This window comes from Streptomyces sp. NPDC001056, assembly GCF_053598955.1.
The window spans coordinates 223370-278818 of record NZ_JBSFLI010000006.1; the positions used below are offsets into that span (position 1 = coordinate 223370).

Here is a 55449-nt window from a genome sequence, read left to right on the forward strand (position 1 = left end):
AGACCTTGCCGCCGGAAGCCTCGGTGAACTCGCCGTCGATGAACAGGCCGTAGGACGGCGCGATGTCCACGACGGAGCGGGACTCGGGTGCCGGTGCGTACTCGAATGCGGATGACAGCATTTCCATGTCCATGGGGTCTCAGTCCACCGTCACGTAGTCGGGGCCGGAGTAACGGCCGCTGGCCAGCTTCTGGCGCTGCATCAGCAGGTCGTTCAGCAGCGAGGAGGCGCCGAAGCGGAACCAGTGGTTGTCCAGCCAGTCCGCGCCCGCGGTCTCGTTGACCAGGACGAGGAACTTGACGGCGTCCTTGCTGGTGCGGATGCCACCGGCCGGCTTCACGCCGACCTGGACGCCGGTCTGGGCGCGGAAGTCGCGCACCGCCTCCAGCATCAGCAGGGTGTTGGCGGGGGTCGCGTTGACGGCGACCTTGCCCGTCGAGGTCTTGATGAAGTCGGCGCCCGCGAGCATGCCGAGCCAGGAGGCGCGGCGGATGTTGTCGTACGTCGACAGCTCGCCGGTCTCGAAGATGACCTTCAGCCGTGCGCTCGTGCCGCAGGTCTCCTTGACGGCGACGATCTCGTCGTACACCTTCAGGTACTTGCCCGCGAGGAACGCGCCGCGGTCGATGACCATGTCGATCTCGTCGGCGCCCGCGGCGACGGCGTCCCGCACGTCGGCCAGCTTCACGTCGAGCGCGGCACGGCCGGCCGGGAAGGCGGTGGCGACCGAGGCGACCTTGACGGCCGGAGCTCCGCCGGCGGCAGTGATCGCCTCCTTCGCGACGGCCACCATGTCCGGGTAGACGCAGACCGCGGCCGTGGTCGGGCTCGTACGGTCCGTCGGGTCGGGGTGGACGGCCTTGGCGCCGAGCGCCCGGACCTTGCCCGGGGTGTCCGCGCCTTCCAGCGTCGTCAGGTCGACCATCGAGATGGCGAGGTCGATGGCGTAGGCCTTCGCGGTGGTCTTGATGGAACGGGTACCGAGCGACGCGGCGCGCGCCTCCAGGCCGACCGCGTCGACGCCGGGCAGCCCGTGCAGGAAGCGGCGCAGCGAACTGTCGGACGCGGTGACGTCGGCAAGCGCATGTGCGGGGGGTGCAGTGGTGGGCATGGTCACCAGACGAGCATATCTACGCGCGTAGCGGCTGTACAGCCCCGGGGCGGTTTCCGGGGTGCTCCCCGGTCCGGCCTTCGGCCCCGGTGCGGGGCCGGGGAGCGGGGAGCGGGAGATCACGGATGCGTACGGGTCCCGGGGGACATGGCGGCCGTCGCGCGGTCGTCATGCACAATCAGGGCCATGACGTCCCCGGACCACAAGCCAACCGCTTCGCAGCCCCCGGTGCCCACCGTGAAGGACCGGATCTACCGCTCGCCCATGGGGCTCGCGGGCGGCGTGCTGCTGCTCGCGGTCGTCGCCTGGCTGGGCTTCGACGCGCTGTTCAAGGGCCACGGCCGCACCCCGTGGCTCGCGCTGGCCACGATGATCCTGGTCATTCCGCTGGTGATCGCCTTCACGCTGCGCCCGGCGGTGTTCGCCAACGAGGACCGGCTGCGGATCCGCAACCCGTACCGGGTGATCACCGTGCCGTGGGGCGAGGTCGAGGCGCTGCGCTCCGGTTTCACCAACGAGGTGTGCACCAAGTCCGGCGCGAAGTACCAGTTGTGGGCTGTTCCCGTGTCGCTGCGCGCCCGTAAGAAGGCCGAGCGGCGGGCGGCGAGCGCGGCGCGGCGGTCGGCGTCGGACGGTGCCGGGCTCGGCGCCAGGGGCCTCGGCTTCGGCGGGCTCACGGCACGCAGCGCCGACTCCGTCGGGCCGACCCGGGCGGAGGGCGACAAGGTCATGGACGATCTGCGCGACCTGCTGGACCGGCGCGGCTCGGCGGAGTCCGCCCAGGGCGGGACGACGATCCGCTGGGCCTACGAGGTGGCGGCGCCGACGGTGGCGGGGGCCGTGCTGCTGGTGATCCTGCTGGTGACGGGCGGCTGAGAAGGCGCTGTCACGGACAAGGGGCACCCCTGGATCGGGAATCCGGGGGTGCCCCTGGCCTTTGCGGTGGCTGCGGTGGTTTCAGATGCCGGCGGCCGCGGAGAGGTCGCGCTTGACGGCCGCCAGGAGGTCCTTCGCGCGGGTGTGGGCGGCCGGCAGGGCGGCGCGGTCCGGGACCGGTACGACGACCTCCAGGTAGCACTTCAGCTTGGGCTCGGTGCCGCTGGGGCGGACGATGACGCGGGCGCCGTCGAGGGTGTAGCGCAGACCGTCCGTCGGCGGCAGCGTCTCCGTGCCCTTGGTCAGATCCTCGGCCCGGGTGATGGCCAGGCCCGCGAGCCGGCTCGGGGGCTGCTCGCGCAGGCGGCGCATCGCGTCGGCGATCAGGGAGAGGTCCTGGACGCGCACGGACAGCTGGTCGGTGGCGTGCAGGCCGTGCTCGACGGCGAGGTCGTCCAGGAGGTCGAGGAGGGTGCGGCCCTCCTCCTTCAGCCGGGACGCCAGTTCGGTGATCAGGAGGGCCGCGGTGATGCCGTCCTTGTCGCGCACGCCCTCGGGGTCCACGCAGTAGCCGAGTGCCTCCTCGTAGCCGTAGCGCAGGCCGTCGACGCGGGCGATCCACTTGAAGCCGGTGAGCGTCTCCTCGTACGGCAGCCCCGCCTGCTCGGCGATCCGGCCGAGCAGGGAGGAGGAGACGATCGACTCCGCGAAGGTGCCCCGCGCACCGCGGCCCACCAGGTGGGCGGCGAGCAGCGCGCCGACCTCGTCGCCGCGCAGCATGCGCCACTCGCCGCCGTCCTTGACGGCCACCGCGCAGCGGTCGGCGTCCGGGTCGTTGGCGATGACCAGGTCGGGGTCGGTGGCGCGGGCCCGGGCGAACGCCAGGTCCATCGCGCCCGGCTCCTCCGGGTTGGGGAAGGCGACGGTCGGGAAGTCCGGGTCGGGCTCGGCCTGTTCGGCGACCAGCACGGGCTCGGGGAAGCCTGCGCGGGCGAAGGCGGCGAGCAGGACGTCCTTGCCGACGCCGTGCATGGCGGTGTAGACGGTGCGGGCGGTGCGGGGGGAGCCGTCCGCCAGTACGGCGTCGGTACGGGCGAGGTAGGCGTCCAGGACCGCGTCGTCCAGGATCTCCCAGCCCTCCTCGGGGCGCGGCACGTCGTTCAGGGAGGTGATCGCGGCGATCTCGGCGGCGATTCCCGCGTCGGCCGGGGGCACGATCTGGGAGCCGTCGCCCAGGTACACCTTGTAGCCGTTGTCCCGGGGCGGGTTGTGGCTGGCGGTGACCTCCACGCCCGCGACCGCGCCCAGGTGCCGGATCGCGAAGGCGAGCACGGGGGTGGGGAGCGGACGGGGGAGCACGGCGGCACGCAGGCCGGCGCCGGTCATCACGGCGGCGGTGTCGCGGGCGAAGTCGGCGGACTTGTGGCGGGCGTCGTAACCGATGACGACGAGGCCGGCGCCGGTGCCCCCGTGGGGGGTGCCGTTCTTCTTCAGGTACGCGGCGAGACCGGCGGCGGCGCGGATGACGACGCTGCGGTTCATGCGCATCGGGCCGGCACCGAGTTCGCCGCGCAGCCCTGCGGTGCCGAACTGGAGCGTGCCGGCGAAACGTGCCGCCAGCTCCTTCTCGTCGCCGGCGTCGATCAGTCCGGCGAGTTCGGCGCGGGTGTCCGGGTCGGGGTCCTCGGCGAGCCATGCGTCGGCCCGCGCGATCAGATCGTGCACCTTGGGATCAACCTCTCCTGTGTTTGCCGTTCTGCCGCCCGCCTCCCACCCGACTCGGTCGGCCGGGAGGCGGGCGGTGGGGCGTGGTGGTGGGGTGGTGGCGGTAGGTCGGGTGTGCCGGCGGTGGGGGAGGGGCGGCGCCCACGAGGTCGTGGACGGGGCGCCCGCGTCATGGGGGGCACGCTGTCATGGGTGGCGCGCCCGCGTCGTGGTGAGGGGCGCGCCACGCCCACGCCGCCGCGGGGAGGGCGTCCAGTTCCTGGCGGGCGCGGGGTCCGCGTTGCCGCGAGGACCGCGCCCGTGCGGATACAGCGGTTGGCCGTCGTGCCCCGTACCCGTTGGCGCGCGGCGGCCCGCCCGTGCGGCCGCGGTGGGCGGCTCGCCCGGCACCGCTCGTACCGCCGCGCTCCGACGACCGACCGGCCACTCGGCATTCCGGCCGGACCACGCGTGCCGCCCGGCGCTCGACCGGGCCGTCCGGCGGACCCGCGGGCCCTGGAGGCCGCCCTTGCGTCCTGGAGGCCACCCGCGCGACCGGCGCCGAGCCGGTCACACGACCGGTCCGACCGCCCGGGCCCCGGGGCCGCCCGAGAGCCGCATGGCACCCGGCCGAACCGACCCCGCGGTCCGGCCGGACCATGCGAACCGTCCGCCGGCCGGCCGGGTCGCTCATCTCCCCGGTGCTCGGCCGGATCGCCCGAGCCGCCTGACGGCCGGCTGGATCGCCCGAGCCGCCTGACGGCCGACCGGATTCGCCCGAGGTGCCCGACGGTCGAGCGGGTGCCCCGCGCCATTTGTCAGCCGGCCGGATCACGCGTGCCACCCGGTCCCGAGTGCGTCCACCGGACTGGCCGATGGCCGACGGGGCGGGCGGCCGGTCGGACGGCCCGCGTCCTCCGGCACCTGTCCGGATCACGCGCGCCACCCGGCCGGGTCGCACCCGCACCCCGCCGCGGTCCCCCGGAAGCCCCCCGCCTCCGGGTCCCCGGGGCGGGGCTACAGCTTGCCCAGGACCTGGGCCAGCAGGGTGCCCATCCGGGCGGCCGAGTCGCGGCCGGCCTGGAGGACCTCCTCGTGGTTGAGGGGTTCGCCGGTCATGCCGGCCGCGAGGTTGGTGACGAGGGAGATGCCGAGGACCTCCGCGCCGGCCTCGCGCGCGGCGATGGCTTCCAGGACCGTGGACATGCCGACCAGGTCCGCGCCGATGACGCGGGCCATGCGGATCTCGGCCGGAGTCTCGTAGTGCGGGCCGGGGAACTGCGCGTAGACGCCCTCCTCCAGGGAGGGGTCGACCTCCTTGCACAGGGCGCGCAGTCGGGGCGAGTACAGGTCGGTCAGGTCGACGAAGTTCGCGCCCACGATCGGCGAGGTGGCCGTGAGGTTGATGTGGTCGCTGATGAGCACCGGCTGGCCGGGGCGCATGCCCTCGCGCAGACCGCCGCAGCCGTTGGTGAGCACCACGGTCTTGCAGCCGGCGGCGACGGCCGTACGCACGCCGTGCGCGACGGCGGCGACGCCGCGGCCCTCGTAGTAGTGGGTACGGCCCAGGAAGACCAGGGCCCGCTTGTCACCGAAGGAGTACGAGCGGATCTTGCCGCCGTGCCCCTCGACGGCCGGCGGCGGGAAGCCGGGCAGCTCGGTGACCTGGAACTCCGCGTCGGGTGCGCCCAGGGCGTCGACGGCCGGAGCCCAGCCGGAGCCCATCACGAGGGCGACGTCGTGGGTCTCGGCGCCGGTCAGTTCGCGCAGGCGCGCGGCGGCGGCGTCGGCGGCGGCGTGGGGATCGCCCTGGATGTCGTCCGGAAGAAGAGATGCGTTCACGTGGACGAGGGTAGCCGCTTCTCGCCTACGCGCGTAGATGACAGACCTCACCGGATCGGGATCGTTGTCTTGTCGTTTCCGACGATGGATTACCGCGGGTAATCGGTGGTCGCCGCAGGCGTGCGCCGGTCAGCAGGGGCGCTTGCGCAGCTCCATCACGTAGTCGTGGGGCGCGCCGGCGGACTCCGCGGCGTCGGCGATCTCACCCAGGTAGCGGGCCGACGGAAGGCCGCCCTCGTAGTCGTCGAGGACGTAGGTCCAGGCCGCCTTCTCGCCGTCCAGGGTGTGCACGCGGACGCGGATCCGGCGGTACGTGCCGAGGTCCACGCCCTCCCAGCGGTCGAGTGACTCCTCGTCCATGGGCGCGATGTCGTACAGGCCGACGAACACCTGGGCCAGCGGCTCCTCGACGAGCGTCGCCAGCGCGCCCTCCCAGCCGAGCAGCTCGCCCCCGAAGGTCAGCCGCCAGTCGTTCAGCCAGCCCGTGGCGCGCAGCGGGGAGTGCGGGGCGCGGCGGGCCATCAGCCGGGCGTCGAGGTTGCCGGCGTAGGCGGCATAAAGCGACATGGGGAGAGGTTACGGCAGCGCCCCCACCCCTCTTACGCGCCCCGGAAGAGAGCCCCGGGGCGCCCCTGAGCGGCCGCGGCCCGGTGCCACCGGGTCTCCCGCCCGCGCGGGGCCTCGCCGCCGGGGGTGTCCGGGGAGGCGAAGCGGAACGGCACCCCGAGGTGGTCGGCGAGGGCCCTGCCCGCCTCGGTGGCCGGGGGTCCCGGTGGCCCCGGCCGGGTGGTGGACGGTCGCCAGATGCCCCTCCCCGGGCGGATCGTCCGTGACCGCGACCGGCAGGACGAACCGGTCGTGGACCGTGCCGCCGCCCCAGAGGTCCTCGACGGCGACCGGCCGGCCCGGGAGGGCCGCCGCGCGGGACGCGGGCGAGGGGCAGTCGACGGGGTCCGGGGAAGCACGCCGGACCCGGTCTCCGCGTCGGCCTCCGCCCGTGTCCGCTCCTCCAGGGAGGCCCACCAGCCGCTCATCGGGCCACCGGTCGGGATGCGCGATCCGGCATGCGGTGAACGTACGTCGCCGCACGTCGGGAGGCTCCCGCTCCCCCCGGGCAGTCGCATCTTGAGGCGTGCGGGACAATGGGGTACGTGACTCGGATCGTGATCATCGGTGGCGGACCCGGCGGATATGAAGCGGCGCTGGTGGCCGCGCAACTCGGTGCGGAGGTGACCGTCGTCGACTGCGACGGTCTGGGCGGCGCGTCGGTGCTGACCGACTGCGTGCCGTCGAAGACCCTTATCGCTACGGCCGAGGTCATGACGACCTTCGACTCGTCGTACGAGGAACTCGGGATCATCGTCGCCGACGACACCCCGCCCCTGGAGCGGGCCGCCCGCGTCGTCGGTGTGGACCTCGGCAAGGTCAACCGAAGGGTCAAGCGGCTCGCGCTGGCGCAGTCGCACGACATCACCGCCTCTGTGACGCGCGCCGGCGCGCGGGTCATGCGCGGGCGCGGACGCCTGGAGGGCATGCAGGCCCTCGACGGGTCGAGGAAGGTCGTCGTCACCGCCGCCGACGGCACCGAGGAGACCCTCACCGCCGACGCCGTGCTCATCGCCACCGGCGGGCACCCGCGCGAGCTGCCCGACGCCCAGCCCGACGGCGAGCGCATCCTCAACTGGACCCAGGTCTACGACCTCAACGAGCTGCCCGAAGAGCTGATCGTGGTCGGCTCCGGCGTGACCGGTGCCGAGTTCGCCGGCGCCTACCAGGCCCTCGGCTCCAAGGTCACCCTCGTCTCCTCCCGCGACCGCGTGCTGCCCGGCGAGGACCCGGACGCCGCCGCCGTCCTGGAGGACGTCTTCCGTCGCCGTGGCATGAACGTCATGGCCCGTTCCCGCGCGCAGTCCGCCAAGCGCGTCGGCGACCGGGTCGAGGTCACGCTCGCGGACGGCCGGGTCATCACCGGCACCCACTGCCTCATGGCCGTCGGCGCCATCCCGAACAGCGCGGGCCTCGGTCTGGAGGAGGCCGGCGTCAAGGTGCGCGACTCCGGGCACATCTGGACCGACAAGGTCTCCCGCACGACCGCCCCCGGCGTCTACGCGGCCGGTGACGTGACCGGCGTCTTCGCGCTCGCGTCCGTCGCCGCCATGCAGGGCCGTATCGCGATGTACCACTTCCTCGGCGACGCGGTGGCCCCGCTGAACCTGAAGACGGTCTCCTCCAACGTCTTCACCGACCCCGAGATCGCCACCGTCGGCTACACGCAGGCGGACGTGGACGCGGGCAAGATCGACGCCAGGGCCGTCAAGCTGCCCCTGCTGCGCAACCCGCGCGCCAAGATGCAGGGCATCCGGGACGGCTTCGTGAAGATCTTCTGCCGGCCGGGCACGGGCATCGTCGTCGGCGGCGTGGTCGTCGCGCCGCGCGCCTCGGAACTCATCCACCCCATCTCGATCGCCGTCGACAACAACCTGACGGTCGAACAGATCGCGAACGCGTTCACGGTGTACCCCTCCCTCTCGGGGTCGATCGCGGAGGTCGCGCGGCAGCTGCACACCCGCAAGGCGAGCGCCGAGGGTTGATGACCTGCGGCAACTTCCCGCTGGTCGCGGGGGGTTGCCGTACATGCGGATGGCATAGTCGGGGTGGACAGGTCCCGGGCAGGTCCTATACCACTTCGGGTTCCGGCATGCGAACAACTTCTGTTAATCGGCGCAAACTGCTGAAAGCAGACGGTCGCTGGGGTTACTGTCAGTTTCGTGTTCGCTGCTGAACGTCGCCAACTGATCCTCGAAATGGTGCGAGCGAACGGTGCCGTGTCGCTCCGTGAGCTCGCCCGCGTCGTCCAGACCTCCGAAGTGACCGTACGGCGGGACGTGCGGGCACTGGAGGCGGAAGGACTCCTCGACCGCCGGCACGGCGGTGCGGTACTGCCGGGTGGTTTCACCCGGGAGTCCGGCTTCCCGCAGAAGTCGCACCTCGCGACCGCCGAGAAGACGGCGATCGCCGATCTCGCCGCCGGCCTCGTCGAAGAGGGCGAGGCGATCGTGGTGGGTGCCGGTACGACCACGCAGGAGCTGGCCCGCCGGCTCGCCCGCGTGCCCGGCCTCACGGTGGTCACCAACTCCCTGCTGGTCGCCCAGGCGTTGGCCCATGCCAACCGGGTGGAGGTCGTCATGACCGGCGGCACCCTGCGCGGCTCCAACTACGCGCTCGTCGGCTCCGGCGCCGAACAGTCCCTCCAGGGGCTGCGGGTGTCCAAGGCGTTCCTGTCCGGGAGCGGCCTCACGGCCGAACGCGGCCTGTCCACCTCCAACATGCTCTCGGCCTCGGTGGACCGCACCCTCGTGCAGGCCGCCGCGGAGGTCGTGGTCCTCGCCGACCACACCAAGCTGGGTACCGACACGATGTTCCAGACCGTGCCGACGGATCTCATCACCCGCCTCGTCACCGACGAACCGCCCGCCCACGACGATCGCGCCGCCACGGAGCTGCAGGCCCTCGCCGACCAGGGGGTGCAGATCGCCGTGGCCGGGGCGAACGGAAGCCCGGGGGGTGACCAGGTCCCGTCGGCCCGCCGCGCCCAGCTGCCGGGACCACGCCGGAGCCAACTCCCCGCCGGCACCCTGCGCCCGGCCCCGGCCCTGTCCGACCAGCCGGCCACGTCGGAGCGGGCACGGGTCGCCGACCTCCGCCGCCGCTGACACCGGAGCCCGCTCGGTCGACGGGTGCGTCCGGTGGGCCGGGTGCGGGCAGGGGCTCCTCGGCGACCGGGCGGCCGGGGCCGCGCGGGCGCCCGGGAGAGTGGTCACGGCGACGAGCCGCATGGGCGGATCGGTCGACCGGGCCCGCCGGAGGGGCGTGAGGGCGCGGTGAGTGCCCTGGCGGGCGGTCCGTGGCGCCGAGGGGCGGGGGACCGCTCCGAGGCCCCTGTGGCCGTCTCACGGCAGCGAGAGCGGCCCCCTGTGGCCGACCTACGGCAGCGAGAGCGGCCCCCTGCGGCCCACCCACGGCAGCGACGAGCGCCCTCCCCGGGCCCCGACGCGAGTCGGCCCCCGGCGCGAACGCACCAGGGGCCGAACAGGTGTCCTACCGCGGACCTCAGTCCTTGATCTCGCAGATGGCCGCGCCCGACGTGATGGACGCGCCGACCTCCGCGGACAGACCCTTGATCGTGCCCGCCTTGTGGGCGTTCAGGGGCTGCTCCATCTTCATGGCCTCCAGGACGACGACCAGGTCGCCCTCCTTGACCTCCTGGCCCTCCTCGACCGCGACCTTGACGATCGTGCCCTGCATCGGGGAGGCGAGGGTGTCGCCGGAGGCGACGGGGCCGGACTTCTTGGCGGCGCGGCGCTTGGGCTTGGCGCCCGCCGCGAGGCCGGTGCGGGCCAGGGACATGCCCAGCGAGGACGGGAGGGAGACCTCCAGGCGCTTGCCGCCGACCTCGACGACCACGGTCTCGCGACCCGCGTCCTCCTCCGCCTCGACGTCGGCCGGGGCGGCGAAGGGCTTGATCTCGTTGACGAACTCGGTCTCGATCCAGCGGGTGTGGACCTTGAACGGCTCGGTGGAGCCGGTCAGCTCGGGGGCGAACGCCGTGTCCCGGACCACCACGCGGTGGAAGGGGATCGCGGTGGCCATGCCCTCGACCTGGAACTCGTCCAGAGCGCGCGCGGCCCGCTCCAGGGCCTCCTTGCGGGTGCGGCCGGTGACGATCAGCTTGGCGAGCAGCGAGTCCCACGCCGGACCGATGACCGAGCCGGACTCCACGCCGGCGTCCAGGCGGACACCCGGGCCGGACGGCGGGGCGAACGTGGTGACCGTGCCGGGGGCGGGCAGGAAGTTGCGGCCCGGGTCCTCGCCGTTGATGCGGAACTCGAAGGAGTGGCCGCGCAGCTCCGGGTCGCCGTACCCCAGCTCCTCGCCGTCGGCGATGCGGAACATCTCGCGGACCAGGTCGATGCCGGCGACCTCCTCGGTCACCGGGTGCTCGACCTGGAGACGGGTGTTGACCTCCAGGAAGGAGATCGTGCCGTCCTGGCCGACCAGGAACTCGCAGGTGCCCGCGCCCTCGTAGTGGGCCTCCTTGAGGATGGCCTTGGAGGCGCGGTACAGCTCGGCGACCTGCTCGTCGGAGAGGAACGGCGCCGGGGCCTCCTCCACGAGCTTCTGGTGGCGGCGCTGCAGCGAGCAGTCACGGGTGGACACGACGACCACATTGCCGTGCTTGTCCGCCAGGCACTGGGTCTCCACGTGCCGCGGACGGTCCAGGTAGCGCTCCACGAAGCACTCGCCGCGGCCGAAGGCGGCGACCGCCTCGCGCACCGCGGAGTCGTACAGCTCGGGCACCTCTTCGAGCGTGCGGGCGACCTTCAGACCGCGGCCGCCACCGCCGAACGCCGCCTTGATGGCGATCGGCAGACCGTGCTGCTCGGCGAAGGCGACGACCTCGTCGGCGCCCGAGACCGGGTCGGGGGTACCGGCCACCAGGGGCGCGCCGGCGCGCTGGGCGATGTGGCGGGCCGCCACCTTGTCGCCCAGGTCGCGGATGGCCTGCGGCGGCGGGCCGATCCAGATCAGGCCGGCGTCGAGCACGGCCTGCGCGAAGTCGGCGTTCTCCGAGAGGAAGCCGTAACCCGGGTGGATGGCGTCCGCGCCGGACTCCCGGGCCGCGTTCAGGACCTTGTCGATGTCCAGATAGCTGGTGGCCGGGGTGTCACCGCCCAGGGCGAACGCCTCATCCGCAGCACGGACATGCAGAGCGTCCCGGTCCGGGTCCGCGTAGACGGCAACGCTCGCGATACCGGCGTCCCGGCAAGCCCGAGCCACCCGGACAGCGATTTCGCCACGGTTGGCGATGAGCACCTTGCGCACGATTGAGGCTCCCTCCTTGAAACAAGCCGAGTTTAGGGACAGCCGACACGGCTCTTCGACCCGTCCCCAATGGTGAGCTTGCCCACACGGAGCGTGATGCGTGGCTCGCTGGGGCGCGAAATCCCACGTCGCACCTTGCTACGCAGGACTCCTCCGGAAAACCCTAGCCCCGCCATGTGGTCAAGGTCTCTGTAAGGGCGTGCTGCGGCCCACTCGGTTTCTTTGTCGAGTCCCTACGAATGGCCCAATGATTCTTTGCTGGCGCACGAACCCTTGTCCCCTGGTTTACCCGTTAGTAGCGTTCGCCCTGTCCGGACGTACTGTGGGTAACCGAGGGATGGGTGGGGCCGATGGTGCGCAGAACCGTGGCGTGGGTGGTGGCCGTCGTCCTCCTCGTGGAGGCGCTCGGCATCGGGGCGCTGAACTGGTTCCTCGGTGTGGTCGTGGAGCGCCAGAAGATGTCCATGGCCGGCCTGGACCCGCACCTGATGTCGATGTCCTCGAAGATCGGCGGCGTGGTCTTCGGCCTCTACTTCGCGCTGTGCGCCCTGGTCGCCCTGCTGGTGGCGGTCCGCGACCGCGCCCCCGCCGGCTTCGGGCGCGTCGTGCTGATCAGCGCGGCGGTCGTGCACGGCCTGCTGGGCGCCTTCGCCTGGGGCCTGGTCGGCCCGACGGCCTTCGTGGCCATGGTCGTGGTGCTGGCGCTCCTGGTGCTGCTCCTGGTGTCGTACGACCGCGACGGCGGCCCCGCCGAGGCCGCCCCCGGCGCGAGCGGCGGGACGGGCGGCGACCCGAGGGGCGCGGACGAGCCGGTGGACGCCTCCGCCGCCCCGGCGGGTGAACCGGCCGCCGGGCGTCCGGCGGAGCCGCAGGACGGCGACGACGAGCCGCGGGACGCCGTCCCCGAGCGGCTCACCCGGCCGGTGCCCACAGCTCCGTGATGCCGACGCCCAGCTCCGCCAGCAGCTTGCGCACCAGGGGCAGGCTGATGCCGATCACATTGCCGTGATCGCCGTCGATGCCCTCGATGAACGGCGCCGAACGGCCGTCCAGGGTGAACGCCCCCGCGACGTACAGGGGCTCGCCGGAGGCCACGTACGCGGCGATCTCCTCGTCGCTGGGCTCGCCGAACCGTACGACCGTGGAGGCGGTCGCCGAGACGTAGCGCTTGGCCTCCGTGTCCCAGACGCAGTGCCCCGTCTGCAGGACGCCGGCCCGGCCGCGCATCGACTTCCAGCGGGCGGTGGCCTCCTCGGCGTCCGCGGGCTTGCCGAGCGCGTGCCCGTCCAGCTCCAGCACCGAGTCGCAGCCGATCACCAGGGCGCCCTGCACCTCGGGCAGCGCCGCCACGACCGACGCCTTCGCCTCGGCCAGGGCGAGCGCCAGTTCTGCGGGGGTGGGGGCGGTGACGGCGTCCTCGTCGACCCCGCTCACCACGACCTCGGGCATGAGGCCCGCCTGCCGGAGCAGGCCGAGGCGGGCGGGGGACTGGGAGGCGAGCACGAGTCGCCTGCGGCGCGTTGCGGTCATGCGGTCAGGTTAGTCACCCGTTCGCGAGCGGGCGCGAATCACCTGCCGGTGGGCTCGGGGCGGACGCCGGTGGGCTCAGCGCAGACCCGCCAGGGCGGCCACGACCATGGCCGCGGTCACGGCCACGGCCATGAGGACGCCGAGCCGCCGCAGCATGTCCTGCGCGTCGCGCAGCTCTTTCGGCGGTTCGTCGTCCGGGTCTGACCAAAGCATGCCCCCAGCGTGGGGCCCGGCCGTCGGGGCCGCCTGAGTACGGGTACTCAAGTCGGCCCCCGGCCTCGCGCGGCCCCGAGGCCGCGACGGCCTAGCTCGGCCAGTACGTGCGGGTCCAAGCCGCCGCGCCCGCCTGGGGCACGCGGGCGGAGGCGATGCGGGCCGGGTCGGCCCACGCGTCCTTCGGGCCCTGCGCGCCGGGCGGCGCGGCCGCTGCCGCCGCGGCGCGGACGCGGACCACCGCCAGGGCGGCGGCCAGCTCCTCGGGGGTCGGGTTGCCTCGTACGACCTTGATCGTCATGTCGGCTCCTGTCGGTCGGCGGGGCCTTAGAGGGGGATGTTGCCGTGCTTCTTCGGGGGCAGGGATTCCCGCTTGGTGCGCAGCTGACGCAGGCCCCGGACGATGTGGGCACGGGTGTCGGACGGCATGATCACCGCGTCGATGTAGCCGCGCTCGGCCGCCACGTAGGGGTTGAGGAGCGTGTCCTCGTACTCCTGGATCAGCCGGGCCCGCACGGCCTCCACGTCCTCGCCGCTCGCGGCCGCCTCGGCGAGGGTGCGCCGGTGCAGGATGTTGACCGCGCCCTGGGCGCCCATGACGGCGATCTGGGCGGTGGGCCAGGCGAGGTTGAGGTCGGCGCCCAGGTGCTTGGAGCCCATCACGTCGTAGGCGCCGCCGAAGGCCTTGCGGGTGATCACGGTGATCAGCGGGACGGTGGCCTCGGCGTAGGCGTAGATCAGCTTGGCGCCGCGCCGGATGATGCCCTCGTGCTCCTGGCCGACGCCCGGGAGGAAGCCGGGCACGTCCACGAAGGTGAGCACCGGCAGGTTGAAGGCGTCGCAGGTGCGCACGAAGCGGGCGGCCTTCTCGGAGGCGTCGATGTCGAGGCAGCCCGCGAACTGCATCGGCTGGTTGGCGACGACGCCCACCGGGTGGCCCTCGACCCGGCCGAAGCCGGTGACCATGTTCGGCGCGAACAGGGCCTGGGTCTCGAAGAACTCGCTGTCGTCCAGGACGTGTTCGACGACCGTGCGGATGTCGTACGGCTGGTTGGCGCTGTCCGGGACGAGGGTGTCCAGCTCGCGGTCCTCGTCGCCGACCGTGAGATCCGCCTCCTCCGGGAAGACCGGGGGCTCGGAGAGGTTGTTGGACGGCAGGTACGACAGCAGCTGCTTGATGTACTCGATGGCGTCCTTCTCGTCCCCGGCCATGTGGTGGGCCACGCCGGAGACGGCGTTGTGGGTCCGGGCGCCGCCCAGCTCCTCGAAGCCCACGTCCTCGCCGGTGACGGTCTTGATGACGTCGGGTCCGGTGATGAACATGTGCGAGGTCTGGTCGACCATGACCGTGAAGTCGGTGATGGCCGGGGAGTACACCGCGCCGCCCGCGCAGGGGCCGACGACCAGGGAGATCTGCGGGATGACTCCGGAGGCGTGGGTGTTTCGGCGGAAGATCTCGCCATAGGCGCCGAGCGAGGCGACGCCCTCCTGGATCCGGGCGCCGCCGGAGTCGTTGATCCCGATGACCGGGCAGCCGGTCTTCAGGGCGAAGTCCATCACCTTGACGATCTTCTGGCCGTACACCTCGCCCAGGGCGCCGCCGAAGACGGTGAAGTCCTGGGAGAAGACGGCGACCGGACGGCCGTCCACGGTGCCGTAACCCGTGACGACACCGTCGCCGTAGGGCCGGTTCTTCTCCAGACCGAAGTTGGTGGAGCGGTGCTGGGCGAACTCGTCGAGCTCGACGAACGAATCCTCGTCCAGGAGGAGTTCGATCCGCTCGCGGGCGGTCAGCTTGCCCTTCGCGTGCTGCTTCTCGACGGCGCGCTCCGAGCCGGCGTGCGTCGCCTCGTGAATGCGCCGCTGAAGATCCGCGAGCTTGCCCGCGGTCGTGTGAATGTCGATCCCTTGGATCTCGTGACGCTCTTCCGGCTCGGACATCGGGATGCGGCTCCCTGCCTGCTCAAAAGGGGGGACGGTTACTCGTTCGTAGAGTAGTGCTGGGCCTACCGATCAGCACTGCGGCGTTTGCCACACCTAGGGTGGCTTGCATGACGCCCCGAGATGCAGCAGACGACAACGCCGGCCGGTGGTCCGATCTGGACCGCCCGCCACTGAACGCGGCCGCCCTGCGCCGCGCGCTGGTACGCGAGGGCGGGCTGTGGTCCGAGCTGGAGGTGGTGCAGCGCACCGGCTCCACCAACAACGACCTCGTGGCGCGCGCCGCGGCCGGTCCGGTGGCCGAGGGCACGGTGCTGGTGGCGGAGGAGCAGACGGCCGCGAAGGGCCGCCTGGACCGCCGCTGGACGGCTCCGCCGCGCTCGGGTCTCTTCGTCTCCGTCCTGCTGCGGCCCGCGGAGGTGCCGGTCGCCCGCTGGGGGTGGCTGCCGCTGCTCACCGGGGTCGCGGTGGCGACGGGGCTGGCGCGGGCGGCGGGCGTCGACACGGCGCTGAAGTGGCCGAACGACCTGCTGGTGACGGTCGGCGGGGAGGAGCGCAAGGCCGGGGGCATCCTCCTGGAGCGGGCCGGCGACGACGGCGTGGTCATCGGCTTCGGCCTCAACGTCTCGCTGCGCGCGGAGGAACTGCCGGTCCCGCAGGCGGGCTCGCTGCTGCTGGCCGGGGCGGTGACCACGGACCGCGACCCGCTGCTGCGGGCGGTCCTGCGCTCCCTGGAGGACTGGTACGGCCGCTGGCGCGCAGCCGCGGGCGACCCCGCCGAGTCCGGCCTCCAGGACGCCTACGCGGCCGGCTGCGCCACGCTCGGCCGCACGGTGCGGGCGCAGCTGCCCGGCGACCGCGACCTCGTCGGCGAGGCGGTGGCCATCGACGGCGACGGCCGCCTGGTCATCGCCACGTCCGAGGGGGTGCGGGAGCCGGTGGGTGCGGGGGACATCGTGCACTTGAGGCCGGCGTGAGCGCGGCTTCCGGGCGGCGCGCCCGGCCGTGACGGCGTCGCGGCTCGGGGCAGGCGGGCCGGGGCCGCTCGCCCGAGTGCGCGCAGTTGTACGGCCGCGGCGCGATGCCGGCCGGTCGCGCCGCGCCCCGGGACGGCGGGTCGGTCGGGTGGCCCGTCCGCGCGGGGGCGATGGCGCGCAGGTCCGTGAGGACGGTGGTCGGGTTGCGGTGAGGCGGGTCGGCGGGCCCCCGCCGCGGGTGCTCACGGCGGGGGTGAGGCCGCACCCGAGCGGGGTGGGGCCCGCGTCGGGACTCGACGCGGGCCTCCCGCGACCGGCCGGGGGCCCGCGTACCGGCCGGGGGCCCGCGTACCGGCCGGGGGCCCGCGTACCGGCCGGGGGCCCGCGTACCGGCCGGGGGCCCGCGACCGGCCGGGGGCCCGCGTACCGGTCGAGGGCCCGCGTACCGGCCGACACGCGGGCCCGCCGGAGCGCCGCGGGGTGCGGCGGCACGTCCTCTCCGTGACGGCGGCCGTGTTCGGCGGGCCTTCGAGCGGGGCGCCGCGACGGTCTCCGGCAGCGCCTCGGGCGCCCCGCGGGGGGCAGGGGCCGCATCGCCCGGCGGCTCCGCCGCGTGCGTGCGACCGGCCGGCCGCCGGACCGCAGGTGCGCCCGGCGGGCGCGCCCCCCATGCTGTTGGCGGGGGCCGGGGGACCGCGGGCCCCCGCGGAACGTCGGCCCCGACTCCGGCGCACGGACCGGTACGGGCAAGTGGACCTCGGCCGAACCCGACGGAGTGAGCTGGCGCACACCTGCCGTAGAGTTGAGGCCGGTCGTACCTGACCGCGGCAGATCGGAAGGGCAGCAGGCGTGACCGTCGACGACACGGGCCCCGGCGAGCAGGACCGGACGGACCCCAGCGCCGCCGACTCCGGCGAGGACCCGCTCGCGCTCCGTCTCGAACAGCTCATCCTGGGCGCCGAGCGCCGCTACACCCCTTTCCAGGCCGCCCGCAGCGCCGGCGTCTCCATGGAGCTGGCGTCCCGCTTCTGGCGGGCGATGGGCTTCGCGGACATAGGCCAGGCCAAGGCCCTCACCGAGGCCGACGTCCTCGCCCTGCGCCGCCTCGCCGGTCTCGTGGAGGCGGGCCTGCTCAGCGAGGCCATGGCCGTGCAGGTGGCCCGGTCCACCGGGCAGACCACCGCCCGGTTGGCCGAGTGGCAGATCGATTCCTTCCTGGAGGGCCTGACCGAGCCCCCCGAGCCCGGCATGACCCGCACCGAGGTGACGTACCCCCTGGTCGAGCTGCTGCTGCCGGAGCTGGAGGAGTTCCTGGTCTACGTCTGGCGCCGGCAGCTCGCCGCCGCCACCGGCCGCGTCGTCCAGGCCGCGGACGACGAGGAGATGGTCGACCGCCGCCTCGCCGTCGGCTTCGCCGACCTCGTCGGGTTCACCCGCCTGACCCGGCGCATGGAGGAGGAGGAACTCGGCGAACTCGTCGAGGCCTTCGAGACCACCGCCGCCGACCTGGTGGCCGCGCGCGGCGGCCGGCTCATCAAGACCCTCGGCGACGAGGTCCTGTTCGCCGCGGACGACGCGGGCACGGCCGCCGACATCGCGCTGCGCCTCGTGGAGACGCTGGCGCACGACGAGACGATGCCGGAACTGCGCGTCGGCATGGCGTTCGGCACCGTGACCACCCGGATGGGCGATGTGTTCGGCACGACGGTGAACCTCGCCTCCCGGCTGACCTCCATAGCACCGCGCGACGCCGTGCTGATGGACAGCGCGTTCGCCCAGGAGCTGATCCGCGCCGGCGAGGCGCCGGTCTCGGAGGCGGAGGCGGCCGAGGCCGCGGCGGCCGCCGAGAAGGAGGGCGAGGAGCCGCCGGCGTACCGCTTCGCGCTCCAGCCGATGTGGCAGCGCCCGGTGCGCGGCCTCGGCGTGGTCGAACCGTGGCTGCTGACCCGCAGGGACGGTCAGCAGCAGTAGTCCGTCACCCCCCGTGGCCGTCGAGCAGGTCCACACAGAGGCCGATGATCGGCAGGCAGAGCCCGCCGGGCCCTGCCGCGGGGGTGCTCGGGGTCGGTGTGGGTGCCGGCGGCGGGGCGGGGTGCGAGGTGGGCGTGGGAGGCGCCGACGCGGTGGCCGTGGGCCGAGGCGGGGCGCTCGGCGCCGTGCTCTCCCCGGGCGCCGGTGGCACCGCGCGTCCGGAGCCGCTGGGCGTCGGTGCGGACCCGGCCGTCGGCGCGGACCCGGTGGGCGTCGGTGCGGGACTCCGTCCGCCCAGGGCGGTGGCCGCCGAGGGCGGCACGCCGGGACCCGTCGTGCCGACGGCCGTGGCGGTCGTACCCGCGGGACCGCCGCCCGCGTGTCCGCCGTCCCTGGTCCCGCCGCTCGCGAGCCCGCCGCCCGGGTCGAGCCGGGGTTCGGCCGCGGCGGTCCCCGGGGCGCCGACGCCGGACTCCGGGGACAGGCGGACCAGGGCGAGCACCCCGGCCCCGAGGACGAGCCCGCAGGCGGCGAGCCACGCCCCGCGGGGGCGGGGTTTGCGGTGCCGTCCGCGGCGAAGGCCAAAGAACCAGCCGCCGCTCGGCTCCGCCGGTGCCGTCGCGTCCCTCGCGGTACGCGTTGCTGTCATGTCGTCTCTCCCCCCACGCTCCCCCGACCGCGCAGCGCACGCTATGCGCTCGTGTGGGTGATGTGGGGCGAGTCGGCCGTGATGTCACTCGAACGGGCGTAGCGGTTCGGGGTTTCCTGTGGTCGGGTGCGGCTGCGATGATCGGGCCGACAGGGGTTAACCCGCGTTAACACGTGTACCGGAGGATGCGATGAGCGAGGCGCGGTTCGGGGAGTTCGTGCTGGTACGGCGGCACGGGTACGTCGCGGAGCTGGTCCTGGACCGGCCCAAGGCGATGAACGCCGTCTCCACGGAGATGGCCCGCTCGATCGCGGCCGCGTGTACGGCGCTGGGGGCGGACCGGGACGCGCGGGTGGTCGTCCTGACGTCGTCGCACGAACGGGCTTTCTGCGTCGGCGCGGACCTGAAGGAGCGCAACTCCTTCAGCGACGCGGACCTGATGCGGCAGCGGCCGGTGGCGCGGGGTGCGTACACCGGGGTGCTGGAGCTGCCGATGCCGACGATCGCGGCGGTGCACGGGTTCGCGCTGGGCGGCGGGTTCGAGCTGGCGCTGTCCTGCGACCTGATCGTGGCCGACCGTACGGCCGTGGTGGGGCTGCCGGAGGTCTCCGTGGGCGTGATCCCGGGCGGCGGCGGTACGCAGCTGCTGCCGCGGCGGGTCGGCGCGGCGAAGGCGGCCGAGCTGGTCTTCTCGGCGCGGCGGCTGGAGGCGGCGGAGGCCGGTGAGATGGGGCTCGTGGACCACGTGGTCGAGGAGGGCCGGGACCGGGAGGAGGCCCTGGAGCTGGCGGCGCGGATCGCGGGCAATTCCCCGGTGGGCCTGCGGGCGGCGAAGCGGGCGCTGCGGCTGGGCCAGGGGCTCGACCTCCGCGCCGGGCTTGAGGTCGAGGACGCGGCGTGGCGCTCGGTGGCCTTCTCCGGCGACCGCGCGGAGGGCGTCGCGGCCTTCAACGAGAAGCGCAAGCCGGAGTGGCCGGGGGAGTAGGTCCCTCGGACCGGGAGGCGCCACTCGGAACAAAACCCCTGTTCGCCCCGCTGATACCCCGAACTGGGAAAATCCTCCCTAATCTGGAGTAATGGGCGACGACGAGCGGCTGGCCGCAGTGGTGGCGCTGGCGCAGGGGATGGCCGCGGCGCACACCCCCCAGGACTCGTGGCAGGCCGCCGCGCTGGGCGCCTGCCACGCGCTGGACGGCAGCTTCGCCGCGCTGTCGGTGTGGGAGCGGGAACGGGGGCGGCTGCGCGTCCTGGTGAACGTCGGCGACCGGTGCGCGGACGAGGAGGAGTTCCCGGAGGCCGAGTCGTACCCGGTGCACCAGTTCCCGGAGATCACCGAGTTCCTGCACGAACGCTGGGCCGGCGGCGGCGGTCCCAACGCCTGGGTGGAGACCGCCGAGGGCACCGCCGCCGGCACCCCCGGGTACTTCCACCAGCGCGTCGCCGCCCTGCGGCGCCGTGGCCGCGGCTGCTGCGTCGTCGCCCCCGTGGTGCTGCACGGCAGGGCCTGGGGCGAGGTGTACGTCGCCCGCGCCACCGGGTCCCCCGTCTTCGGCCGCGCCGACGCCGACTTCGCCACCGTCCTCGCGGCCGTCGTCGCCGCGGGCCTCGCGCAGACCGAACGCCTCGAAGAGGCCCGTCGGCTCGCCTACACCGACGCCCTGACCGGCCTCGCCAACCGCCGTGCCGTCGACGTGCGTCTCGACGAGGCGCTGGAACGGCACCGCGCCGACGGCGCCGTCGTCAGCCTCGTGGTCTGCGACCTCAACGGGCTCAAACGGGTCAACGACACCCAGGGCCACGCCGTCGGCGACCGCCTCCTGGAACGCTTCGGCTCGGTGCTGTCGCTGTGCGGCGCGATGGTGCCGGGCGCCCTGGTCGCGCGGCTCGGCGGGGACGAGTTCTGCCTCCTCGCGGTCGGTCCGCCCGCCGACGACGTGGTCAAGGCGGCGGACGAGCTGTGCCGCCGCGCGGGCGAGTTGGAGCTGGGGGAGGGGGTCGCCTGCGGGGTCGCCTCGACCGAGGACCCGATCGGCGCGGTGGACGACGCCCGGCGGCTGTTCCGCCTCGCGGACGCCGCCCAGTACCGTGCCAAGGCGATGCGCGCCGACCGTCCCGTGGTCGCCGGCCGCGAGGGCCCCGACGACCCGGTCGTCCGCCTCGCCGACGAGCCGCCGCCCGCCCGCGCCGAACGCCGCCGCTTCCGCGGCCGCAACCCCTGAGGGCTGCGACGAAGCCCACACCACCGGGTAAGGGGCGCACCCCGCCCCCACTAGTGACAGCATCGCATTCAATGCGTACGCTCCTGAATATGGATATGCACACTGTGGTGGTGGGGACGTCCGGTGTCTCGGCGTCCGACGTTCTCGCCGTGGCGCGCGGCGCTGCCCGGATCGAGCTGTCGGAGGAGGCCGTGGCGGCGCTGGCCGCGGCCCGCGGGATCGTGGACGCGCTCGCGGCCAAGCCGGACCCGGTCTACGGCGTCTCCACCGGCTTCGGCGCCCTGGCGACCCGGCACATCAGCCCGGAACTCCGCGCCCAGTTGCAGCGCAACATCGTCCGCTCGCACGCCGCCGGCATGGGCCCGCGGGTGGAGCGGGAGGTCGTACGGGCCCTGATGTTCCTGCGCCTGAAGACCGTCTGCTCCGGACACACCGGCGTACGCCCTGAGGTCGCGCAGACCATGGCCGACGTGCTCAACGCCGGGATCACCCCGGTCGTGCACGAGTACGGCTCCCTCGGCTGTTCGGGCGACCTCGCCCCGCTGTCGCACTGCGCCCTGACCCTCATGGGCGAGGGCGAGGCCGAGGGCCCCGACGGGGTCGTGCGGCCGGCCGGCGAACTGCTCGCCGCGCACGGGATCCAGCCCGTCGAGCTGCGCGAGAAGGAGGGCCTCGCCCTGCTCAACGGCACCGACGGCATGCTCGGCATGCTGGTCATGGCCCTCGCCGACCTCGACACCCTCTACAAGTCCGCCGACATCACCGCCGCCCTCAGCCTGGAGGCGCTGCTCGGCACCGACAAGGTGCTCGCGCCCGAGCTGCACGCGATCCGCCCGCACCCGGGCCAGGGCGCCGCGGCCGCCAACATGCTCGCGGTGCTGAAGGATTCGCAGCTCACCGGGCACCACCAGGACGACGCCCCGCGCGTCCAGGACGCCTACTCGGTGCGTTGCGCCCCGCAGGTCGCCGGCGCCGGCCGCGACACCATCGCGCACGCCCGCCTGGTCGCCGAGCGCGAGCTGGCCGCCGCCGTGGACAACCCGGTGGTGCTGCCCGACGGGCGGGTGGAGTCCAACGGCAACTTCCACGGCGCGCCGGTCGCCTACGTCCTGGACTTCCTCGCCGTCGCCGCCGCCGACCTCGGCTCCATCGCCGAGCGCCGCACGGACCGGCTGCTGGACAAGAACCGCAGCCACGGCCTGCCGCCGTTCCTCGCCGACGACGCCGGCGTGGACTCCGGCCTGATGATCGCCCAGTACACGCAGGCCGCCCTGGTCAGCGAGATGAAGCGGCTCGCCGTACCGGCCTCCGCGGACTCCATCCCGTCCTCCGCCATGCAGGAGGACCACGTCTCCATGGGCTGGTCGGCCGCGCGCAAGCTGCGCACCGCCGTGGACAACCTCACCCGGATCATCGCGATCGAGCTGTACGCGGCCACCCGCGCCCTCCAGCTGCGCGAGGGCCTGAGCCCGGCGCCCGCCTCGCGGGCCGTGATCGAGGCCGCCCGCGCCGCCGGGGTCCAGGGTCCGGGCCCGGACCGCTTCCTGGCGCCCGATCTGGCCGCGGCCGACGCCTTCGTGCGCGGCGGCCACCTGGTCGCGGCCGCGGAGTCGGTCACCGGCCCGCTGCGGTAACCGGCTCGGAAAGGGGCCCCGTCGACGCGCGGGGTCCCTCTTCCGTCACTTCAGCCTGGCCTCCTGCGCCCGCACGACCGCGGGCGTCACCGTGTACGCCTTCCTGGCCATCATCGCGCCCAGGTTCGTCGTGAAGTACACGGACACGGTGGAGCCGTGCCGGTCCACCTCGGCGTGCACGGGCGCCGCGCCCCCGCCGTCGCTCTGGTCCTCCTTCGCGGTCGCGGCGAACGCCACCGACGCGTCCCCGCCGCCCGCGGGCTTCTCCTCGGCGACCTTGGTGAACCTCGCCTCGGCGCCCGCCTGCCGACCGGTGAAGCCGCCCGCGCACGCCTTCACCGCGGCGGACAGCGACTTCATGGCCTGCTCGGCGCCGTCCCCGTCGTACGAGGCCAGCGTCACCGTGGTGACGTCCCGGTCCAGGGACTTCCGCATCGCCTCCTCGAACTCGCCCTCGTCCATGTCCTCCAGGGACGTCGGCCTGGCCGAGGGCTGCTTGCGGGCGTTCTCGGTGGCCATGCGGTCGGTGCTCGCGGGCGCGTCGGTGGGCGGGAGGCCGCTCATCACCCGGGTCAGGGGGACGCAGTCCGCGTTGTCGGTGGTGATCCGCTTGGCGCGGGTCTCGGTCACCGGGCCGACCTCGTAGCCGGGCAGATCGGCCTTGGTGACGATCAGCTTCCTCAACTCGGCGGTGCTCAGCGCCTTGTGCGCGGAGCCCTTGTCCGAGGAGTTCTTGGACCCTCCGTCAGAACAGCCCGTGGCAAGGGCGAACGACAGCGCGCTCACGGTGACGGTGGCGCACAGCCGCACGCCCGATGATCTCTTCATGGGCGAACTATGTAAGACCTGTCAAAGATCGGTCAAGGGAAATTAAAATCCCAGGCGTTCGCGCCGTACCGAATAGACCACGAACCCGGCGCCGAGCGCGAGGAACAGGGTGCCGCCGACGACGTACGGAGTGGTGTCCGGGCTTCCGGTATCGGCGAGTTGGGCGTCGTCCGCCGTTCCCGTGGTCGTCGCCGACACCGTTCTGGCCCGCGCGGTGACCGGCGCGGAGAAGGTCGAGACGGAGCCGGCCGCCGTGCCCTGCGCCGGTCCCTCCTGGGACGCGTTCGCGGAGGGGACGAACCACAGAGCGCACAGCAGGGTGCCCGCGGCGGTGGCGGTCAGCAGCGGACGGCGAACGGATGACACGGAGTATCGATCCCCCTTGTGACGCTGGCGAATTGGCCGTGTGAGGCGATGTTAGTGAAAGGCGCGGGTCACGGGAAAGTCACGGGAGGTTTCGGCCGTACGCTCCCGCCATGAGCGATGAAGAGACATCACGTTATGTACGGCTTCGGGTGGAGCTGGTGGTCGAGGTGCTGGACGAGGACGCGGTGGCCAAGGCCGCACTGCGCCGCCTCGCCGCCGATCCGGAGCTGCCGGAGTCCGAGCGCAGCCAGGCCGAGGGCGCTGTGACGGAAGACACCGCGGAGGCACTCGCCTATCTGGTGGATCCGTTCGACCTGGTCAGCGAGGTGCCCGGAGTGGAACTCCAGCAGGCCTCCTGGTCGAGTGAGCGGATCGAGTACGACCCGGACTCGCCCGAATGGGACATCGACGGGGATGATGGGGAGGACGACGACGAAGAGGACGGCATCGGCTGAGCGCCCCGGGGCACTTCGGACCCCGGACGGCAACCGCCGTCCGGGGTTTCGTCGTCGTAGGGGGCGCACGGACCGATCACGCACCACCCGCCCGGCGGCGAACCGCACCGGTCGTCGGCGGACGTGGTGTGCCCCACAGATCCACCGGATCCGGAACGGGACGAACCGGCCGTAGCGTTGAAGGTTCCTACGGGGGACTCTCGGGGTTATCTGCGACTCGGCAACGATGGAGAAGCTTGTGATGACGGACGGTAAGCGGCGCAACGGTCTGGTGGCCGCGTCCGCGCTGCTCGGCGGTGTGCTGCTGCTCTCGGCCTGTTCCGGAGGGGACAAGGCCTCGGCCCACGGCAGCGGCGAGTCATCGCAGGCCCAGGCCGACGCGGCAGCGGCCCAGAAGTCGTCCGAGGCGCAGATCGCGGTCACCCCGAAGGACGGCTCGGACAACGCGTCGATCAACAACTCCGGCACCGTCACGGTCAGCAAGGGCACGCTCACCGGCGTCACCATGACCACCGAGGACGGCAAGGCCGTCGCCGGCCAGCTGGCCGCGGACAAGCTGAGCTGGAAGCCGACCGTCCAGCTGGAGCGCTCCACCACCTACAGGATCGCCGCGACGGCCAAGGACTCCCAGGGCCGCATAGCCCACGAGAACGCGTCCTTCACCACGGTCTCCCCGGGCAACAGCTTCATCGGCACCTTCACTCCCGACAACGGCTCGACCGTCGGCGTGGGCATGCCGGTCTCGATCAACTTCGACAAGGCGATCACCGACAAGGCGGCCGTGCAGAAGGGCATCACGGTCACCTCCAGCAGCGGCCAGGAGGTCGCCTGCCACTGGTTCAACGCCAACCGCATGGACTGCCGCCCCGAGGACTACTGGAAGGAAGGCGCCACCGTCACCCTGAAGCTCGCCCTCGACGGCGTCCAGGGCGCGAACGGCGTCTACGGCGTCCAGCAGAAGACGGTCACCTTCCACATCGGCCGTAACCAGGTCTCGTACGTGGACGCGAAGACCCACCAGATGAAGATCACGCAGGACGGCAAGGTCGTCAAGACCATCCCGATCTCCGCCGGCGCCCCCGACCACACCACGTACGAGGGCCGGATGGTGATCTCCGAGAAGTTCAAGCAGACCCGCATGAACGGCGCGACCGTCGGCTTCACCGACGACGACGGCAAGGGCGAGTACGACATCAAGGACGTGCCGCACGCCATGCGCCTGACCACCTCGGGCACCTTCATCCACGGCAACTACTGGGGCGCCTCCTCGGTGTTCGGCAACGTCAACACCAGCCACGGCTGCGTCGGCCTCCAGGACGTCAAGGGCGCGGGCGACGCGAACACCCCGGCCGCCTGGTTCTACGACCACTCGCTGATCGGTGACGTCGTGGTGGTCCAGAACACCGGCGACAAGACGGTCTCCCCGGACAACGGCCTCAACGGCTGGAACATGGACTGGGCCCAGTGGAAGGCCGGTTCGGCCGTCTGAGCCGCGCCGTCCCCGACAGCCCTCCGTGTGCCGCCCCTTGGGGGGCGGCACCGCTGTTTTTCCGGGCCCCGGGGTTTTCACCCGTCTCTCAGGCCGGCCTCAGGATGCCGTCACGGGCCGTTCCTGGCGTTCCGCCCATGCAGGGCTTCACCACCCTCGCCTCCTCCACCGTCTCCGAGGTCTCGGGCCAGCAGGGCGTCGCGGCGGCCGCCGGCGGGCTGAACCTCTCCGTGGTCAAGGTCAGCGGCACCTTCACCCGCGGCCAGTTCCAGCAGAACGGCAAGGGCGGCGCCGGCGGCTACGGCCTCGGGCGCGGCGGCTCCGGCGGCCGGCCGCGAGCCGACCGGCAACCTCGATGAGAGCACGCGCGACGAGATCATGGACGTACCGGAGCGGCTGTGGGAGGAGCACGGGCTGACCTTCGTCATGGTCACCCACGACTCCACGCTCGCGAGGAAGGCCCCCCGGGTCGCCACCATCCGCAAGGGAAGGATCACGGTGACGGAGAACGCGGACGCCTGACGGCGGGCCGGCCGGGGCTACGCGGACGTCCCCGCACGGGTCGCGTCCGTGCCCCAGCTGGCCAGCAGCCGCAGGGACTCGGCGGAGGGCGAGCCGGGCTCCGCGTGGTAGGCGACGAGGGACTGGTCGGTGCCGTCGGTGAGGCGGAACGACTCGAAGTTCAGCGCGAGGTCGCCCACCAGCCGGTGGTGCAGCCGCTTGACGCCGTGGCGGTTCTCCTTGACGTCGTGCGTGGCCCACAACCGGCGGAACTCCTCGCTCTTGACGGAGAGTTCACCCACCAGGGCGGACAGCCGGAGGTCGTCCGGATAACATCCCGCGTCCATGCGCAGCGCGCAGACGATGTCGATCGCCTTCTGCTCCCAGTCGACGAACAGCTCCCGGTAGTCGGGCTTGAGGAACACCAGCCTCGCCCAGTTGCGGTCGGCCGCCGGCAGCTCCGCCCAGTCGCCGAAGACCGCCGCCGCCATGCGGTTCCAGGCGAGGATCTCCGAGCGCCGGCCCACGATGTACGCCGGTACGCCCTCCATCGTGTCCAGCAGCTGCCGCAGCGGCGGGCGTACATGCTGCTGCCGGGCCGCGGGCTTCTTCTTGTGCGACTTCGGTTTGGCCAGATGCGTCAGATGCGCGTGCTCGGCGTCCGTGAGGCGCAGGGCGCGGGCGATCGAGTCCAGGACCTCCGCCGAGACGTTGCGGCCGTTGCCCTGCTCCAGGCGCGTGTAGTACGCCACCGACACCCCGGCCAGCTGGGCCAGCTCCTCCCGGCGCAGCCCCGGCACCCGGCGGTGCCGGCCGAAGTCGGGCAGTCCCACGTCCTGGGGCTTGAGCCGGGCCCTGCGGCTGCGCAGGAACTCGCTGAGCTCGGCCCGCCGGTCCAGGGGCGGCCCGGTCACGGCGGTGTCCTGCTGTTCTTCCATACCACAAGTATCCGTCGTGCCCGCTGGTCGTAGGCATGCCAGCCTGATCCCGCCAGTGGTAGGCACGGCAGTCGTACGTAGAGCCGTGGGCTGGGTGCTTCCGGGGACACCAGGCACTCTTGGGATGTGCTCGGCGGAAAAGCAGCCGGGCACACGCCGGACCTTGTGAGGGAGAACCCCGACATGACCACTGTTGCCGCGTATGCCGCGCCCGCCGCGAAGGCCCCCCTGGAGCGGACCGAGATCGAGCGACGGGCGGTCGGCGAGTTCGACGTCCTGATCGACATCAAGTTCGCCGGCATCTGCCACTCCGACATCCACCAGGTCCGCGAGGGCTGGGGCAAGGCGTCCTTCCCGATGGTGCCGGGCCACGAGATCGCGGGCGTCGTCGCGGAGGTCGGCTCCGGCGTGACGAAGTACGCCGTCGGCGACCGCGTGGGCGTCGGCTGCATGGTCGACTCCTGCCGGGAGTGCGACAACTGCGCGGCCGGCCTCCAGCAGTACTGCGACAAGGGCCCCACCTGGACGTACAACGACACGGGCCGCGACGGCGAGCCGACGTACGGCGGCTACTCCCAGAAGGTCGTCGTGGACGAGAACTACGTCGTCCGCATCCCGGAGGGCCTGTCCCTCGACGTGGCCGCGCCGCTGCTGTGCGCCGGCATCACCACGTACTCCCCGCTGAGGCACTGGAACGCCGGCCCCGGCAAGAAGGTCGCCGTCGTCGGCCTCGGCGGCCTCGGCCACATGGGCGTCAAGATCGCGCACGCGCTGGGCGCGGAGGTCACCGTCCTCTCCCAGTCGCTGCGCAAGAAGGACGACGGCCTCAAGCTGGGCGCCGACCACTACTACGCCACCAGCGACCCGAAGACCTTCGAGGACCTCAAGGGCACCTTCGACCTCATCCTCAACACGGTCTCGGCCCCCCTCGACTTCTCCGCCTTCCTCTCGCTGCTGCGCACCGACGGTGCCATGGTCAACGTGGGCCTGCCCGAGGAGCCGGTCCAGATCGTCCTCCAGTCCCTCTTCGGCAAGCGCCGCAGCGTCAGCAGCTCCGGCATCGGCGGTATCCCGGAGACCCAGGAGATGCTGGACTTCTGCGCGGAGCACGGGCTCGGCGCGGAGATCGAGCTCATCGCCGCATCGGAGATCAACGACGCGTACGAGCGGGTGCTGGCCAGCGATGTCCGGTACCGCTTCGTGATCGACACCGCGACGATCTGACCTGCGGCGCTCGGCCGTTCCCCGCGCCCCTCGGGGCGCGGGGTCGCGCACTGCTCTTCAAGGGCCTTGGTGCCGGCGGGGGCCAGGCCGCCGGGTCGGCTGCCGCGTCACGTCGGTGCCGACTCCCGAGCACCCCTCAGAGCCTGCTGTACGTGTCGATGTCCTCGCCGAACTCCTTGACCGCCCGGGTGGTGAGGGTCGGACGGGTGTCGGAGATGGCGGCCATGTAGTCCTCCGTGCCCGCCGGGCGGCCCTCGCGGTGGGCGACCTCGCGTTCGAAGGCCGCCTGGGCCCCCTTGCGGGCGGCGAACTCGATGTCGGCCGGGGTGAACAGCTCGCTGGCGCCGACCAGTTGGCCGAGATCCACCGAGTCGCCCGAGCCCCGCAGGTAGCGGGCCCAGATCGCCGCGCGGGCGGTCGGGTCGGGCGGCCCGATGGGGATGACGTAGTCGAACCGTCCCGGCCGCAGGAAGGCCGCGTCGAGGGAGCGCACGGAATTGGTGGCGCAGACCAGCAGCCGTGAGTCGTGCTCGCGGAAGACGGGGATCAGCTTGAGCAGTTCGTTGGTCACCCCGTGCCCGGGGTCCACCGCCTTGCCGGAGCGCGCGGCGGCGATCTCCTCCACCTCGTCGATGAAGAGCACCACCGAGTCCAGCTCCGCGAGGTCCGCGAAGGCGTCCCGCAGGGCCGTCGCCAGCCCCTCGCTGGTGTCGGCGGCGAGCCGGGAGGGGAACAGCTCCACGAACGGCCAGCCGAGCCGGGACGAGACCGCCTTGGCGAAGCTCGTCTTGCCGGTGCCGGGCGGCCCGAACAGGATCACCGACTTGGGTGGTACGACCCCGTAGCGGTCGGCCAGCGCCGGCTCCGTCAGCGGCAGCACCACCCGCCGCTCCACGACCTGCTTCTCCCGCTCCATGCCCGCCATCGCGTCCCACAGCCCCTCGGGCAGCATGCGGCCGCCGAGCGCGGCGAGGACGTCGGCGTTGGCGGCGCCGAGCGGTTCGAGCTTCTCGAAGTAGGTGAGGTCGTCGCGGCTCCGGTAACCGGTGTTCGCCAGCGCCTTGGAACCGGCCGCGCCCGCGGGCAGCAGCGCGCTGATGTGCCGTACCCCCAGCGCCCGCAGCCGCCGCTCCAGCTCGGCGAGGAGCGCACTGCCGATCCCGCGTTCGCGCCAGCGCGCGGCGAGCGCCATCAGCAGGATCCAGCCCCGCTTGCCCTGGGCCTGGGCCACCGCCATCCCCACCAGCTCGTCCCCGACCACCGCGACCACCGCCGTCTGCCCGGCCTTGGCCGCGGCCATCACCTCCGAGACCGGGAACACCGGGTCCCCGTCGGCCGGCCGGCACTGGTCCCAGATCTGGATCGCCTGATCGAGATCGTCGTCGTGATAGTCGCGCAGATGCCATGCGGGCATGGGGGCACCACCTCACCACCAGGGGGTCTCCCATTGTCTCCGCGGGGGCGGAGGACGACATCTCCAGGCGGCGGAGCCCACCGGCCCCGGCCGATCCGCCGCCACCGGCCCCGGCCCGGGGCCGGTCTCCGCCCGCGACCCTCAGCCCGCGTCCGCCACCGCCCCCACCGTCTCGTTCCGCACCCGGCAGTAGTACGACGCCGACCCGTCGCCCCGGTAGCTCCACGGCAGGGCGTCCACATGCCCGTCGACCAGCCGGAACTGCTCCAGGGCCGCCTCGTGCCGGTCCTGGAGGTGCAGGTAGTAGGCGAGCAGGTGGCGCAGCTGGGCGAGGCCGGGACGGTCGGGGTCGCTCGCCGCGCAGGCCGCCGCGTCGGCGAGACCGGCGTCGACCAGGGCGAGCATCTCGGGCGTGCTGTCGGCCGCGACGTCGGTGGTCTCGTCGTGCTCGAAGTGCGCGATCAGCGGCAGCGCGGTCAGCAGGCTGCCCAGCGGCGCCTCCGCGGCCGCGCGCTCGGCGAACGCGAACGCCTGCCGCTTCGAGCCGCGCCACTTCGCGCACCAGTACTGGAGCGCCGCGTAGTGCGCGCCGAAGTGGTACGGGGCGCGGCTCGTGATCTCCGCCCACAGCTTGTCCATCTCGGCGCCCGGGTACCCGAGGCCCAGCCCCACCCAGATCTCCACGATGTACGGCGTCGGGTCCTCGGGGTTCAGCTCCGCGGCCCGCGCGATCTCCTCCCGGGCCGCGGTGAGCATGCGGTGGAACCCCTCGAACTGTTCCCGGCTCGTGTGCTGGGCCCGCTTCGCGCCGCGCAGCTCCCACGCCAGATACACCGTGCCCTGCGCCCTGACCACGGCCGCGTCCGGGTCTCCCGGGCGCGCCGACTCCCAGGCCAGCAGCCAGCCGTCCTCCTCGGCGGCGAGCGTGCCCAGCTCCGCGGTGATCGACGAACGGCGTTCCCAGTCACGCCCGTTGGCCCGCAGCAGCTCGGCCGCCGGCTCCCAGTCGCCGCCGCGCGCCGCCGCCAGCGCGGCCGACCACGCGGCGGGCGGGGGCGCGGCGTGCTCGGTGTCCTGCCGCTCGGCGGGCAGCAGCCCCAGCCGTTCGGCGGCCAGCGCCGTCGCGTCCGGGCCGGGCGGGCTCGGGGAGAACAGCTCCTTCACGAACACGCCGGTGAACCAGAGGGCGGCGATCACCAAGGGCAGGGCCAGGACGGCCAGGATCCAGAGCAGGACGGTCATCGGTGGTGTGGTCCGTTCGTCGGGGACGCGGGGGGAAAAGAGAGAGAGGGGGCGGTCAGACGGGCTGGGGCGCCGGCGGCAGCAGGGCGCGCAGGGCGGTCGTGTCGGGGTGGTCCGCGAGGGCCGCGTCCAGCGCCGCCTCCAGGGCCTCCTCCGGGCTCTGCCCGCCGGCGCCGGTCGCCGCGGCGTCACCGGGCAGTCGTACGGCGGCCGGGCCGGACCAGGAGAAGTCCCAGGTCAGCAGCGAACGCGCGCTGAACTCGGCCAGCACCATGGTCCGCAGCGACCGGTGCAGCACCGGCCGCGCGAACTCGCGGAACGCCCGCCCCCGTGCCGCCTTCGCCTCCGCCGACAGCGGCAGCTGCTCCGCCAGCTGCCACAGCCCGCCCGCGTCCACGACCTCCAGCAGCGCGGCCAGCGTCGCCGGCTGCCCGGTGCGGGCGGCCAGCACCCGGTGCACGGGGGTCTGCGCCGACGACAGGCCCGAGGCCATCGAGGCGTCCAGCAGCTCGGGCCAGCCGGTGGCGCGGCCGTAGCCCAGTACCTCGTCGGTGAGCACGGCGTCCTCCAGCGCGGCCAGGGTCCGCGCCGGGTCGGTGAGCACGGCGAGCGCCGGGCCCGTCGCCTCGTCGGCGCGGCCGTCGGCGGGCAGCGCCTCGATCCGCCGCACCCGCTCCGCGATCGGCGGATGGGAGTCGTACGGCGACGCCGGCTCCTTCGGCAGCTCCGCGCGCAGGCCCTCCAGCTCCTGCGCACGCGCGGTGAGCAGCTTGCCGAAACCGCCGAAGAACTCGCCGCGCGGCGGCAGCATCCGGGCCCCGAGGCCCAGGGTGGCGTAGGAGTCCAGGTAGAAGTCGTGCGAGGCGGACAGTACCGGGATCTCGCGCAGCGTGGCGGCCATCGCGTCGCGCCCCGCGATCCGGGCGGCCACCTGGTCGGCGGCGAACTCCTGCGCGCGCGCCGTGGACAGGGAGGCCCGCAGATAGAGCTTCGCGTACTGGTCGTAGATCGCCGCCATCATCCGGTACGAGACCCCGGAGCCCGACGCGTCGACCTTCTTCGCCTTCTTGCCCCTTGCGACCCGCTTGGCGGAGGCCCGCTCCTGCTTGGCCCGCTCGGCGGCCACCTTGCCGTCCGCCCGCTCGTGGAACTGGGCGATGACCCGTCCGAGCTGCACCCGGCCGCGTACCACCAGCGCGGACAACCGGGTGTCGCCCCCGGTGAAGTGCCCGTACTCATGGGCGAGTACGGCCCTCAGCTGCGCCTGGGTGAGGCCGGTCAGCAGCGGCACGCCCAGGTAGAGGCGGCGCGGCCCGGGGAGCAGGCCGAGCAGCCGCGGGTCCTCGCTGACCGCCGCGTTGACCTCGCCGGTGAGCCGGATCCGGTCGGGGGCGCGGGTGCCGGCCGCCGCCGCGACTTCCCGCACCAGCGCCCACAGCCGGGGCTCGTCGGCCTCGGTGACGTCGATCCCGGGGCCGTCCTCACCCCTCGGGGTGCGCAGCATGAACATGCCGCGCACGACGGGGACGGCCAGCAGCACCGTGACGAAGCCGAGCTTCGCCACCGCCGGGCCGTGCCCCCAGCGGAAGGCGGCGATGTCGACGCCGACCAGCGCGGCCAGCAGGAGAAGGCTCAGCAGATAGAAGCCGAGCAGCAGCACAAGAGCACGCAGCGCGCGCAGAGTTGCGCCCATCGGACGGATCCCCCACAGGACCTCGGAGACAGAGACGAAAGGGTGCAGCACGAAGGAGCCGACGGTCGCCGGCGCGCACGTGGCGCGGTGTGGGGGGATGCCGAACTATGCCCTACCGCAGGTCAGAAGGGCAATGGGATTCCTGTGGGCTTCCTGTGCCAGGGGCCGGCCGGGTCAGCCGGGCAGGCTCGCCGGGCTGCCCCCGTTGGCCTCGTACCCCGCCACCGCCAGGGCGCGGTAGACGGCGAACTCGGCCGCCGGGTCGGCCGCCAGCGTCCAGGGCAGGGCGCCGACATGGCCGTCGACGTGTATCAGCTCGTGCATGGCCTCGGCCCAGCGCTCGGCGCGGACCAGGAAGAACACCAGCAGGTGGCGGACATGAGGGAGCGTCGGGTCCTCGGAGCGGGCCTCGTGCACCGCGTGCAGCGCGCCCTGGATCGCCTTGGTGATGACCTCGCTCTGATACAGGCTCAGCACCAGGTTCACCTCGGGGAGGTGCTCGAACACCGCGAACAGCGGCAGCGCGGCCAGCAGCGAGCCCCTGGGGGCGCGGGCCGCTGCGGCCTCGGCGAAGGCGTACGCCTGCTCGCGCGAGCCGTGCCACTTCTCGCACCAGTAGTGGAGCGCGGCCAGATGCGCGCCCATGTGGTGCGGGGCGCGGTCGAGGACCTCCAGCCACAGCCGCTCGAACTCCTCGCGGGACGCGCCGAGTCCACGGGCGACGGCCAGCTCGACGATGTGCGGCACCGGGTCCTCGGGCGCGAGCCCGGCCGCCTGCCCGCACACCTCCCGGGCCTCCTCCATGAGGATGCGGAAGTCCTCCGTGCCGGCCGCCGAGGCCCGCCAGGCCCGCTGCACCAGGAACTCCGCGTGCACCGCGGCACCGCCCGCGTCCTCGGGGCGCTCGGCCCGCCACACCCGCAGCCACTGGCCGCCCGGCGTCTCGTGCACCCCGCCCGGCCGCTGCTGCAGCTCCAGCGCGGCCGCGCCGGCCAGGGCCTGCACCCGCTGCCAGCGCAGCTCGCCCGCCGTCTCCGTGCCGGCCAGCAGCTGGGCCGCCGCCGTGTAGTCCTGGGTGCGCTGGACCAGCTCCAGCGCGTCCAGCAGATCCTGGTCCGGGCCGGGCAGGCGCACGTCCAGCTCCTCCTGGCGCAGGAAGCCGTAGTTCGCGGGGTCGGCGGCGTCCGGGTGGTCCGGGTGCACCTGCTCGATCATCCCGCGCCTGCGCCGCACGAGCGGGAGCAGCACGCAGCTCAGCATGAGCAGGGCCAGGAGCAGCCAGAGAATCGCCATGCCCCAAGCGTTCCAGACACCACCGACAATTGCCCAACCCCGCCCCCGGCCTGTGGACAACTCCGGCCGCGGGCATGACAGACAGCTCCCGGGCCCCGCCCCCTCCGACAACCCCGGGCCCGCCCCCGACACAGGGATATCCCTCCGGCCCGCACCCGCCGACTCCACCGGGCATCACGATCCTGTCGGGCGCACTACGCTCGGTGCAATGAGCGACAGGCACATCAGTCAGCACTTCGAGACTCTCGCGATCCACGCGGGCAACACCGCGGATCCCCTCACCGGCGCGGTCGTACCGCCCATCTACCAGGTCTCGACCTACAAGCAGGACGGCGTCGGCGGGCTGCGCGGCGGCTACGAGTACAGCCGCAGCGCCAACCCGACCCGTACCGCCCTTGAGGAGAACCTCGCCGCGCTGGAGGGCGGCAGCCGCGGCCTCGCGTTCGCCTCCGGCCTCGCGGCCGAGGACACCCTGCTGCGCACGCTGCTCACCCCCGGCGACCACGTGGTGATCCCGAACGACGCCTACGGCGGCACCTTCCGCCTCTTCTCCAAGGTCGCCACCCGCTGGGGCGTGGAATGGTCCGTCGCCGACACCAGCGACCCGGCCGCCGTACGGGCCGCGATCACCCCGCGGACCAAGGCCGTCTGGGTGGAGACCCCCTCCAACCCGCTGCTCGGCATCACCGACATCGCCGCCGTCGCCCAGGTCGCCCACGACGCGGGCGCCCGGCTCGTCGTCGACAACACCTTCGCCACGCCCTACCTCCAGCAGCCGCTGTCGCTCGGCGCGGACGTCGTCGTGCACTCCCTGACCAAGTACATGGGCGGCCACTCCGACGTGGTCGGCGGTGCCCTGATCGTCGCCGACCAGACGCTCGGCGAGGAGCTGGCCTACCACCAGAACGCGATGGGCGCCGTGGCCGGCCCCTTCGACTCCTGGCTGGTGCTGCGCGGCACCAAGACCCTCGCGGTGCGCATGGACCGGCACAGCGAGAACGCCACCAAGGTCGCCGACATGCTCAGCCGGCACGCCCGCGTGACCAGCGTGCTCTACCCGGGCCTGCCCGAGCACCCCGGCCACGAGGTCGCCGCCAAGCAGATGCGCGCCTTCGGCGGGATGATCTCCTTCCGCGTCGAGGGCGGCGAGGAGGCGGCGGTCGAGGTCTGCAACCGCGCCAAGGTGTTCACCCTCGGCGAGTCGCTCGGCGGCGTCGAGTCCCTGATCGAGCACCCCGGCCGGATGACCCACGCCTCCGCGGCCGGCTCGGCCCTGGAGGTCCCCGCCGACCTGGTCCGTCTGTCCGTCGGCATCGAGAACGTCGACGACCTGCTTGAGGACCTGCGCCAGGCGCTGGGCTAGTTGTTCTGTCCGGGGACCGGCGGCGCCGACCGGGTCCCGCCGGCCCGGTCACCAGCCGTCCACGGGTGGAGTCGTCTGCGAGGGCGGCTCCACCCACGGGTGGGCGTACGCCGCCCACACCCCGAACACCACGATCGCCACGCACACCAGCAGCCACGTCACCCGGCGCACCAGCCGTCCGCGCCGCAGCAGCCGCTCGCCGCGCCGCACCGCCTCCGGGTACAGCTCCGGCGGCACCGGCACCGGCCGTTCGGCCATCACCCGCCGTACGGCGGCCTCCCGTTCGGCGCGGTTCACGCCGGCCTCCCCGTGTTCCGCCGTCGCGACGTGTTCCGTTGCCCCGGCGTGCTCATGACGGCGCCACCTTCGCGTTCACCGCGCGCGGACCGGCCGGCCGGACCGGGTGCAGCACCAGGGACGTCGCCCGGTCGCAGACGGTGTGCACGCGTTCCACCGGTAGTCCGAGCAGTGCCGCCGTCTGTTCCTCCGCGACCCCCTCGTACATCCGCAGCACCAGGACCAGCCGCTCCTGCGGGCTCAGCGCGGCCAGCGGACCCCGCGGAACCGGCCGGTCGCGGCGCAGCGGGCCGGGCCGGTGCCAGATCGCGCGCGCGAAGCGGACGGCGAGGTACTGGCGCGCGCAGTCGTAGGGGTCCTCGCCGCGCAGCCGGTGCCAGCGCGCGTAGGTATGGCCGAGGGCCAGGGTCAGCAGGCGCCGCGCGCGTGGATTGGCGTCCGGCGCCTCCGCGGTGAGCAGCGTGGCGGCGAGCAGCAGCCGCCCGGCCGCGCCCGCGACGAACGCCTCGAACTCCTGGGCCCGGCGGGCCCCTTGGGACACCTGCCGCTCACGCAAGACGCCTCCCCGTAACGGGGCCCCGTCCGGTACGGGACAGGTGAATCGCGTACGACGCAGGACCCGGGTCTCATATGAGGCCAGCGAGGCTTCGCGGTCAAGACTTGGCGTGCACCCGGTGAAGAACCGGTCAGGACGCCGGGGGCTGCCCCGCGGCGGCCGGGCCCCCCTGGGCCGTACGCGCGGACAGGGCGCGGTTGAAGCGGGTCAGCAGGGTGCAGAACTGCTCGCGCTCCTCCGGCGCCCAGTCCTCGGTCAGGTCCGCCATCAGCCGGCGCCGCGAGGAGCGCACCTCCGCCAGCCGGGCGGCACCGCGCGGGGACAGCTGGAGCACCACCGCGCGGCCGTCCTCCGGGTGCGAGGTGCGCTTGACCAGGCCGGTGTCGACCAGCGGGGCCACCTGCCGGGTGACCGTGGAGGAGTCGATGCCCATGCCCGAAGCGAGCGCCTTGACGCCCATCGGCCCCTCCCTGTCGAGGCGGTTGAGCAGCAGATAGGCGGCGCGGTCCATGGAGTTGCGCACCTGCCCGACACCGCCGAGCCGCGTCTGTTCGGCTCGGCGGGCGAACACCGCGACCTCGTGCTGGAGGGTTTCGAGAAGACCGGGATCACCGACGGTCGTCATGTCCATCGACATTTCAGGTGTTGTGGGCATGGCCGGAGGCTCGCTTCATGAAGGGCTGCAAGGTTGGGGGACAGGGTACGCGGCCCGGCGCCGGGCCGTACCGGCGCTGCGCAAACCCGTCTTGGACCTTGGTCGCGACCGTCGTACGGCACGACGAGCTGCGATGCTGGAGTCATGAACCACCGCACCGCCCACCCCCTGCGTTCCGTCACCCTGGACGACGTACGCGGAGCCCAGAAGATGCTCTCGGGCGTGGCGCGGCCGACCGCGATGGAGGGCAGCCGGCACCTGTCCCAGCTGGTCGGCGCGCCGGTGCAGCTGAAGTGCGAGAACCTCCAGCGCACCGGCTCGTTCAAGCTGCGCGGCGCCTACGTGCGCATCGCCGGGCTGCTGCCGGAGGAACGGGCGGCCGGGGTGGTCGCCGCGAGCGCCGGCAACCACGCGCAGGGCGTCGCCCTCGCCTCCTCGCTGCTGGGCGTGCACGCCACCGTGTTCATGCCGCAGGGCGCCCCGCTGCCCAAGGTCAGCGCGACCCGGGAGTACGGCGCCGAGGTGCGTCTGACCGGCCAGGTGGTGGACGAGACGCTGGCCGCCGCCGAGGCCTACGCGGCCCGCACCGGCGCGGTGTTCATCCACCCCTTCGACCACCCGGACATCATCGCGGGCCAGGGCACGGTGGGCCTGGAGATCCTGGAGCAGTGCCCGGAGGTGCGCTCCATCGTCGTCGGGGTCGGCGGCGGGGGACTGGCGGCGGGGATCGCGGTCGCGGTGAAGGCGATCCGGCCGGACGTGCGGATCATCGGGGTGCAGGCGGAGGGCGCCGCGGCCTACCCGCCCTCGCTGGCCGCCGGGCACCCCGTGGCCGTGGCGAACCCGGCCACGATGGCCGACGGCATCAAGGTGGGCAAGCCCGGCGTGGTGCCGTTCGGGATCGTCCGCGAGCTGGTGGACGAGGTGCGCACGGTCACCGAGAACCAGCTGTCCGCCGCGCTGCTGCTGTGCCTGGAGCGGGCCAAGCTGGTCGTGGAACCGGCCGGGGCCAGCCCGGTCGCGGCGCTGCTCGCGGCCCCGGACACCTTCGAGGGCCCGGTCGTCGCGGTCCTGTCCGGCGGCAACGTCGACCCCGTGCTGCTCCAGCGGGTCCTGCGGCACGGCATGGCCGCGCAGGGCCGCTACCTGGCCGTCCGACTGCGGCTCACCGACCGCCCGGGCGCACTCGCCACCCTCCTCGGGGTGCTGTCGGGGGTGGACGCCAACGTCCTCGACGTCAGCCACGTCCGCACCGACTCCCGGCTCGGCCTCGGCGAGGCGGAGGTCGAGCTCCACCTGGAGACGAAGGGCCCGGAGCACTGCGCCGAGGTCGGCCGGTGCCTGTGGGACGCGGGCTACACGGTGATCTCCTGATACCGCGGTACGACGACAGAGCGCGGTACGACGACGGGACCCCCGGCGTCCGCAGCGGACGCCGGGGGTCCCGGTGTTCGTGGCTCAGCCGTTGTAGGGCTCGGCCTTCAGGATGCGGACCGAGGCCTTCTTGCCGTTCGGCAGCTCGTACTCCGCGTCCTCGCCGACCTTGTGGCCGATGACACCGGCCCCCAGCGGCGACTGCGGCGAGTACGTCTCGACGTCCGAGCTCGCGTACTCGCGGGAGGCGAGCAGGAACGTCATCGTGTCGTCCTCGTCACCGTCGAAGGCGATCGTGACGACCATGCCCGGCGCGACGGCACCGTCGGCGGAGACCGGGGCCTCGCCCACCTTGGCGCTCTCAAGAAGCTGGGTCAGCTGCCGCACACGCAGCTCCTGCTTGCCCTGCTCCTCCTTGGCCGCGTGGTACCCGCCGTTCTCACGCAGGTCGCCCTCCTCGCGCGCGGCCGCGATCTTGGCGGCGATCTCCGTGCGCGCAGGACCAGTAAGGTACTCAAGCTCGTCCTTGAGCTTGTTGTACGCCTCCTGGGTCAGCCAGGTGACGTTCTCGCTGGTCTGGGTCACAGGGTGCTCCTCGTCGGTACTGGGAATACAAAGCATCGCCCTACCCAGAAGAATGTTCCCTCATGGATGGGCGAAACCACGAGCCTAACAATTCATTCGCGGAAGGGGGAGGACATAAGCCATCAGAATCACATCAACGCAGGTCGGGCCGTCCGTATTCCGGGTGAAGGCGCGGCGGGGCGGGGCGACCGGCGTGTCGGCCGAGGGGACGGGCGGCGGCGTCAGCCGGCGTGGCAGCCCAGCAGCTCGGCGGTGGTGCCGCGGGCCGTCGTACGGAGCGTGACGACCTGGTCGATACGGGTGGCCGAACCGGTGAAGTGGAAGTCGGCGCGGCCGACCTCGGCACCGTCCGCGCCCTGGGAGCGCAGGGTGCAGTAGCCGTCGGTCCCGGCGTCCTTGTGGACCTCCAGGTGCGCCTTGACCGCGGTGTCCGTGGAGTCGAAGGTGATCACCTGGGCGCTGATCCGCGTCTGCGCGACGTAGTGGTACGCGAAGTAGCCGACCAGGGCCAGCAGGGCGGCGCCGAGCACCACGGCGGCGACCTTGAGTCTGCGGTCGGCGCGTTCGTCAGAGGAGCGGCCGTAGCGGCCCGCCGGCAGCCCCGTGCTCGCCGTACTCATGATCGTCCTCTCCGCGGAATTAATCGCCCCCCGATTCGGTCACTATAGAAGCCTTCGATTGCGCCCTGAGCCTTGGGGGCGCCGACCTACCGAGGATTGAGTCTTGACTGACCAGCTGCGACTGATGGCCGTTCACGCGCACCCCGACGACGAGTCGAGCAAGGGCGCGGCCACCATGGCGAAGTACGTGTCCGAGGGGGTGGACGTGCTGGTGGTGACCTGCACCGGCGGTGAACGCGGCTCCATCCTCAACCCCAAGCTCCAGGGCGACCCCTACATCGAGGCGAACATCCACGAGGTGCGCCGCAAGGAGATGGACGAGGCCCGCGAGATCCTGGGCGTCAAGCAGGAGTGGCTGGGCTTCGTGGACTCCGGGCTGCCCGAGGGCGACCCGCTGCCGCCGCTGCCCGAGGGCTGCTTCGCCCTGGAGGACGTCGACAAGGCGGCCGGCGAGCTGGTGCGCCAGATCCGCGCCTTCCGCCCGCAGGTGATCACCACCTACGACGAGAACGGCGGCTACCCGCACCCCGACCACATCATGACCCACAAGATCTCGATGGTGGCCTTCGAGGGGGCGGCGGACACCGAGAAGTACCCCGAGGACGAGTTCGGCCCGGCCCACCGGCCGCTGAAGCTCTACTACAACCAGGGCTTCAACCGTCCCCGCACCGAGGCCCTGCACCAGGCGATGCTCGACCGCGGCCTGGAGTCGCCGTACGGGGAGTGGCTCAAGCGCTGGAAGGAGTTCGAGCGCGCCGAGCGCACTCTGACCACGCACGTCCCCTGCGCGGACTTCTTCGAGATCCGCGACAAGGCGCTGATCGCGCACGCCACGCAGATCGATCCGGACGGCGGCTGGTTCCGGGTGCCGATGGAGCTCCAGAAGGAGGTCTGGCCCACGGAGGAGTACGAGCTGGCGAAGTCGCTCGTGGACACCTCCCTCCCCGAGGACGACCTCTTCGCGGGCATCCGGGACAATGCCTGACATGAGCGCAAGTGTGAGCCTGGCAGCGACGGACCTCGTCTCCCTCGCCGATCTCGACCAGAACAAGGTCACCCCCGGTGTCCTCGGCTTCATCGTGTTCGCGGTGATGGCGGTGGCGGTGTGGGGCCTGATGAAGTCGATGAACAAGCACATGCGGAAGGTCGACTTCAAGGAACCGGGTGCCTCCGGCGGTCCCGCCGAGGACTCCGGCAAGGCCGAGGCCGTCGGCGGGGGCACGTCCGCCCAGGGGTGACCGCCCGTTCCGGCCCGCGGGGGTGAACGGGGGCCGACCCGGCCCCGTTCACAGCCCCGGTTCCCGGGAGCGTGACGGTCAGAGCCCGGAGCCGGAGCCCTGAGCCCGGCGTCCCGGCCCAGGGACACCGATTTCGGAGCCCGGGGTCTTGGGGGTCAGCCGTCCGCCGGAACCGTCGTCCCCGTCCCCGCACGGGCGCGGCGGTCCGAAGCCATGCGCGGTTGCCGGGCCTGCCACCCGGCCCGTGAGCCGTGTCCCGATGGCCGGGGCCGCGAGCCTCGTGTGCCGCAGCGGGTACGGCGGCGTCCGGGCGGGCCCTCCTTGAGCGGCCGCCGCCGACGGCACCGCACGGCTGCCGTCCCCTTCACCTGACCAGACCTCTCCGTGCCCCTCCCCCTACGGGGACACCCGCGCCCGGCACCGCCTCTTCCCCACCGCCAGATACACACACGCCCCCGCCAGCGCCCCCTCCGCCACCGCGCACCCCACCGCCTGGAGCAATGGCGCGCCCGCGCCCGCGGTGGTGATGTCGAACCAGGCGTCGAGGACGGCCGTCGAGGCCGTGGCGGAGGCGGTGAGGCGGGCTCGGGGGTCGGCGCGGAGGCCGAGGAGAGCCGTGGTGGCGCAGCCCGCGGCCATCAGGACGTCGAGCCCTATCCAGGCCAGTGGCCAGTGGTCCACCGTGGCGCGGCCGGGCAGCGTCATCGCGAGCACCGCCATCCACGGCACCAGCAGGACCGCCGCCGCTGCCAGTCCGATCAGCGTCCACTTCTTCTTCGCCGTCACGCTCCGTCTCCCTCCCAGCCCCTCCCAGAGCCGCGGTCGTCCTTGATCCGGCTCCTTCAGGATAGATCGCAGAGAAATCTCTGCAAAGAAAATTCGGCAGATCTCGGGGACGTCTCAGGGTTCTCAGGGTTACCGTTTCCGGCATGACCGACGGCATGCCCGAGATGACCAGCCTGGAGCGCACCGCGCTCTACAAATCCCTGGGCAACCCCCTGCGCCGCCGCATCCTTGAGTACCTCGGCCGGCACGGCGGGGCGAACTCCACCGTGCTGGCCCGCGAACTCGGCGAAAGCTCCGGCACCACCAGCTACCACCTGCGCAAACTTGCCGAGCAGCGGCTCATCGAGGAGATCCCGGAGAAGTCCGGCGGCCGCGAGCGCTGGTGGCGGGCGCTGCCCTTCCGGCACACCACGCCCGACCCGGCGACCATGACCCCGGACGAGTACGCGGCCGCCGCCCAACTCGCCCACCTCAAGATCGAGTTCGACACCGAGCTCTACCGCCGCGCCCACCAGGAGTACCGCGGCCCCGACGGCTGGGCCCAGGTCCAGCGCCACGGCACCTGGATGACCCGCGAGGAACTGCGCGACTTCATGCGCGACTACCAGGCCCTGCTCGACCGCTACGGCCACCCCCGCGAGGAGGCCCCGGCGGGCGCGCGCCCACTGCAGATGCGCTACTACGCGGTCCCGGAGGCCGCGGAAGACCGCGACGCCGAACCGACCGGCCCCTGAGCCGCCGGTCCGCTCCGCCCGGAGGGGCGCGCCCGGTGCCCCTCCCCCGTCCCGCCGCCTCGCCCACCATGGGAGAGTGGAACGGTGAACCGACTGGCCCATGAGACGTCGCCGTATCTGCTCCAGCACGCCGCCAACCCCGTCGACTGGTGGCCCTGGTCGGCCGAGGCCTTCGAGGAGGCGCGCAGGAGCGGTAGACCGGTGCTGCTGAGCGTGGGGTACAGCAGTTGCCACTGGTGCCATGTGATGGCCCACGAGTCGTTCGAGGACCAGGACACCGCCGGCTACCTCAACGAGCACTTCGTCAGCGTCAAGGTCGACCGCGAGGAGCGGCCGGACATCGACGCCGTGTACATGGAGGCCGTGCAGGCGGCCACCGGGCAGGGCGGCTGGCCGATGACCGTGTTCCTCACGCCGGACGCCGAACCGTTCTACTTCGGCACCTACTTCCCGCCCGCGCCCCGGCACGGCATGCCGTCCTTCCGGCAGGTACTGGAGGGCGTCCAGCAGGCGTGGAGCACCCGGCGGGACGAGGTCGGTGAGGTCGCCGGGAAGATCGTGCGGGACCTGGCGCAGCGGGAGACCGCCCGGCACGGGACGCGGCCGCCCGGCGAACAGGAACTCGCCCAGGCGCTCCTCGGGTTGACCCGGGAGTACGACCCGCAGCGCGGCGGATTCGGCGGGGCGCCCAAGTTCCCGCCGTCGATGGTGCTGGAGTTCCTGCTGCGTCATCACGCGCGCACCGGCGCGGAGGGCGCGCTCCAGATGGCCCAGGACACCTGCGAGCGCATGGCCCGTGGCGGCCTTTACGACCAACTCGGCGGCGGATTCGCCCGTTACTCCGTCGACCGCGACTGGGTCGTGCCGCATTTCGAGAAGATGCTGTACGACAACGCCCTGCTGTGCCGGGTGTACGCGCACCTCTGGCGGGCCACCGGCTCCGACCTCGCCCGCCGGGTCGCCCTGGAGACCGCCGACTTCATGGTCCGGGAACTGCGCACGGCCGAAGGAGGGTTCGCGTCCGCCCTCGACGCGGACAGTGAAGAGGAGGTGCCGAGCGAAGCGAGTCCCCACGAGGGCGATGGCGGGAGCGGGCGCCCTGTCGAGGGGGCGTACTACGTCTGGACCCCGGAGCAGCTCCGCGCGGTCCTCGGCGAGGACGCCGCCCTCGCGGCCCAGTTCTTCGGCGTCACCGACGAAGGCACCTTCGAACACGGCCGGTCGGTCCTCCAGCTCCCGCAGAACGAGGGCGTGTTCGACGCCGAGAAGGTCGCCTCCGTCAAGCGCCGGCTGTTCGACGCCCGCGCGCGGCGCCCCGCGCCCGGCCGGGACGACAAGGTCGTCGCCGCCTGGAACGGCCTCGCCGTCGCCGCGCTCGCCGAGACCGGCGCCTACTTCGACCGCCCCGATCTGATCGAGGCCGCCATCGGCGCCGCCGACCTGCTCGTCCGGGTGCACCTCGACGAGCACGCCCGGCTCGCCCGCACCAGCAGGGACGGCCGGGTCGGCCCCAACTCCGGTGTCCTGGAGGACTACGCGGACGTCGCCGAGGGCTTCCTCGCGCTCGCCGCCGTGACGGGTGAGGGCGTCTGGCTGGACTTCGCCGGGCTGCTCCTCGACCATGTGCTCGAACGCTTCACCGACCCCGGGACCGGCGCGCTCTACGACACCGCCTCCGATGCCGAACAGCTCATCCGCCGCCCCCAGGACCCCACCGACAACGCCACCCCCTCCGGCTGGTCGGCGGCCGCGGGCGCCCTGCTGAGCTACGCGGCCCACACCGGCTCCGAGGCCCATCGGACCGCGGCCGAGCGGGCGTTGGGCGTCGTACAGGCGCTCGGCCCGCGCGTGCCCCGGTTCATCGGCTGGGGACTCGCCGCCGCGGAGGCGTTGCTCGACGGTCCCCGCGAGGTCGCGGTCGTCGGCCCGTCCCTCACCGACGCGGCGACAACCGCCCTGCACCGTACGGCTCTTCTGGGTACGGCTCCCGGCGCGGTCGTCGCCGTGGGCACTCCGGACAGCGAGGAGTTCCCGCTGCTCGCCGACCGCCCGCTCGTGTCGGGCGCACCGGCGGCCTACGTCTGCCGCAACTTCACCTGCGACGCCCCGACCACCGATCCGGACCGGCTGCGTACGGCCCTCACCGGCCCCTGATCCCCGGGCGTCAGGCGCCGCTGAGGATCATCGCCCCCAGCGTCAACTGCGCGCCCCACTGCACGAACACGGTGCAGGCCCGGGAGTACGTCCTGCGGCCCCTGGGCCAGACCAGCGCCGCGATGCCCGCGACGAGGGCCAGGCAGAAGGCGAGGTCGAGTGCCGAGCCGGGGATGGTCGAGCACTGCTCGCCGTACATCAGGCACCGGCTGCCGCGTTCGCCGGAGAGGACGACCGCCCAGCACAGGGCGACGGTCGGCAGCAGCAGGACCAGTCCGGTGACGGCCCAGCCGCTGATGAAGCGGTCCTTCTGCCCGGGGGTGAGGGTCACCGGCCGCGGAGTCGTGGTGTTCATGCCTTCATCCCAGCGCGCGCCCCCGGCCGCCGGGACCGGCCCGCCTACTCAACCGCCCTGGGTAGTCCCCTGAGTACGCATGCTCAGCGCCCGCTCCACGACCGCCTCCAGCTGGTCGTGGTGCGCGCCCTTCCAGTACGCGCGCCCGCAGGAGGTGCACTGGGCGAAGACGTCGTACGACCGCTGGGTGCCGCCCTTGAGCTGCTGGGCCACCTCCTCCTTGGCGGCCGTCCGCAGCAGGCCGTTGCAGGCGGTGCAGCGGGTCCAGGGGTTCAGCTCGGGGGCGAAACGGTCGAGGACGTCGCGGAGTTGCTCCTCCGGCCGGGTGCTGTAGACGTACGCGCCGGCCCACAGTTCGCGGCGGCGCAGCAGCCCCCGGTCGCGGCTGAGCATGACCCGCTTCTCGGCCGCCGAGCGCGTGGCCAGCGCCGGGTCGCCGATGTCGGTGGACTCGTAGGCGGTGTCGACACCGAGCAGCCGCAGCCGGCGGGCCAGGGTGCCGAGGTGTACGTCGAGAAGGAAGCGGAGCGGGGCGCCGGGCACCTGCTGGGGGCGTGCCACCGCGCGCACGCGCACGGTTTCGCCCGCCCGCGGGATGTGCGAGACCGGCACCTCGCGGCCGTCCACGACCAGTGCGCCGACCTCGGTCAGCGGGATGCCGAGGGACTCGATGACATGGCCGAGCGTCGAGACGCCGTCGGTGCCGAGCGCGGTGGCGCCCGCGCGCCGTGCGGCGGGTACGAACAGGTGCAGCTCGGGGGCGACTTCGACGCGGATCTCGGTTCCGTTCACCTCGTCAGCATCGCATGCGCGCGGGCACCGGGCTCAGTGGTTCCCGGCGCCCGGCAGGCCGCGTTCCAGGACGTCCAGGGCGCGGTCGACCAGGTCCCGCAGATCGTCCCGGTGGCCGTGCTCGGCCCAGTACAGGGTGGTCTCCATCAGGCCGCCGATCAGCGACATGGCGTACACCCGCACCTCCAGGTCGCCCGGGTCGCGGCCGGTGCGCTCGGCGACGGCCTGGCACAGCGTGCGGCCGGTCACCGACATGCTCTCCATCATCCGTGAGCGCACCGCGGGGACCTGGACCATCAGCCGGGTGCGCAGTCGCGAGACCTCCGGGTCCTCGTCGACCCCGACCCGCACGGCGCGCCGCAGCACGTACCGGATGGTGTCGGTCCAGGGCTCCCGCGCGGGCCGCCGCCGGATCTCCTCCAGCATGACCGCGTCGAACTCGTCGGTGAGGACGATGTCCTCCTTGGTCGGGAAGTACCGGAAGACGGTCGACGGCGACACCTCCGCCCGGTCGGCGATCTGGTCGATCGTCGTGGCGTCGTAGCCCTGCTCCCCGACCAGGGCGTACGTCGCCTCGCGGATCGCCTCCCGGGTCTTGATCTTCTTGCGCTCCCGCAGGCCGAGGCGGGAGCCTTCGGAGCGGGTGCCGGAGGGGGAGGTGCTGGTGGGGCGTGCGGCCGTCATGCCGGTCATTGTCCGACAACGGCCGCCGGGGCGGCCACGACCGGGACCTCCTCGCCCGCACCGTCGCGTCGCACGACCGGGGCGTCCGGCGGCGGCGCCGTGGGCAGGGCCGCCGCGCGGGGTGGTGGGTGGGTACGTGCGGCGACCACCGGCTCCCGCGCCGTGTGCGCCACCGGGGTCGGCAGCCCGGCGGCGCGCCCGCCGGGCTGCTCCTCGGCCTGGTCCCGGGCCCGGCACTCCGACGTCGTACGGGTCCGGCAGGGCGGCGAAGGCCGGCACCACCAGGCCCGCGCCGACCACCGCGCGCTCCGGGACGGACCGCCGCCGCCCGAGCGCCCGCGGTCGCGACGATCGCCCCGAGCGACAGCGGCAGCAGCCGGAGGCCGGTGCCGAAGGCGTCGTGCCCGGGGACCGCCTGGAGGCGGCCGGGCACGGAGAACACCGGCGCGGACGGCACGAACATCACCGCGCGGGCGGCGATCGCCCGGCGACGCCCCGGCCGGCGTGCCGAGCAGGGCCCCGCCGGGGATCGTCCCGCTGCCGAACGGTCCAGGGCGCGAAAAGGCCACGGCTCGGATGAGCCGTGGCCGAAGGGGGCGGGAAGCGGAAGCGGGCTACGCGTGCTGGTACGCCACCAGCGAGATCCCCACGTAGTGCACGACGAACGCCGCGAGCGTGAAGGAGTGGAAGACCTCGTGGAAGCCGAACCAGCGCGGTGACGGGTTCGGCCGCTTGATGCCGTAGACCACGCCGCCCGCGCTGTAGAGCAGTCCGCCGACGACCACCAGGACCAGCACCGCGATGCCGCCGGTGCGCAGGAAATCGGGCAGGAAGAAGACGGCCGCCCACCCCATCGCGATGTAGCAGGGCGTGTAGAGCCAGCGCGGGGCGCCGACCCAGAAGACGCGGAAGACGATCCCGGCCGCCGCCGCGGCCCAGATGCCCCACAACAGCCACTGACCCTTCGCACCGGGCAGGAGCAGCATCGTCAGCGGGGTGTACGTCCCCGCGATGATCAGGAAGATGTTGGCGTGATCGAGGCGGCGCAGCACGCCGCCCATCCGCGGGCCCCAGTTGCCCCGGTGGTACAGCGCGCTGACGCCGAACAGCAGGCAGGCCGTGAGGACGTAGATCCCGCAGGCGATGCGGCCTCTGGTCGAGTCGGCGAGGGCGGTGAGCACGAGTCCCGCGACGAGTACGGCGGGGAACATGCCGAGATGCAGCCAGCCGCGCAGCCTCGGTTTGACCGGATGGGACAAGGAGAGCGCCAGGGGACCGCGGCCGCCGGCCGGCGTGTCGTTGGGCGCGTCGGGGGCGGACGCAGTCATGCGCCGCATGGTACCTACGCCCCCGTAAGTCACCTGTGAGGGGGTTCCCTCGGTCGGGCGGACGCAAAAAGACTTTCAGCCGAAATCAAGACGCACGCAAAGAAAACGCAAACGACGCTGGAACCGTGGCGGACCTCACGTCGCTCACCTGTGAGACCCCCTGGACAGATGGGCGCTCCAGGCGGATGATCAAATGAGTGCAGTCGGCACCGGATGAGCGACAGCGAAGCGTCCGGGTCGCAGCCCCCACGGGGCCGCAAGGACAAAATCCCTCACTTAGGAGCAACCGTGGCGCGCGACAACTCGGCTAGCAGCGTTCCCACCCGCCACCAGGAACTGATCTCGTGGGTCAACGAGATCGCCGAACTGACGCAGCCGGACAACGTGGTCTGGTGTGACGGATCCGAGGCCGAGTACGAGCGCCTGTGCGAGGAGCTCGTGGCCAAGGGCACCTTCAAGAAACTCGACCCGATCAAGCGCCCGCACTCCTACCTCGCCGCCTCCGACCCGACCGACGTCGCCCGTGTCGAGGACCGCACCTTCATCTGCTCCGAGAAGGAAGAGGACGCGGGCCCGACGAACAACTGGAAGGCCCCCGCCGAGATGCGGGAGATCTTCGCCGGCGACAAGGGCCTGTTCCGCGGCTCCATGCGCGGCCGCACCATGTACGTCGTCCCGTTCTGCATGGGCCCGCTCGGCTCCCCGCTGTCCGCGATCGGCGTCGAGATCACCGACTCCGCCTACGTGGCCGTCTCGATGCGCACCATGACGCGCATGGGCCAGGCCGTCCTGGACGAGCTGGGCGAGGACGGCTTCTTCGTCAAGGCCGTGCACTCCGTGGGCGCCCCGCTGGAGCCGGGCCAGGCGGACGTGCCGTGGCCGTGCAGCCAGACCAAGTTCATCTCCCACTTCCCCGAGTCGCGCGAGATCTGGTCGTACGGCTCCGGCTACGGCGGCAACGCCCTGCTCGGCAAGAAGTGCTACGCGCTGCGGATCGCCTCCGTCATGGCGCGTGACGAGGGCTGGCTCGCCGAGCACATGCTGATCCTCAAGCTCACCCCGCCGCAGGGCGAGTCGAAGTACGTCGCCGCCGCCTTCCCGAGCGCCTGCGGCAAGACCAACCTCGCCATGCTGCAGCCCACCGTCTCCGGCTGGACCGTGGAGACCATCGGCGACGACATCGCCTGGATGCGCTTCGGCGAGGACGGCCGCCTGTACGCGATCAACCCCGAGGCCGGCTTCTTCGGTGTCGCGCCCGGCACCGGCGAGCACACCAACGCCAACGCGATGAAGACCCTGTGGGGCAACACGGTCTTCACCAACGTGGCACTCACCGACGACGGCGACGTCTGGTGGGAGGGCATGACCCAGGAGTCCCCGGCCCACCTGACCGACTGGAAGGGCAACGACTGGACCCCGGGCTCCGAGGCCCCGGCCGCCCACCCCAACGCCCGCTTCACCGTGCCCGCCTCGCAGTGCCCGATCATCGCGCCCGAGTGGGAGGACCCCAAGGGCGTGCCGATCTCCGCGATCCTCTTCGGCGGGCGGCGCGCCAGCGCGGTGCCGCTGGTGACCGAGTCCTTCGACTGGGACCACGGCGTATTCCTCGGCGCCAACGTGGCCTCCGAGAAGACCGCGGCGGCCGAGGGCAAGGTCGGCGAGCTGCGTCGCGACCCGTTCGCCATGCTGCCGTTCTGCGGCTACAACATGGGCGACTACATGGCGCACTGGATCAACGTGGCCAAGGACAAGGACCAGTCCAAGCTGCCGAAGATCTACTACGTCAACTGGTTCCGCAAGAACGACGAGGGCAAGTTCGTCTGGCCCGGCTTCGGCGAGAACTCCCGCGTCCTGAAGTGGATCGTGGAGCGCCTGGACGGCAAGGCCGAGGGCGTCGAGACCCCGATCGGCGTGCTGCCGACCAAGGACGCGCTGGACACCGACGGCCTCGAACTGTCCGAGTCCGACCTGGACTTCCTGCTCACGGTCGACAAGGAGGTCTGGCGCGAGGAGGCCGCGCTGGTCCCCGACCACCTCAACACCTTCGGCGACCACACCCCGAAGGAGCTGTGGGACCAGTACCGCGCGCTCGTCGAGCGCCTGGGCTGAGCCCCTCGGAACTCCGCGGCCGGTCCGACTAGCCCTGACCAGCAATAGTCGTCACGAAGGCCAGCCGCGGTAGCGCACCGCACCGGGCCGGGACCCGCCCCGTACAACGGCGTACGGCGACGGTCCCGGCCCGGTGCGCGCGCATAACCCCGTACCCCCCGCACCCACCGCGCACCCGGCGAAAACCCGGCCCGGGGGTGTTCCGCCCAGGCGCCGGCGCGCGGTGATCCGCCGCCTCGCGGAGGGGCCCGCCCGCCCCCCGGCCCCGGCACGCCGTGCCCGGCCTCCGCTTCTGCGACCGCCACGTCGTGGACCTCGCCCGCGCCCTGCGCCCCGCGCCCGGGGAGAGTCGAAGATCACCGACCTCGTCAGCCGGTGGTGCTGAGTTCCCTCGGGTCGGCGAGGGCGGCCGTGTGGGCGTCCATGCGCTCGGCGGAGAGGATGGCCGCCGCGGTGTCCGCGCGGGAGGCCGCGACCACCAGGGCGCGGCCGGCCAGGGCGTGGGCGCGGCGGTGCAGGCCCGCGGGGTCGCCGGCGGCCGTGCCCGGCGTCGCGCGCGGCGGCTTGCCTCCCCGCAGCCGGCACACCTCGGCGACCAGCCGTTCCGCGGCCGTGTCCAGGTCGGCCGAGGGGGTCAGGGCGCGGAGTTCGTCGGTGACCGCGAGCAGCGCGGACAGATGTCCGGCGAGCTGGATGTCCAGCTCCTCCTCGCGCGACCGGTGGGGGAAGTCCGAAGGGGTGCCGGCCATCGTGCTGTGGACCGACTTGGTGCGGATCGGTTCGTACATGGGACGGCCTCCTGTGCTCTGACAGGAAGCCATCCTAGCTTGGAATTCGTCTAAAGTTGAGCCGCGTCACGGGCTGAAGCCCGTCGACTACGGACAGCCTTACCGAAGTCGGCCCCGGGCTACGGCTGCCCGTAGCCGTCCAGGAAGCTCCCGATCCGCGTCACCGCGTCCTTCAGGTCGACGGCGTTCGGCAGGGTGACCACGCGGAAGTGATCGGGCTCGGGCCAGTTGAAGCCCGTGCCCTGCACCACCATGATCTTCTCCTGGCGGAGCAGGTCGAGGACCATCTGCCGGTCGTCCCGGATCTTGAACACCTTCGGGTCCAGACGCGGGAAGAGGTACAGCGCGCCCTTCGGCCGGACGCAGCTCACGCCCGGGATCTGCGTGAGCAGCTCGTACGCCGTGTCCATCTGCTCCTTGAGCCGCCCGCCCGGCAGCACCAGGTCCGTGATCGTCTGGCGTCCGCTCAGCGCGGCGACCACACCGTGCTGCCCCGGCATGTTGGCGCACAGCCGCATGTTCGCCAGGATCGTCAGGCCCTCGATGTAGGAGTCGGCGTGCGCGCGCGGGCCGGAGATCGACATCCAGCCCACCCGGTATCCGGCCACCCGGTACGCCTTCGACATGCCGTTGAAGGTCAGCGTCAGCAGATCGGGGGCGACCTTGGCGGTCGGGGTGTGCGTGGCGCCGTCGTACAGGATCTTGTCGTAGATCTCGTCGGAGCAGACCAGCAGGTTGTGGCGGCGCGCGATGTCCGTCAGCCCCTTGAGCACGGCCTCGTCGTAGACCGCGCCCGTGGGGTTGTTCGGGTTGATGATGACGATCGCCTTGGTGCGGTCGCTGACCTTGCGCTCGATGTCGGCGAGGTCGGGCATCCAGTCGGACTGCTCGTCGCAGCGGTAGTGCACCGCCGTGCCGCCGGACAGCGAGACCGCGGCCGTCCACAGCGGGTAGTCCGGCGCCGGTACGAGGACCTCGTCGCCGTCGTCCAGCAGCCCCTGCATCGCCATCACGATCAGCTCGGAGACGCCGTTGCCGATGTAGACGTGCTCGACGTCCGTCTCGATGCCGAGGGTCTGGTTGTGCATGACGACCGCGCGCCGGGCGGCCAGCAGGCCCTTGGCGTCGCCGTAGCCGTGCGCCGTGGAGACGTTGCGGAGGATGTCCTCCAGGATCTCCGGCGGGCACTCGAAGCCGAACGCCGCCGGATTGCCCGTGTTCAGCTTGAGGATGCGGTGTCCCGCCGCCTCCAGCCGCATGGCCTCTTCGAGAACCGGGCCCCGGATCTCGTAACAGACGTTGGCGAGCTTGGTCGACTGGATCACCTGCATACCCGTGAGCTTAGGCCGCCTTGGCCGGTCATGGGTGGTGTTTTCCGCCACGCGATACGGAGATTTGCCCGGATTTGCGCCAACGGCTGCCCGCACACTCCCGCATCTCCCTACAATCCGCTGTCGTGTCCAGCGAACGTGAGTACGGGTCGGAGGCGTACGGCGCGCACGGCGCGGGGGAGGAGCCCCGGGTCCCGCCGCCCGTGTACCACCCGCGACCGGGCCCCGCCCCGGCGTACGAGGAGTACACCGATCCCGCCGCCGCGCACGGCTGGCAGAACGCGTACGAGGAGACGCGGGAGCTGCCGCCGGTCACCGAGGCGGGGCCGGTGGGACCGGGCGGTCCGGGGGCGCCGGGCGTCGGCGGGCCGTCCGGCGCGGGTCCGGTTGATCCCGGGCCGTCCGGCCTCGGTGATCCCGGTCACACGACCCCCGGTGCGTCGGCCCCCGGCGGGTCCGGTCTCGACACGTCCGGTCTCGACGACACGTCCCGTCTCGACGTGTCCGGTCTCGGGATGCCCGGTGCCGGGCCGGCGCCGGACGCCGCCGAGGGCCGGGCCGAGCGGCGGCGCCGGGAGCAGCGGCGCAAGGGCGGCCGTCGGCGCCTCGCGGCCGTCGCCGGGGCGCTCGGCGTCGCCGGCGCGGTCGCGCTGATCGCCGGGGTCTCGGGCTCGGACGGCCCGGCCGACTCCCCCCGCAAGGAGGTCGGGGGCGCCGGCGCCACGGGGGACACCGGCGCCGGCACCGGGATCCCGGGGGCGACCGCCTTCCCGTCGGCGACCTCCGGCACCAGCGCCCCCGCGGGGTCCGCCCCGCCCGCGTCCCGGGCCGCGGGCGTCAAGGCCACCACCTCCGGACCGGCGTCCGTCACCACCTCCGCCCCGCCGCCCACGAAGACCAGCGCCCCGCCCCCGGCGTCGACGACCGCGGCACCCACCAGGTCGCCCGTCGTGCCCGGCGGCAAGGGCAACGGCCACGGCAGGCGGCCCCACTGACCGACCTCAAGTCGTCCCGGAATCAAGCGAGTTGATCACAGGCGCCACACAGGGAAACCCCTACGGCCTGATCCGGCTTCTTGTTCCCACCCCCTCGCTGCGCTGAGAATGCGCATGACAACACAGCGGGCGACCGGAAATCCCTCCGGTCGCCCCCGTCGTAAGAGGGGACCCCCACATGAACAAGCCTCTCCTCGCCGCGCTCTCCGCCCTGGCCCTGGCCGGGCTGGGCGCGGCTCCCGCGGTCGCCGCCCCGCTCACCGTCAACTCCCCCGCGGCCAAGGCGAAGCCTGCCGCCGTCACCGTCAACTTCGCGGGCACGGTCTCGCTGAGCAACTGCTCCGGCTCCGTCATCCGCTTCCCCAACTCCGCCGACAGCGACCCGGCGTTGGTGCTGACCAACGGCCACTGCCTGGAGACCGGCTTCCCCGACCCCGGCCAGGTCATCACCGGCCAGTCCTCCAGCCGTACCTTCGGCCTGCTGAACGCCAGCGGCAGCAAGATCGCCACCCTGCGCGCCAACCAGGTCGTCTACTCCACGATGACCGACACGGACGTCACGATCTACCGCCTCACCACCACGTACGCGCAGATCAAGAGCTCCTACGGCATCAGCCCGCTCACCGTGAACGACACCCACCCCGTCGCGGGCACCGCCATCAAGGTCGTCTCCGGGTACTGGAAGACGACGTACAGCTGCAACATCGACGGCTTCGTGTACCAGCTGAAGGAGGGCGGCTGGACCTGGAAGGACTCGGTCCGCTACACCTCCAGCTGCAACACCATCGGCGGTACCTCCGGCTCCCCGGTCATCGACACCAGCACCGGCAAGGTCGTCGCCGTCAACAACACGGGCAACGAGAGCGGCGAGCGCTGCACGGTCAACAACCCGTGCGAGGTGGACGAGAACGGCACCGTCACCGTCCGCCAGGGCATCAACTACGCCGAGGAGACGTACGAGATCCCGGCCTGCTTCACCACCGGCAACACCCTGAACCTCGGCGCCGCGGGCTGCACCCTGCCCAAGCCGTAGGACGCGGGCGTACGGGGCTCACCTCGGCGTCCGGCGGACGGAACGGCCCGCGAGCACGTCCGTCCGCCTGCCGTCCTCGATGACGAAGCGGCCGTCGACGAGGACGTACGGGATGCCCGTCGGCAGCGCCCGGGGCGCGGCGAAGGTGGCGCCCGGGGCGACCGTCGCCGGGTCGAACAGCACCAGGTCCGCCCGGTACCCCTCACGCACCAGGCCCCGGTCCGGCAGCCGCAGCCGGGCCGCGGGCCGCCCGGTGAGGTGCGCGACGCACTCCTCCAGCGACAGCACGCCCGACTCCCGTACGTAGTGGCCGAGATAGCGCGGAAAGGTGCCGTACGCCCGCGGATGCGGCTTGGCGCCCCGCAGGATGCCGTCCGAGCCGCCGGTGTGGGCGCGGTGGCGCATGAGGGCGCGGACGTTGTCCTCGTGGCCGACGTGCTGGAGGACGGTCGTGCCGAGCCGGTCCTCGATCAGCAGCCGCCGGACGACCTCCCACGGCGTCCGGCCTTGTCCGGCCGCCGACTCGCTGACGGTGCGCCCCACATACGCGCCGAGCCCCGGGTCCGTCACCCCGGACACCTCGACCGTCTCCCACGCCACGGGCACGCCGTGGCAGCCGTCGGAGCCGGTCACCTCCAGCTCCCGCCGGACGCGCTCGGCCGTCGCCGGGTCCGCGAGCCGGGCCAGCACCTCCGCCGGACCGCCCTCGCCCGCCCAGCTCGGCAGCAGCGCGGCCAGGGTGGTGCAGCCGGGGGTGTAGGGGTACGTGTCGAACGTGAGGTCCACGCCCGCGTCGACGGCCCGGTCGAGCAGGGCCGTCAGCTCACCGGCCCGCCCCTCGTTCACGCCGAAGTTCATGGTGGCGTGCGCCAGATGCAGCGGGCAGTCCGCCGCCCGGGCCAGCGCCACCATCTCGGCGTAGGCCTCCAGCGCACCGGCGCCGTAGGAGCGGTGGTGCGGGCAGTAGTAGCCGCCGTACGCCGCCACCACCCGGCACAGCTCGGTCAGTTCGGCGTCGTCGGCGTACATCCCGGGCGTGTAGGTGAGCCCGGAGGACAGCCCGACGGCCCCCTGCTCCATCCCCTCGGCGACCAACTCCCGCATACGGCCGATCTCCCCGGCGGTCGCGGGCCGGTCCTCCCACCCCATGACGAGCGCGCGCACCGTGCCCTGCGGGACGAGGTAGGCGGCGTTCACGGCGATCCCGTGCCCGTCGAACCCGTGGTCCAGCCGGTCGAGGTACTCCCCGACCGTGCGCCAGCCGAATTCCACGTCCTCGCCGTACCCGTTCCACCCGGCGATCGCCCGGCGGACCTCCGCCAGCGTCCGGTCGTCCACGGGGGCGTACGACAGCCCGTCCTGGCCGATCACCTCCAGGGTGACCCCCTGCGCGGCCTTCGCGCTGTGGTCGGGGTCGCGGAGCAGGGCGAGGTCGGAGTGGGCGTGCATGTCGATGAAGCCGGGGGAGAGGGCGAGGCCCTCGGCGTCCAGCTCCCTCCTGGCCCGCGGCCGCTGGCATCCCGCCGCCGCGGCCTCCTTGACGATGGACACGATCCGTCCGCCGTCGACGACCACATCGGCCCGGTACGACGGCTCGCCGCTGCCGTCGACCACCTCGGCGTCCCGGACGACCAGCTCTTCCATACCGGGCCTCCCCGCTCGTCCTAGAAGTAGGTGCG

At 72.8% G+C, this 55449-nt stretch carries 54 protein-coding genes and 1 pseudogene (2 of these 55 only partly in view); 23 read left to right on the top strand and 32 right to left on the bottom strand.

Annotation, left to right across the window (positions count from 1 at the left end; all coding sequences use genetic code 11):
- A protein-coding gene (locus ACWDD7_RS10275) for an aldehyde dehydrogenase family protein (protein ID WP_450457061.1) crosses the window boundary here: on the bottom strand, positions 1–118 show its 5' end (the start). Its footprint begins 1319 nt before the window's first position; the window shows 118 of its 1437 coding nt (coding positions 1–118); the start codon lies at positions 116–118; the stop codon falls past the left edge of the window.
- A 21-nt stretch (positions 119–139) separates the two neighbouring features.
- Positions 140–1111, bottom strand: coding sequence for a deoxyribose-phosphate aldolase (deoC, locus tag ACWDD7_RS10280; RefSeq protein WP_450457062.1), 972 nt, complete (start codon positions 1109–1111; stop codon positions 140–142).
- 186 nt (positions 1112–1297) lie between these two features.
- Between deoC and ACWDD7_RS10285 the strand changes: the two genes are divergently transcribed.
- Entirely contained in the window at positions 1298–1987 is a 690-nt protein-coding gene (locus tag ACWDD7_RS10285) for a PH domain-containing protein (RefSeq protein WP_450457019.1), read from the top strand.
- 81 nt (positions 1988–2068) lie between these two features.
- Here the strand turns inward: ACWDD7_RS10285 and ACWDD7_RS10290 are convergent, their stop codons facing one another.
- From ACWDD7_RS10290 to ACWDD7_RS10300, 3 genes are all read right to left on the bottom strand, one after another.
- On the bottom strand, positions 2069–3712 hold the full coding sequence (locus ACWDD7_RS10290) for a phospho-sugar mutase (RefSeq protein ID WP_392215589.1): 1644 nt from the start codon (positions 3710–3712) through the stop codon (positions 2069–2071).
- A gap of 996 nt (positions 3713–4708) precedes the next feature.
- Entirely contained in the window at positions 4709–5533 is an 825-nt protein-coding gene (locus ACWDD7_RS10295; RefSeq protein ID WP_351877116.1) for a purine-nucleoside phosphorylase, read from the bottom strand.
- 129 nt (positions 5534–5662) lie between these two features.
- Positions 5663–6100, bottom strand: coding sequence for a gamma-glutamylcyclotransferase (locus ACWDD7_RS10300; RefSeq protein ID WP_351877117.1), 438 nt, complete (start codon positions 6098–6100; stop codon positions 5663–5665).
- Between the two features lie 575 nt (positions 6101–6675).
- Here ACWDD7_RS10300 and ACWDD7_RS10305 point away from each other — a divergent pair.
- Positions 6676–8124, top strand: coding sequence for an NAD(P)H-quinone dehydrogenase (locus tag ACWDD7_RS10305; protein ID WP_351877118.1), 1449 nt, complete (start codon positions 6676–6678; stop codon positions 8122–8124).
- Between the two features lie 177 nt (positions 8125–8301).
- Positions 8302–9246 (top strand): DeoR/GlpR family DNA-binding transcription regulator, encoded by a 945-nt coding sequence (locus tag ACWDD7_RS10310; RefSeq protein WP_450457020.1) that lies wholly within the window; start codon positions 8302–8304, stop codon positions 9244–9246.
- A gap of 397 nt (positions 9247–9643) precedes the next feature.
- Here the strand turns inward: ACWDD7_RS10310 and ACWDD7_RS10315 are convergent, their stop codons facing one another.
- Positions 9644–11416 (bottom strand): acetyl/propionyl/methylcrotonyl-CoA carboxylase subunit alpha, encoded by a 1773-nt coding sequence (locus ACWDD7_RS10315; protein ID WP_392215587.1) that lies wholly within the window; start codon positions 11414–11416, stop codon positions 9644–9646.
- A 350-nt stretch (positions 11417–11766) separates the two neighbouring features.
- Between ACWDD7_RS10315 and ACWDD7_RS10320 the strand changes: the two genes are divergently transcribed.
- Complete coding sequence (locus ACWDD7_RS10320; protein WP_450457021.1) at positions 11767–12357, top strand: hypothetical protein; 591 nt, start codon at positions 11767–11769, stop codon at positions 12355–12357.
- Here ACWDD7_RS10320 and ACWDD7_RS10325 read toward each other — a convergent pair.
- The 4 genes from ACWDD7_RS10325 to ACWDD7_RS10340 all read right to left on the bottom strand — a co-directional run bounded on the left by ACWDD7_RS10325 (position 12329) and on the right by ACWDD7_RS10340 (position 15100).
- Positions 12329–12946 (bottom strand): Maf family protein, encoded by a 618-nt coding sequence (locus ACWDD7_RS10325; RefSeq protein ID WP_351877122.1) that lies wholly within the window; start codon positions 12944–12946, stop codon positions 12329–12331. The two genes, ACWDD7_RS10320 and ACWDD7_RS10325, sit on opposite strands and share 29 nt — an antisense overlap.
- 75 nt (positions 12947–13021) lie before the next feature.
- On the bottom strand, positions 13022–13159 hold the full coding sequence (gene mmpB, locus ACWDD7_RS10330; protein WP_351877123.1) for a morphogenic membrane protein MmpB: 138 nt from the start codon (positions 13157–13159) through the stop codon (positions 13022–13024).
- A gap of 91 nt (positions 13160–13250) precedes the next feature.
- Positions 13251–13460, bottom strand: coding sequence for an acyl-CoA carboxylase epsilon subunit (locus tag ACWDD7_RS10335; protein WP_450457022.1), 210 nt, complete (start codon positions 13458–13460; stop codon positions 13251–13253).
- 26 nt (positions 13461–13486) lie between these two features.
- Positions 13487–15100: an acyl-CoA carboxylase subunit beta gene (locus ACWDD7_RS10340; protein WP_351881607.1), complete on the bottom strand. Its 1614-nt coding sequence runs from the start codon at positions 15098–15100 to the stop codon at positions 13487–13489.
- Between the two features lie 110 nt (positions 15101–15210).
- Here ACWDD7_RS10340 and ACWDD7_RS10345 point away from each other — a divergent pair, with 110 nt between their 5' ends.
- Together ACWDD7_RS10345 and ACWDD7_RS10350 are read left to right on the top strand one after the other, a co-directional pair.
- Positions 15211–16077, top strand: coding sequence for a biotin--[acetyl-CoA-carboxylase] ligase (locus tag ACWDD7_RS10345; protein ID WP_351881604.1), 867 nt, complete (start codon positions 15211–15213; stop codon positions 16075–16077).
- 849 nt (positions 16078–16926) lie between these two features.
- The gene (locus ACWDD7_RS10350; RefSeq protein ID WP_351878864.1) at positions 16927–18048 is read left to right on the top strand and encodes an adenylate/guanylate cyclase domain-containing protein; all 1122 of its coding nucleotides are present in this window, start codon (positions 16927–16929) and stop codon (positions 18046–18048) included.
- A gap of 4 nt (positions 18049–18052) precedes the next feature.
- On the opposite strand, the gene ACWDD7_RS10355 is transcribed toward ACWDD7_RS10350, so the two are convergent.
- Complete coding sequence (locus ACWDD7_RS10355) at positions 18053–18697, bottom strand: hypothetical protein (RefSeq protein ID WP_450457023.1); 645 nt, start codon at positions 18695–18697, stop codon at positions 18053–18055.
- A gap of 190 nt (positions 18698–18887) precedes the next feature.
- On the opposite strand from ACWDD7_RS10355, the gene ACWDD7_RS10360 reads away from it, so the two are divergent.
- The 3 genes from ACWDD7_RS10360 to hutH all read left to right on the top strand — a co-directional run bounded on the left by ACWDD7_RS10360 (position 18888) and on the right by hutH (position 22550).
- Entirely contained in the window at positions 18888–19682 is a 795-nt protein-coding gene (locus ACWDD7_RS10360; RefSeq protein ID WP_351878858.1) for an enoyl-CoA hydratase/isomerase family protein, read from the top strand.
- A 91-nt stretch (positions 19683–19773) separates the two neighbouring features.
- Positions 19774–20916 (top strand): diguanylate cyclase domain-containing protein, encoded by a 1143-nt coding sequence (locus tag ACWDD7_RS10365; protein ID WP_450457024.1) that lies wholly within the window; start codon positions 19774–19776, stop codon positions 20914–20916.
- A 95-nt stretch (positions 20917–21011) separates the two neighbouring features.
- The gene (hutH, locus tag ACWDD7_RS10370) at positions 21012–22550 is read left to right on the top strand and encodes a histidine ammonia-lyase (protein WP_450457063.1); all 1539 of its coding nucleotides are present in this window, start codon (positions 21012–21014) and stop codon (positions 22548–22550) included.
- Between the two features lie 45 nt (positions 22551–22595).
- On the opposite strand, the gene ACWDD7_RS10375 is transcribed toward hutH, so the two are convergent.
- Positions 22596–23378 (bottom strand): hypothetical protein, encoded by a 783-nt coding sequence (locus ACWDD7_RS10375; protein WP_450457025.1) that lies wholly within the window; start codon positions 23376–23378, stop codon positions 22596–22598.
- A 42-nt stretch (positions 23379–23420) separates the two neighbouring features.
- Positions 23421–23744 (bottom strand): LAETG motif-containing sortase-dependent surface protein, encoded by a 324-nt coding sequence (locus tag ACWDD7_RS10380; protein ID WP_450457026.1) that lies wholly within the window; start codon positions 23742–23744, stop codon positions 23421–23423.
- A 110-nt stretch (positions 23745–23854) separates the two neighbouring features.
- Here ACWDD7_RS10380 and ACWDD7_RS10385 point away from each other — a divergent pair, with 110 nt between their 5' ends.
- From ACWDD7_RS10385 to ACWDD7_RS10400, 4 genes and pseudogenes are all read left to right on the top strand, one after another.
- Positions 23855–24199, top strand: coding sequence for a hypothetical protein (locus tag ACWDD7_RS10385; protein ID WP_351878846.1), 345 nt, complete (start codon positions 23855–23857; stop codon positions 24197–24199).
- Positions 24200–24440: 241 nt separating this feature from the next.
- Entirely contained in the window at positions 24441–25688 is a 1248-nt protein-coding gene (locus ACWDD7_RS10390; protein WP_450457027.1) for a L,D-transpeptidase, read from the top strand.
- Between the two features lie 137 nt (positions 25689–25825).
- Positions 25826–26047, top strand: a complete 222-nt coding sequence (locus ACWDD7_RS10395) for a hypothetical protein (protein WP_450457028.1) — start codon at positions 25826–25828, stop codon at positions 26045–26047.
- Positions 26025–26210, top strand: a pseudogene (locus ACWDD7_RS10400) (ABC transporter ATP-binding protein); the annotation flags it as partial. The gene ACWDD7_RS10395 and the pseudogene ACWDD7_RS10400, both read left to right, overlap by 23 nt.
- Before the next feature lie 17 nt (positions 26211–26227).
- Here the strand turns inward: ACWDD7_RS10400 and ACWDD7_RS10405 are convergent.
- Positions 26228–27127, bottom strand: coding sequence for a helix-turn-helix domain-containing protein (locus tag ACWDD7_RS10405; protein ID WP_351878840.1), 900 nt, complete (start codon positions 27125–27127; stop codon positions 26228–26230).
- Positions 27128–27310: 183 nt separating this feature from the next.
- Between ACWDD7_RS10405 and ACWDD7_RS10410 the strand changes: the two genes are divergently transcribed.
- A complete protein-coding gene (locus ACWDD7_RS10410) occupies positions 27311–28351 on the top strand; it encodes an NAD(P)-dependent alcohol dehydrogenase (protein WP_351878837.1) in 1041 nt (346 codons plus the stop codon).
- Positions 28352–28487: 136 nt separating this feature from the next.
- Here the strand turns inward: ACWDD7_RS10410 and ACWDD7_RS10415 are convergent, their stop codons facing one another.
- From ACWDD7_RS10415 to ACWDD7_RS10430, 4 genes are all read right to left on the bottom strand, one after another.
- Positions 28488–29765, bottom strand: a complete 1278-nt coding sequence (locus ACWDD7_RS10415; RefSeq protein ID WP_450457029.1) for an ATP-binding protein — start codon at positions 29763–29765, stop codon at positions 28488–28490.
- 141 nt (positions 29766–29906) lie between these two features.
- On the bottom strand, positions 29907–31007 hold the full coding sequence (locus tag ACWDD7_RS10420; RefSeq protein ID WP_450457030.1) for a hypothetical protein: 1101 nt from the start codon (positions 31005–31007) through the stop codon (positions 29907–29909).
- Positions 31008–31062: 55 nt separating this feature from the next.
- Complete coding sequence (locus ACWDD7_RS10425) at positions 31063–32700, bottom strand: M48 family metalloprotease (RefSeq protein ID WP_450457031.1); 1638 nt, start codon at positions 32698–32700, stop codon at positions 31063–31065.
- 174 nt (positions 32701–32874) lie between these two features.
- Positions 32875–33993, bottom strand: coding sequence for a hypothetical protein (locus ACWDD7_RS10430; RefSeq protein WP_351880727.1), 1119 nt, complete (start codon positions 33991–33993; stop codon positions 32875–32877).
- 208 nt (positions 33994–34201) lie between these two features.
- Between ACWDD7_RS10430 and ACWDD7_RS10435 the strand changes: the two genes are divergently transcribed.
- A complete protein-coding gene (locus ACWDD7_RS10435; RefSeq protein ID WP_450457032.1) occupies positions 34202–35356 on the top strand; it encodes a cystathionine gamma-synthase in 1155 nt (384 codons plus the stop codon).
- 48 nt (positions 35357–35404) lie between these two features.
- Here ACWDD7_RS10435 and ACWDD7_RS10440 read toward each other — a convergent pair whose 3' ends face one another.
- The 3 genes from ACWDD7_RS10440 to ACWDD7_RS10450 all read right to left on the bottom strand — a co-directional run bounded on the left by ACWDD7_RS10440 (position 35405) and on the right by ACWDD7_RS10450 (position 36846).
- Positions 35405–35653: a hypothetical protein gene (locus tag ACWDD7_RS10440; protein WP_351880733.1), complete on the bottom strand. Its 249-nt coding sequence runs from the start codon at positions 35651–35653 to the stop codon at positions 35405–35407.
- Positions 35654–35705: 52 nt separating this feature from the next.
- On the bottom strand, positions 35706–36209 hold the full coding sequence (locus tag ACWDD7_RS10445; protein ID WP_450457033.1) for a sigma factor-like helix-turn-helix DNA-binding protein: 504 nt from the start codon (positions 36207–36209) through the stop codon (positions 35706–35708).
- 130 nt (positions 36210–36339) lie between these two features.
- Positions 36340–36846, bottom strand: a complete 507-nt coding sequence (locus ACWDD7_RS10450; RefSeq protein ID WP_450457064.1) for a MarR family winged helix-turn-helix transcriptional regulator — start codon at positions 36844–36846, stop codon at positions 36340–36342.
- 162 nt (positions 36847–37008) lie between these two features.
- Between ACWDD7_RS10450 and ilvA the strand changes: the two genes are divergently transcribed.
- Positions 37009–38238 carry a threonine ammonia-lyase gene (ilvA, locus tag ACWDD7_RS10455; RefSeq protein ID WP_450457034.1) on the top strand — a complete coding sequence of 410 codons (1230 nt, stop codon included), beginning with the start codon at positions 37009–37011 and terminating at the stop codon, positions 38236–38238.
- A gap of 84 nt (positions 38239–38322) precedes the next feature.
- On the opposite strand, the gene greA is transcribed toward ilvA, so the two are convergent.
- Together greA and ACWDD7_RS10465 are read right to left on the bottom strand one after the other, a co-directional pair.
- Positions 38323–38823: a transcription elongation factor GreA gene (greA, locus tag ACWDD7_RS10460; RefSeq protein ID WP_351880491.1), complete on the bottom strand. Its 501-nt coding sequence runs from the start codon at positions 38821–38823 to the stop codon at positions 38323–38325.
- A 221-nt stretch (positions 38824–39044) separates the two neighbouring features.
- The gene (locus ACWDD7_RS10465; protein ID WP_351880494.1) at positions 39045–39443 is read right to left on the bottom strand and encodes a DUF4307 domain-containing protein; all 399 of its coding nucleotides are present in this window, start codon (positions 39441–39443) and stop codon (positions 39045–39047) included.
- A 103-nt stretch (positions 39444–39546) separates the two neighbouring features.
- Here ACWDD7_RS10465 and mca point away from each other — a divergent pair, with 103 nt between their 5' ends.
- Together mca and ACWDD7_RS10475 are read left to right on the top strand one after the other, a co-directional pair.
- Positions 39547–40428 (top strand): mycothiol conjugate amidase Mca, encoded by an 882-nt coding sequence (gene mca / locus ACWDD7_RS10470; RefSeq protein WP_392215564.1) that lies wholly within the window; start codon positions 39547–39549, stop codon positions 40426–40428.
- On the top strand, positions 40421–40681 hold the full coding sequence (locus ACWDD7_RS10475; RefSeq protein ID WP_351880500.1) for a hypothetical protein: 261 nt from the start codon (positions 40421–40423) through the stop codon (positions 40679–40681). The genes mca and ACWDD7_RS10475 overlap by 8 nt, the downstream gene beginning before the upstream one ends.
- 396 nt (positions 40682–41077) lie before the next feature.
- Here the strand turns inward: ACWDD7_RS10475 and ACWDD7_RS10480 are convergent, their stop codons facing one another.
- On the bottom strand, positions 41078–41467 hold the full coding sequence (locus ACWDD7_RS10480) for a hypothetical protein (protein WP_450457035.1): 390 nt from the start codon (positions 41465–41467) through the stop codon (positions 41078–41080).
- Positions 41468–41610: 143 nt separating this feature from the next.
- On the opposite strand from ACWDD7_RS10480, the gene ACWDD7_RS10485 reads away from it, so the two are divergent.
- On the top strand, positions 41611–42201 hold the full coding sequence (locus ACWDD7_RS10485; protein WP_450457036.1) for an ArsR/SmtB family transcription factor: 591 nt from the start codon (positions 41611–41613) through the stop codon (positions 42199–42201).
- 84 nt (positions 42202–42285) lie between these two features.
- Positions 42286–44355 (top strand): thioredoxin domain-containing protein, encoded by a 2070-nt coding sequence (locus ACWDD7_RS10490; RefSeq protein ID WP_450457037.1) that lies wholly within the window; start codon positions 42286–42288, stop codon positions 44353–44355.
- Between the two features lie 10 nt (positions 44356–44365).
- Here ACWDD7_RS10490 and ACWDD7_RS10495 read toward each other — a convergent pair whose 3' ends face one another.
- The 4 genes from ACWDD7_RS10495 to trhA all read right to left on the bottom strand — a co-directional run bounded on the left by ACWDD7_RS10495 (position 44366) and on the right by trhA (position 47514).
- Positions 44366–44710, bottom strand: coding sequence for a hypothetical protein (locus ACWDD7_RS10495; protein WP_450457038.1), 345 nt, complete (start codon positions 44708–44710; stop codon positions 44366–44368).
- 48 nt (positions 44711–44758) lie between these two features.
- On the bottom strand, positions 44759–45502 hold the full coding sequence (locus ACWDD7_RS10500) for a Mut7-C RNAse domain-containing protein (protein WP_450457039.1): 744 nt from the start codon (positions 45500–45502) through the stop codon (positions 44759–44761).
- 33 nt (positions 45503–45535) lie between these two features.
- Positions 45536–46186, bottom strand: a complete 651-nt coding sequence (locus ACWDD7_RS10505; protein ID WP_450457040.1) for a TetR/AcrR family transcriptional regulator — start codon at positions 46184–46186, stop codon at positions 45536–45538.
- A gap of 614 nt (positions 46187–46800) precedes the next feature.
- Positions 46801–47514, bottom strand: coding sequence for a PAQR family membrane homeostasis protein TrhA (trhA, locus tag ACWDD7_RS10510; RefSeq protein ID WP_351879105.1), 714 nt, complete (start codon positions 47512–47514; stop codon positions 46801–46803).
- Positions 47515–47802: 288 nt separating this feature from the next.
- On the opposite strand from trhA, the gene ACWDD7_RS10515 reads away from it, so the two are divergent.
- Entirely contained in the window at positions 47803–49623 is a 1821-nt protein-coding gene (locus ACWDD7_RS10515; RefSeq protein ID WP_450457041.1) for a phosphoenolpyruvate carboxykinase (GTP), read from the top strand.
- 368 nt (positions 49624–49991) lie between these two features.
- On the opposite strand, the gene ACWDD7_RS10520 is transcribed toward ACWDD7_RS10515, so the two are convergent.
- Positions 49992–50411 (bottom strand): SCO4983 family protein, encoded by a 420-nt coding sequence (locus ACWDD7_RS10520; RefSeq protein ID WP_450457042.1) that lies wholly within the window; start codon positions 50409–50411, stop codon positions 49992–49994.
- A gap of 119 nt (positions 50412–50530) precedes the next feature.
- Complete coding sequence (locus ACWDD7_RS10525) at positions 50531–51742, bottom strand: pyridoxal phosphate-dependent aminotransferase (RefSeq protein ID WP_450457043.1); 1212 nt, start codon at positions 51740–51742, stop codon at positions 50531–50533.
- A gap of 125 nt (positions 51743–51867) precedes the next feature.
- Between ACWDD7_RS10525 and ACWDD7_RS10530 the strand changes: the two genes are divergently transcribed.
- On the top strand, positions 51868–52737 hold the full coding sequence (locus tag ACWDD7_RS10530; protein WP_450457044.1) for a hypothetical protein: 870 nt from the start codon (positions 51868–51870) through the stop codon (positions 52735–52737).
- A gap of 178 nt (positions 52738–52915) precedes the next feature.
- Positions 52916–53770, top strand: a complete 855-nt coding sequence (locus ACWDD7_RS10535) for a trypsin-like serine peptidase (RefSeq protein ID WP_450457045.1) — start codon at positions 52916–52918, stop codon at positions 53768–53770.
- Between the two features lie 18 nt (positions 53771–53788).
- Here the strand turns inward: ACWDD7_RS10535 and ACWDD7_RS10540 are convergent, their stop codons facing one another.
- On the bottom strand, positions 53789–55414 hold the full coding sequence (locus ACWDD7_RS10540; protein WP_450457046.1) for an N-acyl-D-amino-acid deacylase family protein: 1626 nt from the start codon (positions 55412–55414) through the stop codon (positions 53789–53791).
- 20 nt (positions 55415–55434) lie between these two features.
- Positions 55435–55449, bottom strand: partial view of an alanine racemase gene (locus ACWDD7_RS10545; RefSeq protein ID WP_450457047.1) — the final stretch only. The gene runs 1257 nt beyond the window's last position; 15 of the gene's 1272 nt are visible here — the last part of the coding sequence; its start codon lies off the right edge, out of view; its stop codon occupies positions 55435–55437.

Bases quoted from the DNA above. Each gene is read 5' to 3' on its own strand.
- ACWDD7_RS10475 (WP_351880500.1), top strand. From the start codon at position 40,421: ATGCCTGACATGAGCGCAAGTGTGAGCCTGGCAGCGACGGACCTCGTC.
- ACWDD7_RS10410 (WP_351878837.1), top strand. From the start codon at position 27,311: ATGACCACTGTTGCCGCGTATGCCGCGCCCGCCGCGAAGGCCCCCCTG.
- ACWDD7_RS10465 (WP_351880494.1), bottom strand. From the start codon at position 39,443: ATGAGTACGGCGAGCACGGGGCTGCCGGCGGGCCGCTACGGCCGCTCC.
- ACWDD7_RS10320 (WP_450457021.1), top strand. From the start codon at position 11,767: ATGGTGCGCAGAACCGTGGCGTGGGTGGTGGCCGTCGTCCTCCTCGTG.
- ACWDD7_RS10415 (WP_450457029.1), bottom strand. From the start codon at position 29,765: ATGCCCGCATGGCATCTGCGCGACTATCACGACGACGATCTCGATCAG.
- ACWDD7_RS10450 (WP_450457064.1), bottom strand. From the start codon at position 36,846: ATGTCGATGGACATGACGACCGTCGGTGATCCCGGTCTTCTCGAAACC.
- ACWDD7_RS10285 (WP_450457019.1), top strand. From the start codon at position 1,298: ATGACGTCCCCGGACCACAAGCCAACCGCTTCGCAGCCCCCGGTGCCC.
- ACWDD7_RS10505 (WP_450457040.1), bottom strand. From the start codon at position 46,186: ATGACGGCCGCACGCCCCACCAGCACCTCCCCCTCCGGCACCCGCTCC.
- trhA (WP_351879105.1), bottom strand. From the start codon at position 47,514: ATGACTGCGTCCGCCCCCGACGCGCCCAACGACACGCCGGCCGGCGGC.
- ACWDD7_RS10345 (WP_351881604.1), top strand. From the start codon at position 15,211: ATGACGCCCCGAGATGCAGCAGACGACAACGCCGGCCGGTGGTCCGAT.
- ilvA (WP_450457034.1), top strand. From the start codon at position 37,009: ATGAACCACCGCACCGCCCACCCCCTGCGTTCCGTCACCCTGGACGAC.
- ACWDD7_RS10300 (WP_351877117.1), bottom strand. From the start codon at position 6,100: ATGTCGCTTTATGCCGCCTACGCCGGCAACCTCGACGCCCGGCTGATG.
- ACWDD7_RS10360 (WP_351878858.1), top strand. From the start codon at position 18,888: ATGAGCGAGGCGCGGTTCGGGGAGTTCGTGCTGGTACGGCGGCACGGG.
- ACWDD7_RS10325 (WP_351877122.1), bottom strand. From the start codon at position 12,946: ATGACCGCAACGCGCCGCAGGCGACTCGTGCTCGCCTCCCAGTCCCCC.
- ACWDD7_RS10540 (WP_450457046.1), bottom strand. From the start codon at position 55,414: ATGGAAGAGCTGGTCGTCCGGGACGCCGAGGTGGTCGACGGCAGCGGC.
- ACWDD7_RS10495 (WP_450457038.1), bottom strand. From the start codon at position 44,710: ATGAACACCACGACTCCGCGGCCGGTGACCCTCACCCCCGGGCAGAAG.
- ACWDD7_RS10340 (WP_351881607.1), bottom strand. From the start codon at position 15,100: ATGTCCGAGCCGGAAGAGCGTCACGAGATCCAAGGGATCGACATTCAC.
- ACWDD7_RS10430 (WP_351880727.1), bottom strand. From the start codon at position 33,993: ATGGCGATTCTCTGGCTGCTCCTGGCCCTGCTCATGCTGAGCTGCGTG.
- ACWDD7_RS10355 (WP_450457023.1), bottom strand. From the start codon at position 18,697: ATGACAGCAACGCGTACCGCGAGGGACGCGACGGCACCGGCGGAGCCG.
- ACWDD7_RS10425 (WP_450457031.1), bottom strand. From the start codon at position 32,700: ATGGGCGCAACTCTGCGCGCGCTGCGTGCTCTTGTGCTGCTGCTCGGC.
- ACWDD7_RS10375 (WP_450457025.1), bottom strand. From the start codon at position 23,378: ATGAAGAGATCATCGGGCGTGCGGCTGTGCGCCACCGTCACCGTGAGC.
- ACWDD7_RS10390 (WP_450457027.1), top strand. From the start codon at position 24,441: ATGACGGACGGTAAGCGGCGCAACGGTCTGGTGGCCGCGTCCGCGCTG.
- ACWDD7_RS10365 (WP_450457024.1), top strand. From the start codon at position 19,774: ATGGGCGACGACGAGCGGCTGGCCGCAGTGGTGGCGCTGGCGCAGGGG.
- ACWDD7_RS10405 (WP_351878840.1), bottom strand. From the start codon at position 27,127: ATGGAAGAACAGCAGGACACCGCCGTGACCGGGCCGCCCCTGGACCGG.
- ACWDD7_RS10525 (WP_450457043.1), bottom strand. From the start codon at position 51,742: ATGCAGGTGATCCAGTCGACCAAGCTCGCCAACGTCTGTTACGAGATC.
- ACWDD7_RS10420 (WP_450457030.1), bottom strand. From the start codon at position 31,007: ATGACCGTCCTGCTCTGGATCCTGGCCGTCCTGGCCCTGCCCTTGGTG.
- ACWDD7_RS10520 (WP_450457042.1), bottom strand. From the start codon at position 50,411: ATGTACGAACCGATCCGCACCAAGTCGGTCCACAGCACGATGGCCGGC.
- ACWDD7_RS10385 (WP_351878846.1), top strand. From the start codon at position 23,855: ATGAGCGATGAAGAGACATCACGTTATGTACGGCTTCGGGTGGAGCTG.
- ACWDD7_RS10305 (WP_351877118.1), top strand. From the start codon at position 6,676: ATGGGGTACGTGACTCGGATCGTGATCATCGGTGGCGGACCCGGCGGA.
- deoC (WP_450457062.1), bottom strand. From the start codon at position 1,111: ATGCCCACCACTGCACCCCCCGCACATGCGCTTGCCGACGTCACCGCG.
- hutH (WP_450457063.1), top strand. From the start codon at position 21,012: ATGCACACTGTGGTGGTGGGGACGTCCGGTGTCTCGGCGTCCGACGTT.
- ACWDD7_RS10335 (WP_450457022.1), bottom strand. From the start codon at position 13,460: ATGACGATCAAGGTCGTACGAGGCAACCCGACCCCCGAGGAGCTGGCC.
- ACWDD7_RS10535 (WP_450457045.1), top strand. From the start codon at position 52,916: ATGAACAAGCCTCTCCTCGCCGCGCTCTCCGCCCTGGCCCTGGCCGGG.
- ACWDD7_RS10435 (WP_450457032.1), top strand. From the start codon at position 34,202: ATGAGCGACAGGCACATCAGTCAGCACTTCGAGACTCTCGCGATCCAC.
- mmpB (WP_351877123.1), bottom strand. From the start codon at position 13,159: ATGCTTTGGTCAGACCCGGACGACGAACCGCCGAAAGAGCTGCGCGAC.
- ACWDD7_RS10395 (WP_450457028.1), top strand. From the start codon at position 25,826: ATGCAGGGCTTCACCACCCTCGCCTCCTCCACCGTCTCCGAGGTCTCG.
- ACWDD7_RS10485 (WP_450457036.1), top strand. From the start codon at position 41,611: ATGACCGACGGCATGCCCGAGATGACCAGCCTGGAGCGCACCGCGCTC.